We start from the raw sequence: 55,357 nt of genomic DNA, 5'->3' as shown, positions 1-55,357 counted from the left end.
GTTCAGCCTGACCGTGCAGACCGAGACGCCGCCGGGGTACAAGTACGTGAGCGTGTCCGGACCGGTCACCGAGATCGAGCAGGAGACCTCGCCCGAGGATCTCCGGGCGATGGCCTACCGCTACTTCTCCAAGGCGGACGCCGACGAGTACCTGAAGACCCTGGAGAACGAGCGCGTCGTGCAGCTGCACATGCGCCCGGACCGCTGGTACTCCACCGACTTCAGCTGACCGCCAGCTTCGCGTAGGCGTCCAGCACCGGGAGCACCTCGTCCTCGCCGCCCGAGGGCAGGGCGAGCACCGCCTCGCGCACGCCCAGTCCGGCCAGGTACTCCAGCTTGCCGGGGGTGGGCATGACGCCGAACGGCACCGCGTCGGCGGAGGCCGGGTCCCGCCCGGCCTCCTCGAACGCCCGGCGCAGTTCGGGCAGCGCCTCCTTGAACCCGGAGGCGCCGATCGGCATCCAGCCGTCGGCGAACTCGGCGATGTGCCCGAACAGCCGGGGTCCGGCCGGGCCGCCGATCAGCACGCGCGGCCGGGGCTGCTGGATGGGCTTCGGCCAGGACCAGGACGGCGGGAACTCCACCTGCTTGCCGTGGAACTCGGCGACCTCGTTGCTCCAGATCTCGGTCATCGCCAGCATGACCTCGCGCAGCCGGCCGCGCCGCCGGGACGGGTCGATGCCGTGGTTGGCGATCTCGTCCCGGTTCCAGCCGTAGCCGATGCCCAGCGTCAGCCGGCCGCCGGACAGCAGGTCCAGCGTGGCCAGCTCCTTGGCCAGGATGATCGGGTCGTGCTGGGCGACCACGCCGACCCCGGTGCCCAGGCGAATCGTCGAGGTGACCGAGGAACACGCGGCCAGCGTGATGTACGGGTCCAGGGTGCGCCGGTAGGACGGGTCGAAGTCGTGGCCCTGCTCGGGGTGCGGGGTGTTGCGGGCCACCGGGATGTGCGTGTGCTCGGGGAAGTAGATCGAGTGGAAACCCCGCGCCTCGGCCTCGCGCGCCAACCGCACCGGGTTCATCACCTGGTCGGTGAGGAAGATCGTCAAACCCAGCTTCACGCCGCGCCCCCTTCGTGCAGGATGACGCCCCGGATGTTCCGGCCGGCGTGCATGTCGGCGTAGGCCTGGTTGACCTCGTCCAGGCGGTAGGTGGTGGTGATCAGGCCGTCCAGGTTGAGCTTGCCGGCCTTGTACATCGCGGCCAGCTTGGTGATCTCGTGCCGGGGCGTGCCCATGCCGAAGATCACGCCCTGTAGCCGTTTCTGCATCATGGCGAAGGCCCACAGGTTGATCGGCAGGCCCTCGGCCCGGACGTCGCCGATGCCGGTGAGTACCACGGTGCCGAACTTGCCGATCGCGTTCACCGCGTCCGCCACGTGCGACCCGGTGGTCACGCCGACGGTGACGATGGCCGCGTGCGCGCCCTGCCCGTTGGTCACCGAGCGGCCGAAGTCGGCCGCCTCGTTGATCTCCCCGAACGCGTGCGTGGCCCCGAACTCCAGCGCCTTCTCCCGCTTGAACGCCACCGGGTCCACCGCGATCACGTGCGCGGCGCCCCGCGCGGCGGCGGACTGCACCGCGTTCATGCCCACCCCGCCGGTGCCCATCACGATCACCGTGTCGCCGGCCTTCACGCCGGCCCCGTACTCGGCCGAGCCCCAGCCGGTCGGCACTCCGCAGGACAGCAGCGCGGCCACCCGAAACGGGATGTCCTTGTCGATCTTCGTCAGGGAGTGCTCGGAGACCACGGCGTGCTCGGCGAACGTGCCGACCATGGTCATCTGGCCGGCGTCGGAGCCGTTCACCTTGGCCCGGAACGTGCCGTCGGCCAGCGAACCGGACAGCGCGTAGATGCCCAGGTCACACAGGTTCCCGCCGCCCGACACACACGGCTGGCAGCGCCCGCAGGACGGCACGAACTGGGCCACCACGTGGTCCCCCACCGCCAGCGAGCGCACCTCGGGGCCGACCGCCTCGACCACGCCGGCGCCCTCGTGCCCGCCGATCAGCGGCAGCCGGCCGACCGGCATGTCACCGGTGGCGGCGTGGTCGTCCGAATGACACAACCCGGCCGCGGCGAACCGCACCAGCACCTCACCGGCCGAAGGCGGAGCCACCTCCACGTCCACTACCTGCCACTTGCCCGGCTGCTCCAGCAGCGCCGCCGCCTTCGTGCGCATCAGGCGTACCTCACCGGGAGACCCTTGATCCCGCTCAGCCAGCCGGACCGCAGCCGCCTCGGCGTCCCGGTCATGGTGATGTCCGGCAGGTGTTCGGCGATGGCGTTGAACATCAGGTCGATCTCCAGTTTGGCCAGGTTGGCCCCGAGGCAGTAGTGCGCGCCGCCGCCACCGAAGCCCAGCTGCGGGTTCGGGTCGCGGCCGACGTCGAACCGCTCGGGGTGGTCGAAGACTTCCTCGTCGAAGTTGGCCGAGCCGTAGAAGATGCCGACCCGCTGGCCCTTCTTGATCTCCTGCTCGCCGATGTGCGTGTCCACCTTCGCGGTGCGCTGGAAGGCCACCACCGGCGTCGCCCAGCGGACGATCTCGTCGGCCGCCGTGGCCGGGCGCTCGGCCTTGTAGCGCTCCCACTGCTCGGGGTGCTCGAGCATGGCGATCATGCCGTGGGTGATCGCGTTGCGGGTGGTCTCGTTGCCGGCCACGGCCAGGAGCAGCACGAAGAACCCGAACTCGTCCGGGTTGAGGCCCCGGCCGTCGATGTCCGCGTTCACCAGCTTGGTGACGATGTCCTCCGTGGGGGTGGACTTGCGCTCCTCGGCCATGTTCATCGCGTAGCCGAGCAGGCCCATGGACGCCGCCGTCGGGTCCATGTCCTGGTACTCCGGGTCGTCCGTGCCGATCATCTGGTTGGACCAGTCGAAGATCTTGTGCCGGTCCTCCTGCGGGATGCCGATCAGCTCGGCGATGGCCTGCAGCGGCAGCTCACAGGCCACGTCGGTGACGAAGTCACCGGAGCCCTTGGCCCGCGCCTCGTGCACGATCCGCTCGGCCCGGTCGGCCAGCGCCTCGCGCAGGCTGTTGATCGCCTTCGGGGTGAACCCCCGGGACACGATCTGGCGCAGCGGGGTGTGCTGCGGCGGGTCGTTGTTGATCAGGATGAACCGCTGCATCTCGATCTGCTCGCGGGTGATCCCCTCGGTGAACCGGATGATCGCGCCGTTCTCCCAGGTGGAGTACACCTCGCTGTTCAGCGAGATGGCCTTCACGTCGGCGTGCCGGCTGACCACCCAGAACCCGCCGTCGTCCCACCCCCCGGTGCCGGGTTCCTGGGCGTTCCACCAGACCGGTGCGGTACGCCGCAGCTCGGCGAACTCCGCGAGCGGCACCCGCTGCGCGTAAAGGTCCGGGTCGGTGAAGTCGAAGCCATTCGGGATCCCGACGACCACCCTCGCTCCTTCGCTCGGTAACCATTTGAAACAGGTTCTAGTTTCAGTAGAGCACATCGTCCCACCGAGTTGAAGTCTTCGCCCGGTTGTCTCGGATAAGAACGTGTTCTACTTTTGTCGGCATGGGAAATCCGGTGATCGTCGAAGCCGTGCGTACCCCGATCGGCCGGCGCCGGGGTGCGCTCTCCGGGCTGCACGCGGCGGAGATTCTGGGCGCGGCCCAACGCGGGCTGCTGGACCGCGCGGGCATTCCGGCCGAGCTGGTCGAGCAGGTGATCGGCGGCTGCGTCACCCAGGCCGGTGAACAGTCGAACAACATCACCCGCACCGCGTGGCTGCACGCCGGGCTGCCCGAGGGGGTCGGCGCGACCACGGTGGACTGCCAGTGCGGCTCCTCCCAACAGGCCAACCACCTGGTGGCCGGGCTGATCGCGGCCGGGGCCATCGACGTGGGCGTGGCCTGCGGCATCGAGGCGATGAGCCGGGTGCCGCTGCGCGGCAACATCCCGGAGGGCGACCCGCCGCCGGCCGGCATGCCGCGCCCGGACTCCTGGGACATCGACCTGCCCAACCAGTACCAGGCGGCCGAGCGGATCGCTTCCCGGCGCGGCCTGGGCCGGGCCGACGTGGACGAGTTCGGGCTGCGCTCGCAGCGGCTGGCGGCGGCGGCCTGGGCGGACGGGCGGTACGACCGGGAGATCGTCCCGGTCGGTTCGGTCACCCGGGACGAAGGCCTGCGGGAGACCAGCCTGGAAGCGCTGGCCGGGCTGAAGCCGGTGCTGCCGGACGGCATGCACACCGCCGGCACCTCCTCCCAGATCTCCGACGGCGCGGCCGCCGTCCTGCTCATGGACGAAGACCGCGCGCGGTCGCTGGGCCTGCGGCCTCGGGCCCGCATCCTGGCCCAGTGCCTGGTCGGGGCCGAACCGTACTACCACCTGGACGGGCCGGTCCGGGCCACCGAGCGGGTGCTGGAACGGACCGGCATGAAGATCGGCGACCTGGACCTGTTCGAGGTCAACGAGGCCTTCGCCTCGGTGGTGCTGTCCTGGGCCTCGGTCCACCGGCCCGACCCGGAGCGGGTGAACGTGAACGGCGGCGCGATCGCGCTGGGCCACCCGGTCGGCGCGACCGGTTCCCGGCTGATCACCAGCGCGCTGCACGAGCTGGAACGCCGGGACGCGAGCACCGCACTGGTCACCATGTGCGCCGGCGGCGCCCTGTCCACCGGCACCATCCTCGAGCGCATTTGATGATCAAACTGGACGGCGCCGTCGTGCTGGTCACCGGGGGCGCGCGCGGGGTGGGCGCGGGCATCGCGGACGCGTTCCGCGCGGCCGGCGCCACCGTGCTGACCTGCGGGCGGACGCCGCCCGCCTCGGGCGACGGCTTCATCCGGTGCGACGTGCGGGAGCCCGAGCAGGTGTCCGACCTGGTCGCCGCTGTGGTGGACCGGCACGGGCAGCTGGACGTGCTGGTCAACAACGCCGGCGGGTCGCCCTCGGCCTCGGCGGCGGACGCCTCGCCCCGGTTCGCGGCGGCGGTGGTCGGGCTGAACCTGCTCGCCCCGCTGACCGTCTCCCAGGCGGCCAACGCGGTGATGCAGGAGCAGGACGGCGGCGGTTCCATCGTCATGGTGGGCAGCGTGAGCGGCCGCCGGCCTTCCCCCGGCACCGCCGCGTACGGCGCGGCCAAGGCCGGCCTGGAGAACCTGACCGCCACCCTGGCCGTGGAGTGGGCGCCCAAGGTCCGGGTGAACGCGCTGGTCGTGGGCATGGTCCGGACCGAGCTCGCGCACCTGCACTACGGCGACGAGTCCGGCGTGGCCGCGGTGGGTGCCACGGTGCCGCTCGGCCGCCTGGCCGAGCCCTCGGAGATCGGCGCCTGCGCGGTCTTCCTGGCCAGCCCGATGGCGAGTTACGTAACCGGCGCCGCCCTCCAGGTACACGGCGGCGGGGAACGCCCCCGCTTCCTGGACGCCGCCCCATGACCCCGATTCAGTCACTTCAGCAGGGTGGTTCAGTCACTTCAGCAGGGTGGTTCAGTCACTTCAGCAGGGTGGTTCAGTCACTTCAGCAGGGTGGTTCAGTCAACGGTGTTGGCTGAACCGGGGTGCTGAAGTGACTGAATCGGGTGTGTGTGGGCGAGCACGAACGGAGGGGGTGCGGTGAGCGGGGTGTGCACGGGGCGGGTGGTGATCGTCACCGGCGCGGGGCGCGGGCTCGGGCGGGCGCATGCGCTGGCGTTCGCCGCCGAGGGGGCGAAGGTGGTGGTGAACGACGTCGGCGCGGCGTTGGACGGGTCCGGCGGGTCTTCCGGGCCGGCCGATGACGTGGTGGCGGAGATCCGGGCGGCCGGGGGCGAGGCGGTGGCGGACGGGCACGACGTGGCCGACTGGGCCGGCGCGCGCGGCGTCATAGAGCGTGCGGTGGCCGAGTTCGGCCGGCTGGACGTGCTGGTCAACAACGCCGGCATCCTGCGCGACCGGATGGTGGTCAGCCTGGACGAGGCCGAGTGGGATGCCGTGGTCCGGGTGCACCTGAAGGGGCACGCGGCGATGCTGCACCACGCCGCCGCGTACTGGCGCACCGAGGCAAAACAGGGCCGGCCGGTGGACGCGCGCGTGATCAACACCAGCTCGGGGGCCGGGCTGCTGGGCAGCGTCGGCCAGGGCTGCTACTCCGCCGCCAAGGCCGGCATCCTCGGGTTGACCCTGGTCGCGGCGGCCGAACTGGCCCGCTACGGGGTCACCGTGAACGCCATCGCGCCGGCCGCGCGCACCCGGATGACCGAGGCCGCGTTCGCCGACACGATGGCCGCGCCCGAGGCGGGCGCGTTCGACGCGATGGCCCCGGAGAACGTCTCCCCGCTGCTGGTCTGGCTGGGTGGCAACGACGCCGAAGCGGCCAAGGTGACCGGGCGGGTGTTCGAGCTGGACGGCGGCCGGATCACGGTCGCGGACGGCTGGCGGCGCGGGCCGACGGTCGAGATAGGGCGACGCTGGGAGCCCGGCGAGCTTTCCGCGGTGGTACCCGCGCTGCTCGCCGAGTCGAACCCACCCGAACCGGTCTACGGGAGCTGATCAATGGGCATCACGACAACCAGGGACGGCGCGATCGCGCTGGTCACCATCGACCACCCGCCGGTGAACGCGCTGCCGGTGCGCGGCTGGTTCGACCTGGCCCGCGCGGTGCGCGAGGCCGGCGAGGACCAGAGCGTGCACGTGGTGGTGCTGCGCGCGGAGGGGCGCGGGTTCTGCGCCGGCGTGGACATCAAGGAGCTGGCCGACGACCCGGACCACACCGCGCTGGTCGGGGTGAACCGGGGCTGCGCGGCGGCGTTCGGGGCGGTCTACGACTGCGCGGTGCCGGTGGTGGCGGCGGTGCACGGGTTCTGCCTGGGCGGCGGGGTCGGCCTGGTCGGGTCGGCCGACGTGATCATCGCTTCGGACGACGCCACGTTCGGGCTGCCCGAGGTGGACCGGGGCGCGCTCGGCGCGGCCACCCACCTGGCCCGGCTGGTGCCGCAGCACCTGTTGCGCGCGCTGTACTTCACCGCCCGCACGGTCGGCGCCCAGGAGCTGCACCGGCACGGATCGGTGCTCGACGTGGTGACGCGGGATGAGCTGGACAAGGCCGCGCTGGCGGTGGCCGGCGAGGTGGCGGCCAAGGACGCCCGGGTGATCCGCGCGGCCAAGGAGGCGCTGAACGGCATCGACCCGCAGCCGGTGCGCCGCAGCTACCGGTTCGAGCAGGGGTTCACCTACGAGATGACGCTGCTCGGGGCCGGCGGCGAAGCTCGTCAGCGGTTCGTTCAGGGGGACAGGTGAGGGACAAGCGGATGACCGCCGCCGAGGTGGTCGCCGAGCTTTCCGACGGCATGACCATCGGGATCGGCGGCTGGGGTGCCCGGCGCAAGCCGATGGCCCTGGTCCGGGAGCTCTGCGCTTCCGGCCCGAAGGACCTCACCGTGGTGAGCTACGGCGGCCCTGACGTGGGCCTGCTGTGCGCCGCCGGCAAGGTGCGCAAGCTGGTGTTCGGCTTCGTCACCCTGGACAGCATCGCCTACGACCCGCATTTCTCCCGGGCTCGCCAGGAGGGTGCGATCGAGGTGAGCGAGCTGGACGAGGGCATGTTGCAGACCGGGCTGCGCGCCGCCGCGCACCGGCTGCCGTTCCTGCCCATCCGGGCCGGCCTGGGTTCCTCGGTGCTGGATCTCGACCCGTCGCTGCGCACGGTCCGCTCGCCCTACGACGACGGGGAGGAGCTGGTGGCCATGCCGGCGCTGTACCTGGACGCCGCGCTGGTGCACCTCAACCGGGCCGACGCGCACGGGAACGCCCAGTACCTGGGTCCCGATCCGTACTTCGACGATCTCTTCTGCCTGGCGGCGAAGCGGCGGTACGTGTCGTGCGAACGGCTGGTTCCCACGGCGGAACTGGTCGGTGGCGGTGCGCCGCAGAGCCTGCTGCTGAACCGGATGATGGTGGACGGCGTGGTGGAGGCCGCCGGAGGGGCGTTGCCGACCAGTTGTGTGCCCGATTATGGGCGGGACGATGCGGGGCTGCGCGAGTATGCGGGGGCTTCGGCATGAGCGGCGAGCTGGACGTGACCCGGGCCGAGGTATGCGTGGCCGCCTGCGCGGACCTTTTCGCGTCGGACGGGGAGATCCTCGCCTCCCCCATGGGCCTGATCCCGCAGCTCGGCGCGAAGCTGGCCCGGCTGACCGGTGCGCCCGAGCTGTTGCTGTCCGACGGCGAGGCCACGCTCCTCGGGCCGGACGGTGAGCCGGAGGGCTGGCTGCCGTTCCGCCAGGTGTTCGACGTGGTGGCGCACGGGCGGCGGCACGTGGTGATGGGCGCCAACCAGGTGGACCGCTTCGGCAACCAGAACATCTCCGCGATCGGCCCGCACGACCGGCCGACCCGGCAGCTGCTGGGCGTGCGCGGCGCGCCCGGCAACACCGCCAACCACCGGACCTCGTACTTCGTGCCCCGGCACTCGCGGCGGGTGTTCGTGGACGCGGTGGACGTCGTGTCCGGCGTCGGCTACGACCGGGCCGGCGGGTTGACGTTCCACGACGTGCACCGGGTGGTCACCAACCTGGCCGTGTTCGACTTCGACAACCCGGACCGGTCCATCCGGCTGCGTTCCGTGCACCCCGGGGTCGACCCCGAGGAGGTGGCCGCCCGGACGTCGTTCCCCCTGGTCCTGGACGGCGTCCCGGCCACCCGCGTGCCAACTCCCGGAGAACTGGACCTCATCCGCACCCGGCTGGACCCCGACGGAACCCGCGAGAAGGTGGTCCCGTCATGACCTTGCCCACGGCGCTGACCCGGCTGGTCGGGGTGCGGCACCCGGTGGTGCAGACCGGGATGGGCTGGGTGGCCGGGCCGCGCCTGGTGTCCGCCGTGGCCAACGCCGGCGGGCTGGGCATCCTGGCCTCGGCGACCATGCGGTTCGACGAGCTCCAAGCGGCGATCAAGGAGACCCGGGGGCGGACCGACGCACCCTTCGGAGTGAATCTGCGCGCGGATGCTTCCGACGCGGCCGAGCGGGTGGAGCTGCTCATCGACGAAGGCGTCGCGGTGGCGTCGTTCGCGCTGGCCCCTCGGGCGGAGATGATCGCGCGCCTGAAGGACGCCGGGGTGGTGGTGATCCCGTCGGTGGGCGCGGCCCGGCACGCGGAGAAGGTCGCCGCGTGGGGCGCCGACGCGGTGATCGTGCAGGGTGGCGAGGGCGGCGGGCACACCGGCGGCGTGGCCTCCACCCTGCTGCTGCCGAGCGTGGTGGACGCGGTGGACATCCCGGTGATCGCGGCCGGCGGGTTCTTCGACGGGCGCGGCCTGGCCGCCGCGCTGGCCTACGGTGCGGCCGGGGTGGCCATGGGCACCCGGTTCCTGCTCACCAAGGAGAGCACCGTGCCGGACGAGGTGAAGGCGCGCTACCTGGCGGCCAAGCTGGACGGCACCGTGGTCACCACCCGGGTGGACGGGCTGCCGCACCGGGTGCTGCGCACCGAACTGGTCGACTCGCTGGAGCGGCGCGGGGGGCTTCCGGGTTTGCTGCTGGCCGCGCGGAATGCCGCCCGGTTCCGCTCGCTCACCGGCCTCACCTGGCGCGCCATGATCCGCGAAGGCCGGGCCATGCGCCACGGCCGCGACCTCACCTGGGCACAGGTGATCATGGCGGCCAACACGCCGATGCTGCTGCGGGCCGCAATGGTCGAGGGTCGCACCGACGCCGGGGTCCTCGCCTCCGGTCAGGTGGCCGGCATGCTCGGGGACCTACCCAGCTGCGCCGACCTGATCGCCGATATCACCACTCGAGCGCGCGAAGTGCTTACCGAGCTGTCCCCCGAGTAAGCCCCGTGGGGTATACTTTTTGCCCTCTCAACTGATTCGGCGTGGCGGGAGAGTCAGCGATGGCATCCAGCGCGGTAGACCGCGTTGCCACAGCCGTACTCGAATGGAATGTGCGCCGCCTCTGGGGTTTTCCGCCGCGTTTGGTCGGCGAGATCGTGACCGATCTGGGACCGTACGGAGCGGTCGCCTGGTTCGGCCGAAACATCCCCCGTTATCGCCGCACGTTCGACGCGTTCGGGGCGTTGCGCACGCATTTGATGTGCCTGGCCATCTCCCTGGTCAACAATTGCCCGTACTGCGTGCACGGCGACGGGCTGGGCCTGCAGCTCGCCTACCTGCGCAACCACGGCAAGCTGTTCCCACTGTGCGAAAACTCCGTGAACGCGCTGTGTGGCCAGTCGCCCGCGCTCATCCGACACCGCCTAGCAGTGGCGCTGCAGCGGTCCGGCCTGCACGGCGAGGTTCCATGGCTGGACCGCGCGATGACGCTCGCGGTTACCGAGACTCCGATTGCCACCGACCCGGACGAGGTCCGGATCGCGCATCTGGTGCGCATGTACCGCACCCTCAACCGCATTGCCAACACCAACGATACCGAGCCGGACCAGGCGCATTCCCCACTCAACAAGGACCACTGGCTGAAAATGCGTTACAAGGGACTGCGCGCCGCCGAACGTGCCTAATGCAAGGGCTTTGCGGGACCGTTTTCGATTCACTCCGGTATTGCATACACCGCGAGCGGTATCGCCGCGTACCCGCCTCGTTGGCGACTTTAGTACCAGTCACGACGGCCGGGGCAGCTAACGTCTAATAGTTGCCGGTATTTCGTCGACAGCTCGGTAGGCGAACTACCTGTGTGATCACGATCCGCCGTCCCCGACCCACTCGGCGAGCCGGGGCGACGAAGGTATCCCTCACACCCGTTCGAGGATGGTCACGTTGGCCTGGCCACCGCCCTCGCACATCACCTGCAGCCCGTACCGCGCGCCCCGCGCGTGCATCGCATGCACCAGGGTGGCGCACAGTTTGGTGCCGGTGGCGCCCAGCGGATGGCCCAGCGCGATCGCGCCGCCGTGCACGTTCACCCGCGCGGGGTCGGCCCCGGTGTCGGCCAGCCAGGCCAGCACCACGCTGGCGAACGCCTCGTTGATCTCCACCAGGTCGATGTCGGAGATGCTCAGGCCGGCCCGGCGCAGCGCGTGCTCGGTGGCCGGGATCGGCGCGGTCAGCATCATCACCGGGTCCGCGCCGCGCGCGGAAAGGTGCGCGACCCGGGCCAGCGGGGTGAGCCCGTGCTCCCGGACCGCCCGCCCGGAGGCGACCAGCACCGCACTCGCCCCGTCGGAGATCTGGCTGGCGGTGGCCGCGGTGACCCGGCCGCCCTCGGTGAGGGGTTTCAGCCCGACCATCCGCTCCGCACTGGTGTCCCGGCGCGGCCCCTCGTCCACCACTGCCTCTCCGACCCCGACGATCTCCCGGTCGAACGCGCCGGAGTCGATCGCGGCGACCGCCCGCCGGTGGCTCTCCAGGGCGTACGCCTCCATCGCCTCGCGGGACAGGTCCCACTTGGCCGCGATCATCTCGGCCGCACGGAACTGGGAGATCTCCTCGTCGCCATACCGCTTCGCCCAGCCCGGCGACCGGTCGAACGGGGTGGCAAAGCCGAACTGCTGGCCCACCAACATCGCCGAGGCGATCGGCACGGCGCTCATGTTCTGCACCCCGCCGGCCACCACCAGGTCCGCCGTGCCGCTGGCCACCGCCTGCGCGGCGAAGTGCAGTGCCTGCTGGGACGAGCCGCACTGCCGGTCCACGGTCACCCCGGGCACGTGCTCGGGCAGCCCGGCGACCAGCCAGGCGGTGCGCGCGATGTCCCCGGCCTGCGGGCCGAGCGTGTCCACGCAGCCCAGGATCACGTCGTCCACCGCCGCCGGGTCGGCCCCGGTGCGGTCCAGCAGCGCGGTGATCACCTGCCCGGCCAGGTCGGCCGGGTGCACCCCGGCCAGGGCACCATTCCGCCGGCCGACCGGCGACCGCACGGCGTCGATCAGGTACGCGTCCATCTACCGCTCCTCACGGGTGCTGACTGCTCACCGAGACCACCTCGCCGGTCAGGTAGGACGAGTAGTCGCTGGCCAGAAACACGATCACGTTCGCCACCTCGGCCGGCTCGGCGGCCCGGCCGAACGCCTCCCGGCCGGTCAGGTCGCTGAGCAGCTCCTCACTGGTCACCTTGGCCAGGAACGGGTGCATGGCCAGGCTGGGGGCCACCGCGTTGACCCGGATGCCGTGCGGCGCGGCGTCCATCGCGGAACACCGGGTCAGGGCCATCACGCCCGCCTTGGCCGCCGCGTAGTGGGCCTGGCCGGCCTGCGCCCGCCAGCCGATCACCGAGGCGTTGTTCACGATCACGCCACGCGTGCCCTGTTCGACTAATTGACGCAGAGCCGCGCGGGTGCAGCGGAAGGTGCCGTTCAGGGTCACGTCCAGCACCCGGTGCCACTCCTCGTCGGGCATGTCCAGCACCGAGCGGGTGCCGCCGAGGCCGGCGTTGTTCACCATGACGTCCAGCCGCCCGAACTCGGCGACGGCGCCGTCCACCAGCGCCTGGACCTGCTCCTCGACGGTGACGTCGCAGGTCAGGGCGTGCACCCGGTCCTTGCCGAAGGTGTCGCCGAGGCGGCCGGCGGTCTCGGCCAGGCGTCGCTCGTGATGGTCGCTGACCACCACCAGTGCCCCTTCCGCCAGCGCCCGCTCGGCGGTGGCCGAGCCGATGCCGGTGCCCGCCGCGGCGGTGACCACGACGACCTTGCCCGCCAGCAGGTCGTGGCCGGGGGTGGTCATCGGCCCGCCCTGGGTAGACCGAGCACCCGCTCGGCGAGAATGGTCCGCTGCACCTCGTCCGAACCTCCGTAGATCGTGTCCGCCCGGCTGAACAGGTACAGCCGCTGCCATTCGTCGTAGCCGGCCGCGCCGTCCCCGGGGGTGGCCAGCGAGGCCGCGCCGCGCACCCGCATGGCCAGCTCGCCGAGTTCCCGGTGCCAGCCCGCCCACACCAGCTTGGACACCGAGGCGGCGCCCGGGTCGGTGGAGCCGAGGGTGCGCCGGGCGTGCGCCTGCATCACCTCGAGCCCGACCCGGGCCCGGGCCAGGCCGGTCCGGATCGCCGGGTTCTTCATCGCCCCGTTCCGCCTCGCCACCTCGACCAGCCGGTCCAGCTCGCGGCGGAAGCCCACCTGCTGACCCAGCGTGGCCACGCCGCGCTCGAAGGCCAGGGTCCCCATCGCCACCCGCCAGCCGTCGCCGACCGCGCCGACCACCAGGTTCGCGTCGGTGCGGGCACCGGTGAAGAACACCTCGTTGAACTCGGCGGTGCCGGTGAGCTGCCTGATCGGCCGCACCTCCACGCCCGGTTGGCGCATCGGCACCAGCAGGTAGGACAGCCCCCGATGGCGTTGCCCGGACGGGCCGGTGCGGGCCAGCACGAAGCACCAGTCGGCCTCGTGGGCCAGTGAGGTCCACACCTTCTGCCCGTCGATCACCCACTGGTCGCCGTCGCGCACCGCCCGGGTGCGCACCGCCGCCAGGTCCGAGCCGGCGTTCGGCTCCGAATAACCCTGGCACCACAGCTCGCGGGCGGCGACGATCTCCGGCAGGAACCGCCGTTGCTGCTCCGGCGTGCCGAACTCGATCAGCGTGGGCCCCAGCAGCTGCTCGCCGAAGTGGTTCACCCGGGCCGGGGCGTCGGCGCGCGCGTACTCCTCGTGGAACACCACCTGCTGCTCCAGGGTCGCGCCCCGGCCACCATGGGAAACCGGCCAGCCCAGGCAGGTCCAGCCGGCCGCCGCCAGGTGCCGCTCCCAGGCCAGCCGCTCCTCGAACGCCTCGTGCTCGCGCCCCGGACCGCCGGCTCCGCGCAGCGCGCCGAACTCGCCGGCCAGCGCGGATTCCAACCAGTCCGCCACGGACCGGCGAAACTCCGCCGCGCTCCCCTGGAGCTGTGCGCCCATGACGGCTACATTACAAGAACACGTTCTAGTTTGGGAGTTCAACGTGCAGACCGTGCCCACCGCGCTCGCCCACGCCGCCGACCAGTGGCCGGATGCCGAAGCCCTGGTCGACGGCAACCTCCGGCTGACCTGGTCCGAGCTGGCGGACCGGGTCCAGGTGATGTCCCGGTACCTGCTGGCCAAGGGAGTCCGTTCCGGGGACCGGGTGGCCATCCACGACTCGAACCGCTGGCAGTGGGTGGTGGGCGCGCTCGGCACGCTTTCCGTCGGCGCCACGCTGGTCCCGGTGAACACCCGGCTCGCGCCGCCCGAGGTGGCGGACATCCTCGAGCGCACCGGGCCGGCGCTGGTGGTCCGCGAGCTGGACTGGGCCGAGGTCGCGGGCGTGGCGGCGGGCGTGCCGGCGGCCGACGCCGTCGCGGCCGGGCGGGCGGTGCGCCCGGAGCAGGTCAGCGACATCCTGTTCACCTCGGGCACCACCGGCCGGAGCAAGGGCGCGATGAGCGCGCAGGCCCAGGCCCTCGGCGTCGCGGCGGCCTGGGCCGAGCGCGCCGAGCTCACGCTGACCGACCGCTACCTGGTGATCAACCCGTTCTCGCACAGCTTCGGTTACAAGGCCGGCATCCTGGCCTGCCTGCTCACCGGGGCGACCATCCTGCCCATGGCGGTGTTCAACGCCGACGAGGCGATGGAGCTGATCGAGCGGGAACGGGTCACCGTGCTGCCCGGCGCGCCCACGCTGTACCGCTCGCTGCTGGACGCCCCGAAGCGCTCCGGCTACGACCTGTCCAGCCTGCGCATCGCGGTGACCGGGGCGACCACGGTGCCGGTCGCGCTGATCGAGGAGATGCGCGCCGAGCTGACCTTCGACACCGTGCTCACCGCGTACGGGCTCACCGAGGCGGTGGTGGCCACCATGTGCGAACCCGGCGACGACGCCGACACCGTGTCCCACACCTGCGGCCACCCGGCCGCCGGCTTCGAGCTGCGCATCGACGGCACCGGCGAGGTGCTGCTGCGCGGGCCGAACGTGATGCTCGGCTACCTGGACGAGAGCAGCGTCGGCGGAACGAGCATCGGCACCGACCCGTCCGCCACCGCGGCGGCGGTGGATGCCGACGGCTGGCTGCACACCGGCGACATCGGCCGGCTGGACGAACGCGGCTACCTGACCATCACCGACCGGCTCAAGGACATGTACATCTGCGGCGGGTTCAACGTGTACCCGGCCGAGGTGGAGCAGGCGCTGGCCCGGCTGGCCGGGGTGGCCGAGGCGGCGGTGATCGGCGTGCCGGACGGGCGGATGGGCGAGGTCGGCCGGGCCTACGTGGTGCCTCGGCCGGGCGCAACGCTGCACGCCGAGGACGTGGTCGGGCACTGCAAGGAGCGGCTGGCCGGCTACAAGGTGCCCCGGCAGGTGGAGTTCCGGGGCGAGCTGCCACGCAACGCCTCGGGCAAGGTGCTGAAGACCGAGCTGCGCGCGGAGGCGAGCCGGTGACGGCCGAGCTGATCACCGACATCGAGGCGGAGCTGCGGGAAGCGGTCCGATCCGTGATCGCGCGCACCCCGGCCGACCAGGTCTGGGCCAAGCTGCGCGACCAGGTGGGCGTGGCCGGCCTGGCGCTGCCGGAGGAGTACGGCGGGGCCGGCGCGGGCCTGCCGGTGGTGTGCGCGGTGCAGGAGGAGCTGGGCCGGGCGCTCGTCCCAAGCCCGATGCTCGGCTCCGCCGTCCTCACCGCCACCGCACTGCTGACCGGCGCCGACCACCCGACCCGGGAACGGTTGCTTCCCGGCCTGGCCTCCGGGGAGACCACCGCCGCACTGGCCTGGCCGGGCGCCGAGGGGCGCTGGGACCCGTCCGCACCGGCCTGCACCTGGACGGCCGGCCGCCTGAACGGCGAGGCGCACTACGTCCTGGACAGCCGCGCCGCCGGCCCACTGGACGGCGACCCCGCGGACGCACCGGACGGCCACGCCGGCCTGCTCATCGTGGCGGCACGCACCGACGCGGGGGTGGGCCTCTTCGAGGCCCCCGTGAGTGGCGAGTACCGCTATAGCGTCACTCGCCACTCACAGGCGTCCTTGGACGCATCCCGCCCGCTGGCCACGTTGCGCCTCACCGACGCCGAGGCGCGGCCGGTGAACGACCCGGCGGAGGACCTGAGCCACGCGCTGGGACACGCCAGGGACGTGGCCTGCGTGGCGCTGGCCGCCGAGCAGGCCGGCGCGGCGGCGCACTGCCTGGAGCGGACGGTGGAGTACACCAAGCAACGCGTGCAGTTCGGCCGGCCGATCGCGCACTTCCAGGCGCTGCAACACCGGATGGCCGACCTGCACGTGCTGGTCGAAACCGCCCGCTCGGCGGTCTGGGCCGCCGCCCGCGCCGAAGACCCGGCCGAGCTGAAACTGCGCGCCGCCGTGGCCAAGGTGCACTGCTCGGAGGCGTTCCACCGCACGGCCGCCGAGATGATCCAGCTGCACGGCGGCATCGCCATCACCTGGGAACACGAGGCGCACCGGTACTTCAAGCGCGCCCACGGGAGCGCCCAACTGTTCGGCCAGCCGCACGAGCACCTGGACCGCATCGCCGAGGAGTTCGAGTGACCCACTTCGACCTGACCGACCAGGTAGCCGTCGTCACCGGCGCCGGCCGGGGCATCGGGGCGGCCAGCGCGGTCGCGCTGGCCGAGGCCGGCGCGGACCTGGTGATCGCCGCCCGCTCGGCGGAGCAGCTGGAAGCGGTCGCCGCCCGGATCAGAACCACGGGCCGGCGCGCCGAGGTGGTTGCCACCGACCTTGCCGACCTGGACAACACGGCCCGCCTGGCCGAGGTCGCCGACAAGGGGTTCGGCCGGCTGGACGTGGTGGTGAACAACCTGGGCGGCGCAATGCCCGGGCCGTTCCTGGACACCACCCCGGAGCAGCTCCAGCGGGCGTTCCACTTCAACGTGGCCACCGCGCACGCGCTGACCCGGGCGGCGGTGCCGTTGATGCTGGCGGGCAGCGGCGGCTCGGTGGTGAACATCTCCTCGTCGGTCGGCCGGTTCGCCGGCCGGGGCTACCTGGCCTACGGCACCGCGAAGGCCGCGCTCGCCCACTACACCCGCCTGGCCGCCGCGGACCTGGCGCCGCGCATCCGGTGCAACGCCATCGCCTGCGGCGCCATCGGCACCTCCGCGCTGGACGTGGTGCTGCGCAACGACCAGCTGCGCGCGCCGATGGAGCGGGCCACCCCGCTGCGCCGCCTGGGCACCCCGGAGGAGGTGGCCGCCACCGTGCGCTTCCTGTGCAGCCCGGCCGGCGGCTACCTCACCGGCAAGGTGCTCGAGGCGGACGGCGGCCTGCAACAACCCAACCTGGACCTCGGTCTGCCCGACCTGTAGGAGGACGCATGGACCTGGCGGCGCTGGAAGAGATCAAGCGGGTCAAGTACCGGTACCTGCGCGGCATGGACCTCAAGCGCTGGGACGAGCTGGCCGACGCCCTCGCCCCGGAGGCCACGGCGACCTACGGCACCGCGGCGCTGGGCAAGCCGATCGAGCTGACCGGCCGGGAGGAGATCGTCGGCTTCCTGCGGGAGAAACTGTCCGGCGGCGTCATCACCATGCACGTCGCCAGCCACCCCGACATCCGCATAGACGGCGACACCGCCACCGGCACGTGGGCGTTCGAGGACACCGTGATCGCCCCCGAACACCAGGTGGTGATCCGGGGAGCCGCCTACTACGAGGACCGCTACCGCCGCGACGAAAACGACCGCTGGCTACTCACCCACACCGGCTACCAGCGCATCTACGAAGCCATGCTCTCCCTCAAGGATCTCCCCACCTTCCAACTGATCAGCAACCGCTGGGCCGCCCCCACCACCTGATTCAGTGCCTTCAGCACGCTGATTCAGTCACTTCAGCAGGGGGCCTGAGTAGGCAACCGGTGGCAGAGGCCCTCGAATGACGCCGAGGTCGCGAGGAGAGACGTTCGCCCAAGGAAAAGGGTCTGTGAGAGCTACCTCGGCGCAGCGATACGGCGCGCGGTCAACGCCCGGCCGCGCTAGCCGCGAAGTACGCAGCGGGTGCCGGAGTAGATGGTCGGCATGCAGCGGTTGCAATGCGTGCAGGCCGAGCGCACCGAGGCGTCCGCGCGCAGCCGGTTGGGCAGGTCGGGCTCCATCAGCAGGGCGCGCCCCATGGCCACGAACTGGAAGCCCTCCGCCATCGCCCGGTCCATGACCGCCCGGTCGGTGACCCCGCCGAGCAGCACCAGCGGCATGTCCAGGGCCGCCCGGAACCGGCGGGCGTCGTCCAGCAGATACCCATCCCGGTACGGGTACGAGCGCAGAACGGAACGGCCGAACAGGCGAATCCCGGCGCGCAGTGGTTGCCGGAACGCCGCCGCGAACTCGGCCAGCGGCACCCCGCCCCGGAACAGGTACATCGGGTTGGCCAGCGAACTGCCGCAGGTCAGCTCCAGGGCATCCAGCGTCCCGTCGTCCTCGAGCCACCGGGCCACGCGGAGGCTCTCCGGCACCTCCAACCCGCCGCGCACCCCGTCGGACATGTTCAGCTTGGCCAGCACGGCCAGCCGGCCGCCCACCCGGTCTCGCACCGCGCGCGCCACGTCGCGGGCCAGCCGGGCGCGGTTCTCCAACGTGCCGCCCCACCGGTCGGACCGCCGGTTGAACCGGGGCGAGAGGAACGAGCTGATCAGGTAGTTGTGCCCGAAGTGCAGCTCCACCGCGTCGAACCCGGCCTCGGCGGCCCACCACGCCGCGTCGGCGTGCGCCGCCACGATCCGGGCCAGATCCTCGGAGGTGGCCGCCCGAGTCACCCGGAAACTCATCGGGTTCAGCCGTCGCGACGGGCCGAGCGCGGGCAGCCGGGTAGAGCTGGCGTCGGAAACCGGTCCGGCGTGCCCCAGCTGCGCCGACGCCGCCGCGCCGGCCGCGTGCACCGCGTCGGTCAGCCGCCGCAACCCGGGCACGGCGGCCGGCCCCAGAACGATCTGCCGGCGTTCCGTGCGCCCCTCGGGCGCGACCGCGCAGTAGGCCACGGTGGTCATCGCCGCGCCGCCCTCGGCCACCCGGCGGTGGAAATCGATCAGCGCGTCGGTCACCTCGCCGCGCGGGGTCAGCCCCTCGAACGTGGCCGACTTGATGATCCGGTTGCGCAGCCGCACCGGCCCCAGCCCGGCCGGCGCGAAGACGTCCGGCGCGGCGCCGGTCGAGAGCGCCGACTCCGGCGCGGCGCCGGTCGAGAGCGCCGAGTCCGGGGCGGCGCCGGTCGGGAGCACCGCATCCGGCGCGCCGCGGGCCGCGTCCGGCGGCTCCCGCGTCACCCCCGGGCGCCCACGCTGAAGTCGTGCCCCCACAGGCTGACCGCGGTGGACTCGCGGGCCACCCACGTGTGGTCGTCCACCTGCCGCCCCTCGGTGCCGAACTCCACGTCGAACCCGCCCGGGGTCTTCATGTAGAACGACAGCATCTGGTCGTTCACGTGCCGGCCCAGGGTGGCCGACTGCGGCACCTTGCGGCGCAGCGCCCGGTCCAGCGCCAGCCCGACGTCGTCGGCGTTCTCCACCTCGACCATCAGGTGCACGATCCCGCTCGGCGTGGGCATGGGCAGGAACGCCAGGCTGTGGTGGCGGGGGTTGCAGCCGAAGAAGCGCAGCCAGGCGGGCGCGCCGTCGGCCGGGCGGCCAACCAGCTGCGGCGGCAGGCGCATGGAGTCGCGCAGCCGGAAGCCCAAAACGTCCCGGTAGAAGCGCAGCGCGGCCTCGTCGTCATGGGTGGACAGCACCACGTGCCCCAGCCCCTGCTCGCCGGTGACGAACCGGTGCCCGTACGGGCTGACCACCCGCCGGTGCTGCAGCGCGGCGCCGTGGAACACCTCCAGCGTGTTCCCGGACGGATCATCGAACCGGATCAGCTCGGCCACCCGGCGGTCGGCCAGCTCGTCGGCCGTGCCCTCCTTGAACGCCACGCCGGCGCCGGTCAGCGCTTTACGCACCGCGTCAAGTCCGGCCGCGTTGGCCGTCTCCCAGCCGGCCACGGCCAGCCGGTCCTTCTCCCCGGGGGTGATCACCAGTCGCGCCGGGAAGTCGTCCATCCGCAGGTACAGCGCGTCCTGCTGGGTGCCCTGCCCTTCCACCATGCCCAGCACCTTGAGGCCGAACTCGCGCCAGGCGGCCACGTCGGTGGCCTCGATGCGCATGTAACCAAGCGAACGGATCATGAAAGGAACTCCAGAACCAACCGGTTGAACTCGTCGAACCGTTCCAGCTGCGCCCAGTGCCCGCAGCCGCCGAACACGTGCAGCTGAGCCTTCCGGATCATCTTCAGCGCCACCAGCCCGCCATCGAGGGGGTTGACCCGGTCCTCCCGGCCCCACACCAGCAGCACCCGGTTGCGCAGCCGGTGCGCCTCCCGCCAGAGCATGCCGTCCTCGGGGAAGTCGGCGAACGACTTACCCAGCGCGGCCATCGCCCGCAGCGCGTTCGGGTCGCTGGCGGCGGCGTAACGCTCCTCCACCAGCTCGTCGGTGACCAGGCGCGGGTCGAACACCAGGGTGCGCAGGAAGGCGGCCAGCTTCTCCCGGCTGGGGCCGGGCGGAGCACCGAACTCGTAGAGCCGCTTGATGCCCTCGGTGGGGTCGGGGGCGAACACGTTCACCGACAGCCCGCCCGGGGCCATCAGCACCAGCCGGTCGGCCCGGTCCGGGTGGCGCAGCGCGAACCGGGCGGCGGTGCCGCCGCCCAGCGAGTTGCCCACCAGGTGGGCCTTCTCGATGCCCAGCTTGTCCAGCAGCGCGGCCAGCGCATCGGCCGACTCGGTGAAGTAGTGCGCCTCACCGGTCGGCGGGTCGGAGCGGCCGTAGCCGGGCTGGTCCACCAGCAGGGTGCGGAAGGACCCGGCGAACACCGGCACGTTGCGGCCGAAGTTGCTGGCCCCGGACGCGCCCGGGCCGCCGCCGTGCAGCAGCACCACGCTGTCCGAGTGGTCCGCGCCGGCCTCGTCGAAGTGCAGATTCACACCATCGCCTCCTGGATGGGCAGGCCGAACTCGCCCGCGCCGAACAGGGACATCGCCCGCTCCGGGTCGTTGATCGCGTGCACCCGGCCGGCGTGGGCGTCCCGCCAGAACCGCTGGATCGGCGTGCCGACCCGCAGCGCCTTGCCGCCGGAGTTCTCGAACAGCTTGTCCACCGCCGCGATGGACCGGCCGGTGCCGCGCACCTGGTCACGCCGGATGCGCAGGCGCAGCGGCATGGGCATCGGCTCGCCGGCGCGCGCATGGCCCATCAGCTGGGTCATGTTGTGTTCCAGGGCCAGCCAGGCGGCGTCGATCTCCGCGCCCGCGTCGGCGATCCGGACCTGCGCGAACGGGTCCTCCGACGCCTTCGAGCCGTAGGAGACCCGGATCCGCGCCCGCATGTACTCCAGGTGCGCCTCGTAGGCGCCGGTGGCCATGCCGATGATCGGCGTGGTGATCGTGTAGGAGAACACCGAGCCGAAGGGCAGCTTGTACAGCGGCCCGTCGTTCTCCTTCTGCCCGGGACAGCGGCAGCGGGAGGTGTCGGCGAAGCTGAGCGAGCGGTGCGCCGGCACGAACACGTCGTCGACCACGATGTCGTTGCTGCCGGTGCCGCGCAGGCCGACGGTGTCCCACACGTCGTCGATGGTGTAGTCCTCGCGGGGCAGCAGGAAGGTCTTGAAGTCGACCATCTGGCCCTCGTCGTTGGTGACGATCCCGCCCAGCAGCACCCAGCTGGCGTGGTCGCACCCGGAGGAGAAGTTCCACCGGCCGCTCAGCCAGTAGCCGTTCTCGGCCAGCTTGGCCTTGCCGGTGGGCGCGTAGGAGGAGGACATCCGGGTGTGCGGGTCGTCGCCCCACACGTCCTGCTGCGCCCGGGCCGGGAACAGCGCCAGCTGCCACGGGTGCACGCCCAGCACCGAGGCCACCCAGCCGGTGGACCCGCAGGCGCCGGCGATCAGCCGGATAGCCTCGTAGAACGTGACCGGGTCGGCCTCGTAGCCGCCGAACCGCTTCGGCTGCAGCAGCCGGAACACCCCGGCCTCCTGCAACGCCTTGACCGACTCCTCGGAGAGTCGGCGCGCGTCCTCGGCGTCCTGCGCGCGTTCCCGGAAGACGGGCAGCAGATCCCGGACGGCGGCAATGACGGCATGCTCGCTCATGCAGCGAGACTAGAACACGTTCTCGTTTGTGTCGAGGGAGAGCGCCGCACGGCCGGCGCGGCGGCCGGAGAAGACGCAGTCGGCCAGGGAGAGGCCGCTCACGTAGGAACGGGTGCAGATGCCGACGGCGGTCCGCCCGGCCGCGTACAGGCCGGGAATCGGGCCGCCCTCGCTCAGCACCGCGCCCGTCTCCTCGTCCACCACCAGGCCGCCCAGGGTCATCATCGGGCACGGGTAGAACGCGCTGGGCGCGATGGAGATGTCCAGCAGCGCGAACGGCGGCTCGACCAGCGGGTGGACGAACTCCGCCGGCTTGCCCGCCGGATCGGGTTGACCGGCGCCGGCCGCCTCGTTGTGCGCCTTCACCGTGGCCGAGACGCCCTCCGGGTCGACCCCGGCGGCCGCCGCCGCCTCGGCCAGCGTCGCGCCGCTGGACGCCCGCGAACGCAGCAGGTACTCGGCCTGCAGCCGCTGGAACCACACGGTCTGCTCACCCAGCTGCCGGCGCGCCTCCCGGACCAGCGCGGCGTCCACCACCAGCCAGCCCCGGCCACCGTGCTCGGTGACCAGCGCGTGCCCCAGCGCGGCGCCGTACCGGGACTCGTCGCACACCCGCCGCCCCGCCGCGTCCACCAGCACCGCGCCGAGGAACGCACTGGGTGGCGTGATGAACCGCCACACCGAGATCGACCCCAGCTCGGCCGTCGCCCCGCCCACCGACTGCCCCAGCCGCAGCCCCGTCCCGTCGTCCCCGGGCGTACCCAGCGCCAATCCACCCCGATGCGCCGGCGCATGCTCCCGCACCAGCTCCCGATTGGCGATGAACCCACCCGAGGAGAGCACCACCCCCCGCCGCGCAAGCACCCGCACCGGGCGCCCGTACCGCCGCTCCACCCACTCCGCGCCCGCATGCAACACCCGCCGCAAAGGCGGGTAGTACAACCCGGGCTTCGCCGCAAACCGCGACACCACCCGATGCACACACCCCGCCCACCCCGTAACCCGCACCGCCGTAACCCCGGCCACTCGCTCGCGCGTCCCCGACTCGCCCGCCACCTCGCCCTCCGGCTCGCACACACCGTTTGGCGCCGGCCCATCGGCGATTGCCCTTGGGCCAGCACCAGAACGCGTGTGCGGGCCGGACTCCACCTCCAACGCGACCACCTTGGTGCTGGTCAGCACCTGGGCGCCGGCGCGGCGGGCCGCGCCGGCGAGTGCGCCGAACAGGGCGGCGCCGGAGATGCCTCGGCCGACGGCGCGGTGGCCGCGCGGCGCGGGAGTGGCCACATCGCGGAAACCGCCGGCGGCCTCGCTGCCGGAGTAGTAGAGGAAGTGGCGGTCGCTGGGGTACGAGGTCTTGTACGGGCACAGGTCCGGGCGGAACGGCACCCCCAGGGAAGCCAGCCAGTCGATCATCTCCACGCTGCCCTCGCAGAACCGCCGCAGGGTCTCCTCCCGGACCCCGTCACCGACCTCTTCGCGCAGGTAGCGGTACATGTCCTCGGGGGTGTCGGACACCCCGGCCGCGCGCTGCACCGAGGTCCCGCCGCCGGCGTACACCACCCCTCCGGAGAGCGCCGTCGCCCCACCGCCGGAGAACCGGTCCAGCACCACCACCGACGCCCCGCCGCGCGCCGCCTCGATCGCCGCACACGCGCCGGCGGCACCGAAGCCGACCACCACGACATCCGCGACCAGCTCCTCCACCACGGGACACCTCCACAAAATGGAACACGTTCTAGTAGACTGCCGCCGACGGAGGATATCCGAAAGGAAGTCGGGCATGCGCGAATGCGACGTGGTTGTGGTGGGCAGCGGCGCGGCCGGGATGACCGCCGCGCTGGCCGCCGCGCACCTCGGCCTGGACGTCGTGCTGGTGGAGAAGGCCGGCACCTTCGGCGGCTCCACGGCCCGGTCCGGCGGCGGCGTGTGGATTCCCAACAATGCCGTGCTGCGCCGCGCCGGGGTGCGGGACACGCCGGACGGAGCGGCCACCTACCTGGCCACCCTGCTCGGCGCGGACATCCCCGAGGAGCGGCGGCGCGCCTTCATCGAGCACGGCCCGGCCACGCTGGACCTGGTCCTGGAGCTCACCCCGCTGCGTTTCGCCTGGGTTCCCGGGTACGCGGACTACTACCCGGAGCTGCCCGGCGGCATGCCGGAGGGGCGCACCATCGAGCCGAAACCCCTGGACGCCGCGCTGCTCGGCGACGAGCTGCCCCGGCTGAACCCGCCGTACCTGGCCAGCCCGGCCGGCATCACGGTGACCGCCGCCGACTACAAGTGGCTGAACCTGGTCGCCCGGCACCCCCGCGGGATGCTCCGCGCCGGACGGGTGGCCGCCCGCCGCGCCGTCGGCGCGCTGCGCCGCCGCCGCACCATCGCCATGGGCCAGGCCCTGGCCGCCGGCCTGCGCATCGGGCTGCGCGAGCTGAACGTGCCGGTGTGGCTGAACACCCCGCTGGTCGAGCTGACCAAGGACGGCGAACGGATCACCGGCGCACTGGTTTCCAAGAACGGCCAGGAGGAGACGCTGCGCGCCCGGCGCGGCGTGATCCTGGCCTCCGGCGGGTTCGAGCACAATGCCGAGATGCGCGCCCAGTACCAGCGCGCACCGATCGGCACCGCGTGGACCACCGGCGCCAGGGAGAACACCGGGGACGGCATCGTGGCCGGTCAACGGGTCGGCGGGGCGTTGGGGCTGATGGACGACGCCTGGTGGGGGCCGTCCATCCCGCTCACCGGCGGGCCGTACTTCTGCCTGGCCGAACGCACCCTGCCGGGGTGCATCATGGTCAACGGGGCCGCCCGGCGGTTCGTGAACGAGGCGGTGCCGTACGTGGACGCGGTGCACGCGATGTACGACGGGCACGCCACCGGCACCGACCACATCCCGGCATGGCTGATCGCCGACCAGCGCTACCGCAACCGCTACCCGTTCGCCGGGCTGAGCCCCCGCCAGCCGTTCCCCGGACGCTGGCACAAGGCGGGCGCGGTGTTCACCGCGGACACGCTGGACGAACTGGCCACCAAGATCGGCCTGCCCGGCGAGGCGCTCCAAGCCACGATCAACCAGTTCAACCAATACGCCCGCAACGGCCGGGACGAGGACTTCCACCGGGGCGACTCGGCGTACGACCGCTACTACGGCGACCCCAAGTGCCGGCCCAACCCGTGCCTGGCCCCGCTGGAGGTCGGACCGTTCCACGCGGTGCGCATCGTTCCGGGCGACCTGGGCACGAAGGGCGGCCTCAACGTGGACGAGCGCTCCAGGGTGCTGCGCGAGGACGGCAGCCCGATTCCCGGGCTCTACGCGGCGGGCAACGCCAGCTCGGCGTTGATGGGACACAGCTATGCGGGTGCCGGCGCCACGATCGGGCCGGCGATGGTCGGCGGCTACCTGGCCGCGCACGATCTGGCCGGAGGTACACCATGACCGACGTACGCGACATCGAGGCGGGAACACCGCCGACCCGATATGCCCGGGGCTGGCACTGCCTGGGGCTGGCCGAGCCGTTCCGGGACGGCAAGCCGCACGCCATCCAGGCGTTCGGCACCAAGCTGGTGGTGTTCGCGGACAGCACCGGGAAGCTGAACGTGCTGGACGGGTACTGCCGGCACATGGGCGGCGACCTCACCCAGGGCAGCGTGAAGGGCGACGCGGTGGCCTGCCCGTTCCACGACTGGCGGTGGGCCGGCAACGGGCGCTGCGTGGACATCCCCTACGCCCGCCGGGTGCCCAAGCTGGCCCGCACCCGCACCTGGCCGACCTGTGAGGAGAACGGCCAGCTGTTCATGTGGCACGACCCCCAGAACAACCCGCCGCCGCCGGACGTGATCATCCCGAAGATCGACGGCCTGGACTCCGGCGAGTGGAGCGACTGGACCTGGAACTCGGAGCTCATCGACGGGGTGAACTGCCGGGAGCTGATCGACAACGTCTCCGACATGGCGCACTTCTACTACGTGCACTTCGGCTTCCCGACCTACTTCAAGAACGTCTTCGAGGGGCACACCGCGACGCAGTACCTGAACAACCGGGGCCGTCCGGACGTCTACGCCAACTCGGCCTACTCGGACAAGGACAACGCGCTGCGCTCCGAGGCCACCTACTACGGGCCGGCCTACATGATCGACTGGCTGTGGCACGACTTCAAGGGTTTCGAGCTCGAGACTATCATGATCAACTGTCACTACCCGGTGACGCCGGACTCGTTCATGCTCCAGTGGGCGGTGGCGCTGCGGCAGCCACCGGGGCTGACCGAGGAGCAGGCGGCCAAGCTGGCCAGGCAGTTCGCCAAGGGCCTGGGCGACGGGTTCCTGCAGGACGTGCACATCTGGAAGAACAAGGCCCGGATCGACAACCCGCTGCTGTGCGAGGAGGACGGCCCGGTCTACCAGCTGCGCCGCTGGTACGAGCAGTTCTACACCGACGTCGAGGACGTCACCGAGGAGATGACCGGGCGGTTCGAGTTCGAGGTGGACACCACCCACGCCGTGGCGGCCTGGGAGGAGGAGGTCCGGGAGAACATGGCGCGCAAGGAGCCCGTCACGTGATCGGACCGGACGGGCTGGGCCCGCTGATCGCGCTGACCTGCGTAAACTGCGGCGGCAAGGTCGAGGTGGCGAAGAGCAGCGCCGCGCAGACCAGCATCCAGTGGAGCACCGAAGCGATGCGCCGCTGCCCCGCCTTCACGGTGCGGGACGGCTGCCCGCACCTGCGCCGGACGGTGGAGTCGGCGGTTCTCGAGGGGGCACTGGTGATCTCCGAATGACTGATCACCGGGTCCGCGTGAGCATGGACGGCGAGGAGACCGAGCACGACTGGCCTCCGGACACCACGCTGCTGGAGCTGCTGCGCCTGCGCGGCCTGGACGCCCCGTCCTCCTGCGAGGAAGGCCGCTGCGGCGCCTGCGTCTGCCAGGTCACCGAGGGCGAGGTGAAGATGCGCCGCAACGAGGTGCTCGACGCCACCGACCTGGCCGACGGCTACATCCTGGCCTGCCAGTCCCTCCCCGTAACCCCCAACCTGTCCGTCACCTACGACTAACCCCATATCGCGGATCCCACCAGCCCATATCGCGGGTCTCTCCGTGCTGTGTCGCGGAATTCGCGGCTGCGCGTGGCCGGCAGAACCCGCGACACGACATGGTGGAACGCGCGATATGGGCTGGCGGGGCGCGCGATATGGGGTTAGGCGGGCGCGTGGCGGGCGGTGAACTCGAGCATGCGGTCGTAGGTCTTGGGGGCGGTGCGCTCCAGGTTGAGGTCGTGGCCGGCGTCCGGGATGACCGCGCCCTCCACGGTGGCCAGCGGCCCGAAGAAGCGCCGCTCGGAGGCGGCCAGCGCCTCGTCCGATGAGACGTCGGCGCAGAACCGGCCGGTGAAGATCGCGTCCCGGTCGCCGAGCACCACCAGCACCGGGATGTTGGTCTCCCGGCTCACCCCGTTGAACATCATCGGCACGGCGGTGGGGATCTCCAGCGCGCCGGCGGTCTGCTTGAGCCGTTCGTCCGCGGCGATCACCTCGGGGTCGGCGTTGGCCACCCGGTAGAAGAACCCGCGCCGGCCCGCCGCCGTGGTGGTGTACAGCGGGTCGCGGGCACCGGTCTCCGGGTTCCGCCCGACCGGCGGGGACATCAGTTGCAGCTTGGTCATCTCCGGCACGTTCGGCCGGTGGGTGGCGCCGGTGCTGATCAGCGCGTTCACCCCGGGGTGTCGGGCGGCCACCAGGAAGCCCACCGCCGACCCGTAGCTGTGCCCGGCATAGACCACCCGGTCGAACCGGTGGCCCAGCTCCCCGGAGCGCAGCGCGGTGACCGCCCTGGCCACGGTGAGCGCGGCGTTTCCCCAGGTCAGCCGGTACCCGGCCGGGCGGGTGGACGCGCCGTCGCCGAGCCGGTCGACGGCCAGCGTGGCGTACCCGGCGGCCGTCGCCGCGCGCACGTAGGAGTAGGTCTCGGGCTGGTACGGGAAGTCCCAGTAGTAGCGCGCGTAGCTGTACCCGTGCACCAGCAGCTGGACGGCCCGCGCGCCGCCGTCCGGCACGGTCAGCGTGCCCGCCAGCGCCCCGGCGCCGCCCCGGAACCGCACCGGAATGCTCACCTCGGTCACCTCAACCATGACCGCGGATTTAACAGTCCGTCTGGACGGTCTGTCTAGCATCCCGCGCCGGTAGGCTCCCCCGAGTGGCCACCATGACCCGGCGCGAACAGCGCGACCGGACGCGCCGGCTGTTGCTGGAGACCACGGTGGAGTGCCTGATCGAGCACGGTTACGCCGGCACGACCACGCAGCGCATCCAGCAGCGCGCCGGGGTGTCCCGGGGCGCGTTGCTGCACCACTTCCGGTCCAAGGGCGACCTGCTGGCCGCCGCCATCGGGCACATCGCCGAGGTCCAGCTCGGGCAGATCCGCGCCACCGCGCCGGACACCCGCTCGGAACGGGTCGCCGCCGTCCGTGCGGCCATGTCCGGCCCGTTCTTCCAGGCCGGGCTGGAGCTCTGGCTGGCCGCCCGCACCGACCCCGAGCTGCGCGCCGCGCTGCTGCCCTCGCAGCGGGAGATCGGCCGCGCGGTACGCGATGTACTGGCCCCCGATTTCCCCACCCGCACCGAACTCGAGTCCTTGCTCATGGTGCTGCGCGGCCTGGCCCTCACCTCAATCCTCCGCGACGACCCCGCCCTGGCCGACGCCATCCTCGCCCCCCACCTCCACCCCCACCCCCCACCACCCCCCTGATTCAGTCACTCCAGCACCCCGATTCAGTCACTTCAGCAGGGTGATTCAGTCGAGATGGCACATCTACGCCCGTTCACAGTCCGACCTGACTGTGAAACCATGGCGGCATGTCCGCCGAAGAGTTCCACACGCTGCGCTACCGGGTGGCCGACCGCAAGGCGTACCTCACGCTCAACCGGCCCGAACAGCTCAACGCGATCACCGCCGAGATGGCCGTCGAGCTGTCGGCGGCCGTCGCCCGGGCGAACGACGACCCGGACGTGCACGTGATCATCCTGAGCGGGGAGGGCCGCGCGTTCTGCGCCGGCTACGACCTGAAGCGGTACGCGGAGGCCGGCGAGGCCTTCCAGCCGCCGGTCTGGGACCCGATCAAGGACTTCCAGATGATGAAGCGCAACACCGACCACTTCATGTCACTGTGGCGCTCGCTCAAGCCGACCATCGCCAAGGTGCACGGATACGCGGTCGCCGGGGGCAGCGACATCGCCCTCTGTTGCGACCAGGTGATCATGGCGACGGACGCCCGGATCGGGTACATGCCGGCGCGGGTGTGGGGATGCCCGACCACCGCGATGTGGGTCTACCGGTTGGGCGCGGAAAAGGCCAAGCGGATGCTGTTCACCGGCGACACAATCTCCGGGGAGACTGCCGCCGAGTGGGGGCTGGTGCTGGAGGCGGTGCCGGCGGGCAAGCTGGACGCCGCCGTGGAGGGTCTGGCCGACCGGATCGCCGGGGTGCCGGTGAACCAGCTGGTCATGCAGAAACTGATGATCAACCAGGCCTACGACAACATGGGCATGGCCGGCACCCAACTGCTCGCCACCCTGTTCGACGGCATCACCCGGCACTCCCCGGAGGGCCGCTGGTTCCGCGACTACGCCGCCGAGCACGGCTTCGCCGAGGCGGTCCGCTGGCGCGACTCCGGCCGGTGGATCCCGACCGGCTCCGAACTGGCCGGCGACTGACTGAACCACCCTGCCAAACCGACTGAAACATGGTGCCAAACCCACTGAAACATGGTGCCAAACCCACTGAATCAGGGTGCCAAACCCACTGAAACAGGGTGCCAAACCGACTGAAACAGGGTGCGGAACCCACTGAAACAGGGTGCGGAACCGACTGAATCAGGGTGCGGAAGGGACTGAATCAGTCGGTGGGGCGGGTGGTTAGGCCGCGCTCGGCGGCTAGTTCGCCTACGGTTTTGGGCGGGGTGGGGCCGGGGTCCGGGTCGGCGTCGGGTTCCGGGTCGTCGTCGGAGGACTTGCGGCGGGACTTGGCGGGCTTGGGCGCGGGCGGCTCGACCGGGCCGCGCTGGCCTGCCCCGGCCAGCGTGATGGCCAACCCGAGCGCGCCCAGCGCGGTGAGCGCCCAGGAGCCCAGCCGGCGCTGGCCGACCGCCGGGTCACAGTACGCGCGGTAATCGGAAACCCGGACCAGCACGCCCCGCTCCCCGGGCGGCTCGATGGCGTCGCCGGGTAGCACCCGAGGGCTCTCGCCCAGGTAGCCATTGCCGCAGGACACGTCGAGCCGCCGCAGGTCGGGGCTGATTGCGGTCATCTGGGCGCGGATCGGGGTGAGCCCCAGCCACACGCCGACGCCGAGCGCGGCGAACGACACCAGGATGAGCGCGATGCGGGAGAGCCTCATGAATGAACTATCGCCTGTCCGTGCGGATTGAATACCGGCGCCCCCCGATCGTGTGGTGGCGCGTCCGGCGGAACCGGCACTACCCTGCGGCTTTCCCGGGATCCGAGTCAACTGAATTGGGTTACTTCACATCCGGACGGGTGGCCGGAACAACCGGGAACGCACAGCGTTGACAACCGTCCGTGACTCTCGCCGACGATCGATTAACACAGACTGACTCGAACGGCGTCCGCCGACCCAGCCAGCTCCGGCTGGCCGTGGTGCTCGGCGCGCTGGTGGCACTGGGGCCACTGTCCATCGACATGTACCTGCCGGCCCTGCCGAAGATCGCGGCCGACCTGCTGACCAGCGAATCCACCATCCAGCTCACGCTCACCGGGACGCTGCTCGGGCTCGGCCTGGGCCAGCTGCTGGTCGGCCCGCTGTCCGACGCGCTGGGCCGGCGGCGGCCGCTGTTGGCCGGCGCCGCGGTGCACGTGATCGCCTCCGTCGCCTGCCTGGTGGCGCCCAACATCGAGCTGCTGATGGTGGCGCGGGTGTTGCAGGGGTTGGGCGCGTCGGCCGGCATGGTGCTGGCCCTGGCCATGGTGCGCGACCTGTACGACGAGCGGGAGGGTGCCACGCTGCTCTCCCGGCTGATCCTGGTGATGGGGGTTTCCCCGGTACTGGCTCCGACGCTCGGCTCAGCGGTGCTGAGCTGGACGGACTGGCGCGGGGTGTTCGTCGCGCTGGGCACACTTTCGCTGCTCATCGCCGTCTACGCGGCGTTCGCGCTGCCCGAGACGCTGCCGCGCACGCGGCGACGCCCGCTGGAGCTGCGGGACACCCTGCGCACCTACGGAGGCCTGCTGCGTGATCGCGGGTTCGTCGGGTTGGTGCTGGTCGCCGGGTTCGCCATGGCCGGGCTGTTCGGCTTCGTGGCCGGCGGGTCGTTCGTGTTCCAGGGCCAGTTCGGGCTGGACCAGGGGCAGTTCGGCCTGATGTTCGGGGCCAGCGCGGTGTGGCTGATCGCCGCGACCCAGCTGAACGCGCGGCTGCTGCGCCGGTTCGCGCCGCACCAGATCCTGGTCACGGGCAGCATGTTCGCCTCGGCCTCCGGGCTGTTGCTGCTGGTCACGGCGGGCACCGGCTTCGGCGGCTTGTACGGCGTCGCGATTCCGCTGTGGACCGTGCTGTTCTTCACCGGCCTGGTGCTGCCGAACGCGCCCGCCGTGGCGCTGGCCGCGCACGGGGAGGCGGCCGGCACGGCGGCCGCGCTGCTCGGCGCGGTCCAGTTCGGCGTCGGCGCGATCACCTCGCCGACGGTCGGACTGCTCGGCAACGACGCGCCGGCGATGGGCGTGGTGATGGCCGCCGGCACGGTGGTGGCCACGCTGTTCCTGGTGCTCATGGCCCGGCCGTGGCAGCGGGACGACCTACCGGCACCCGGCGTGCCGGCGGTCACGCACTAACCCAACGTGCGTTTCTGCGGGTAGATGGTTTCGCCCCGGGCGAGCATCTCGACGAACTGGGCCAGCCGGCGGGCGCGCGTCTCGGCGCGCTTCACGTTGTGCAACCGGTGCAGGATGGCGTACCGGTTCTGGCTGGTCAGGATGTCGAACATGGCCTCCGCCCGGGGCTCGCCGGCCAGCGCGGCGGCCAGGTCCGCCGGCACCTGGGCCCGCGCCGGCCCCTCGTACGCGGCGGCCAGCCGGCCGTCCGCCCGGGCCCGCTCGAACTCCGCCTCGCCGGCCGGGTGCATCCGGCCGGCCGCGCGCAGCGCCTCCACCAGCGAGACGTTGCGCACCGACCAGATGCTGCGCGCCCGGCGCGGGGTGTACCGCTGCCGGTAGACCTGGGTGTCCCCGCCCCGCGCCTGGCCGTCGATCCAGCCGAAGCACAGCGCCTCGTCCAACGCCTGCGCGTAGGTCAGCGAGGTCGGCTCGGTGACCCCCTTGCGGGCCAGCACCAACCACACGCCGTCCGAGTCGCCGTGGTGAGTGGCCAACCACTCCCGCCACGCCGACGCGTCCGCCACCACCAGTTCCGGCTGCTCGCTCACCCGGTCAGTCTCACCCAGGCGCACGCAGGGGCCGCGCATCGGCCACCCCGGTGGTCGGCGGCCCGGTCGACGCGGGGATGGAACCGGGCGGCAGCACCCCGGGCCACACCCGGCGGACCAGATCCACCAGCACCGCCTCGGCGTTCGCCTCCGGCACCAGCCGCCGGGCCACGCTGGCGGTCACCGTGTACCGGTCGTAGGTGACCATCAGCAGGTAGTTGTCCCGCTGGCTGAGCAGGGTGGCCACCGCGTCCCCGAACGGAACCGGCCGGCTGGCCAAGGTGTCCGCGCGCTCGGCGGCGATGTTGCGGTCCCGCTGCGCCCGGGCGCCGGCCTGGTCGGTGAACGCGGCCAGCCCGATCACCATGAGCGGCGGGCCGCTGGCCTTGTGCGCCGGGAAGAAGTTGCAGGTCAGGCGCTCCAGCAGGCCCACGGACGGGGAGCCCACGCCGATGATCCCGCGCGCGGTCACGCTGCCGGTGGGCATGGCGAGCAGCGCGGCGGCGTCCACCGGGCCGGGCAGCACCTCGCCGCAGTCGACCGGCAGCAGGGTCTCCCGGCGGGCGGCGCGCGCGGCGTTGGGGTCACCGCCGTTGGCCGAGCCGAACCGGGGCACCGGCAGGTTGGTCAGCTCGGGCTCGTTTCCGGCTTGCACCCATCCGAGGACGAAGCCGGCTGTCAGCAGCGCCCCCAGCCCGAAAGTGACTACCGTGCGTACCCCCACCGCCTACACATACCCCACATGTGCGATCAAGATGCGCATCAACACCCAACCGTGATTTCGCCGCGACCAAACCGGTTGGCGCGTGTCCCGAGTCAGGCGTGCGCGGGGTGGGACCGCCGCCGGGCCCAGATCAACGTGCCGCGCTTGGTGACGCTCATCGGGTAACGCAGCTCAGCGGCCGCACGGGTGGCCCGCCGCTCGGACAGGCCCCGGCCGCGCAGGAACAGCGCGCCGGCCGACCGGTCGGGCAGGGTGACGAAGGCCTGGTCCCAGGTGATTACCCGGATGACGTGGAACGACCGGCCGACGATGCGCACCGCGTCCTCCGCGTCGAACGTGGTCCGCCGGCCCCAGTCGGGCAGCACCTCGGCCAGCTCGGGGTCGTTCGTCCGGCTGGACGTGCACGCCACGAAGGTGCCGGCCGGGCGGAGCACCCGGTGCGCCTCGCGCAGAGCCCGCGCGGGCTCGTCCAGGTGGTAGAGCATCCACAGCGCGGCGACCGCGTCGAACGAACCGTCGGCGAACGGCAGGGCCAGCGCATCCGCGCGCACCCGGGGCGCGGGAGCCATGCGCACATGCCGGGCCCGGTCCGCCACGACGGTCCACACCCGGCGGTCCCCCAGCAGCCTGGCCAGCGGGCCGGAGCCGCCGCCGAGGTCCAGCACGGAGTGCGCGCCGAGGCTGGCCAACTGGTCGGCCACCAGCGGGTGCAGGTCACCGACCTGCGAGAACCGTGCGGTGGCGCGCTGGTTCGCGAGAAAACGACCGGGGTCGCGGTCGTAGTCGGGCGGCAGGGCGGACGACACCGACGACCGGGCCGCCGGGTCGAACGAACCCGGGGCTCTCAGGGGGTGAGGGAACGCTCGGCCATGGACGCGGCGAACTCCACCCGGCGCATGGTCGCCGACCACACCGCCTCGGTGTCCCGCTCCCGGAACGCGGCGAGCAGTGCCCGGCGCAGCGAGTCGGCCTCGGCAACGTCGGCCTCACTCGCCCGGCTCATCGCGATCCGGTAGTAGCGGTCCATCGCCCGCCACACGCGTTCCATGATCCGCAGGTCCCAGGCGGTGGCCACCGGCGCGACCAGCCCCACCCGGAATGCGTGGTACAGCTCGAAGGCCTCGTCCGTGTCGTGCCCACCGGTGTTGCTGACCTGCAGCAACTGCTCCAGCCGGTCCAGCTCCTCGGCCGCGATGACCTGACACGACTTGACGTGCAGGTCCGGCTCGATCAACCCGCGCAACCGGGTCAGCGAGTGCAGTTCGTCCGCGTCCAGCGGTGCCACCACGGCGCTGCGGCCGCGCCGGGTGACCAGCAGGCCCTCCGCCTCCAGGCTGCGCAACGCCTCGCGCACCGGAATGAAGCTGACCCCGAGCTGTCCGGCGATCTGGCGCAGCGAAAACTCCTGCCCCGGCGCTAAGCGGCCGGACAGGATCGAACTACGAATCTCCGAAGTGACCCGCTCGACAACCGAGGCTGCCTCAACCGGGCGAACGAACGCCGCTGCGCTTGTCATCATCTCTCCGAGGGTATCGGACTTGCGGCTATATCCTTGCACAGGCAACGGAGAACAGTAGGCCTTATAACATCGCAATGCACCGTCTAGGCTACAGTATTCGCTCTATCTGGCACGAATATAGACCAGAAGTAGCTCGCAATCGGCCGGGATTCTGGCCAGCGATTAGCCTGAATTCTGGCTAGAACTGTTATCATTTCCGCCATGCCCCGCAACCTGCCGCTCAGCGAGGCCAAGGACAAGCTTTCCGCGTTGGTCGAAGAGGTGCAGACCACGCACGAGATCGTGGAGATCACCAGGCACGGCCGGTTGGCCGCCGTGCTGATGGCGGCGGACGACCTGGACTCGCTGCACGAGACGCTGTACTGGCTCTCCCAGCCGGCCATCGCGGACGCGGTGGCGTCCGCCGAGGCGCAGTACGCGTCCGGCGAGACCACCCCGGCCCAGCGGTGAGCCATCCCCCGTACTCGCGGAATCGGGCCAGGCCGAGCCCACCCAGCCGGTTTCCCCGCCCGTGGCCGGACCCACCGGTCGAGGCCCCGGGGGTGGCCGCCGGGGCGCCCGGCTCGCGGTCCGCCGGCCCGGCCGCCCCGGGGGCGACCCGCTGGCGGATCGCGCTCACCGCCGAGGCCCGGCGCGGGCTGCACCGGCTGCCCGGCCGGGTGGCGGCGGCCATCGACGCGTTCCTCACCGGACCACTGGCGGCCGACCCGGCGGCAGTCAGCGTGCCGCTGCGCAACGAGCTCACCGCGTACCGGTCCGCGCGCCGGGGCGACTACCGAGTGCTAGTTCGGCTGGACGAACGGGCACGGACCGTGTTGGCCGTCCGGGTCAGCCACCGGGCGGACGCGTACCGGCCGAAACGGAATCAGTAGCCTATATAGACATATAATAATCGGTGGAATTCAGCCGGATGTCACCTGGCGGACGGCCGTGACCAGGTCGTTCGGTGTCGGGAAGTGGGTCTGCTCCAGCTCGGTGGCGAACGGCACCGGGGTGTTCGCGGCGGCCACCCGCAGCACCGGCGCGCGCAGCGTGCCCCACAGCTTCTCCTGCAGCACGGCGGCCAGCTCGGCGCCGAACCCGGCCCGCCTGACCGCCTGGTGCAGCACCACCGCGCGGGTGGTCTTGCGCACCGACTCCAGCACCGTGGCCTCGTCCCACGGCTGCAGCCAGCGCAGGTCCACCACCTCGACGTCGATGCCGTCGCCGGCCAGCTGCTCGGCCACGCCGAGCGCCAGCGGAACCTGCGAGCCGTAGGTGACCACGGTGACGTCCGAACCCTCGCGGGCGACGTTCGCGCTGCCCAACGGCACCTTGTGCGCGCCGTCCGGGACCATGCCGGTGGACCCGTAGAGCATCACCGGCTCGAAGATGATCACGGGGTCGGGGTCGTCGATCGCGGTGCTCAGGATGCCCTTCGCGTCCGCCGGGGTGGACGGGATCGCCACCTTCAGGCCCGGCGAGTGGATCATCCAGGCCTCCACCGACTGGGAGTGCTGGGCGGCGAAGTTGAGCCCGCCGGAGAGCATCCCGCGCACCACCATGGGCACCGTGGTCCGCCCGCCGGACATGTAGCGCAGCTTGGCCGCGTGGTTGGCCACCTGGTCGAAGCAGACCGCGTAGAAGTCGGCGATCATGATCTCCGCGATCGGCTTGCCGCCGAGCATCGCCGAGCCGATCGCCGCGCCGATGATCGCCTGCTCGGAGATCGGCGTCTCGCGCACCCGGTCGCGGCCGAACTTGGTGGACAGCCCCTTGGTGATGCCGAACGCGCCACCCACCGGGTCGATGATGTCCTCGCCCAGCAGGAACACGTCCGGGTCGTTCTCCAGCGCCGCGTGCAGGGTTGAGTTGAGGGCGGCGACCATCGACTGCTTGGACTCGCTCATTTCTCCACCTCGTTGTGGTTCCGTCGGGCGCGGGAAGCTCCTGCCGGAGTCGCCGGCCTCATGCCGGCACCACTTCCGCGTAGACGTCGGTGTAGGTATCCGCCGGGTCCGGTGGCGGCGAGTTGAGCGCGAACTCGACGGCCTCCGCGACCTCGGCGTCCACGCGGGCCTCCAGGGCGGCGATCTCGTCCTCCGAGGTGGCCCCCTGATCGATCAGTCGCTGGCGGTAGGCCGGCACCGGGTCGTTCGCCATCGCGGCGGCCATCTCCTCCTTCGGCATGTACTCCATCGTGTCCACGCCGAACACGTGCCCCATGAAGCGGTAGGTCATGGCCTCGATCAGCGTCGGGCCCTCGCCGGCGCGGGCGCGTTCCACGGCGGTCCGCGCGGCGTCGTACATGGCGTCCGGGTCGTTGCCGTTCACCGTCACGCCCGGCATGCCGTAGGAGCTCGCCCTCGTCGCGACCTCCTTGACGTTCATCGACTCCATGCGCGGAGTGAACTCGCCGTACTCGTTGTTCTGGCAGACGAAGACCACCGGCAGCTTCCACACCGCCGCCATGTTCAGCGACTCGTGGAAGGCGCCGATGTTGGAGGCGCCGTCGCCGAAGTAGGTCACCGTCACGTTGGGCGAGCCGGTCATCTGCGAGCGCAGCGCCAGCCCGTTGGCGATCGGCACCCCGCCGCCGACGATCCCGGAGGTGGCCATCACGCCCACCCGGGGGTCGTTCAGGTGCATGATGCCGCCCTTGCCCTTGCTGGTGCCGGTGGAGCGGCCAATGATCTCGGCGATGACCTCCTTGAGCGGGGCGCCCTTGGCGATCGTGTCGTGCAGGCCCCGGTAGGTGGTGGTGATGTAGTCATCGGCGGTGAGCGCCGCCGAGACGGCCGCCGGTATGCCCTCCTGGCCACGCGGCGAGTAGTAGATCACCGACACCGCGCCCTTCATGATCTGCTGGCGCATCGACTCGTCCGTCCGGAAGATCCGGTACATGCGCTCGTAGATGCCGAGGCGCGTCTCCTTATCGGTCACGACCGCGTTCCTTTCACCGTTGAAGCAAGCCGGGGCGCGCGACACAGCGTAGTACGTACACACTCCACATGTCTCGCCCAAGTTGGGGTCCGTTCGGTGCGGTGCGGGTTTTAAAGATCGGCTTGGACGGCGCGGCTCGGCTTCCTGCCGGGCTGAGGTGCCGCCCGTCGCCTTTCGGTGCGCTCCAGCCTGAACCTGCAGCCACCCTGAGTGACCAGTTCTGTGACGGTTGGGACAAATGCGACGGCGAGGCGGCGGAAGCTCGGGGCCGTATGCACCGAGAGCTGGCTCAGTCCGGTTCGATCATGGGCGGGACCGGACTCAGCATGCTCTCGATGACGACCGGCGACTACACCCGGTAACCAACCCCCGAAACCGAGCGGCAACAGCCGCCCGAACCGCAACGGCCGGCACCCACCCCAACCGACCACCCCACCCGGCCGTCCGAGCCAATCTTTAAAGCCGCACCCGCCCACCCAAAAGCACCACAAGACGTCACCCAAGCAAAGCCGCAACCATCTCCACCCAGGTCTCCACGAACTGAGAGTCGTCCACGCCGATCGGATCGGCGCCCAGCAACAGCCGCAACAACCGAGTGGAGAACAGTGCACCCAGGGCTACCGCGGCCACTGCCTCCGCACGTTCGGGCGACAATCCCGCCCGCTCGGCCAGCCAGTCGGCGAAGCCGGCGTAGGTGGCCTGCACCAACTGCCGGACGGCCGATTCGACCAGGTCGGGGCGGGTGCGGCTCTCCGAGGCCAGGATGCGCAGCAGGTCGGCCTCCCGGTCCAGCTCGGCCAGCGCGTAGCGGGCGGTGAGGGTGAGCTCGGCGCGCAGGTCGCCGAGGCCGGTGAAAAGTGCGCGGATGTCGCGCAGCGCGGCCAGCCGGGACAGGTGTCGCTCGATCCCGGCGGCGAGCAGCTCCTCCTTGGTGCGGAAGTGGTGGTAGATGCCGCCCGCGCCCGGACTCAGCCCGGCCGCCCGCTCGATCTGCACCACGCTGGTGCCCTTGTAGCCCTGCCGGCCGAAGAGCTCCATCGCCGCGTCCAGGATCCGTTCCCTGGTTGACACCGCCATGTTCCTAAGTAAACACTTAGCTCATCCAAGAGGGAACTGAGGGGACGGAAAATGACGGAGGAGATCCCCGGCGGACGGGTGGCCCGGGTGGCCCCGCTGGTCGGGCTGGCCGGGCGGACCGCCGGCGAGGCCGTGGTCGCCGCGCTGCGCAACCAACGGCGGGGCGTCAAGGCGGCCGACCGCCACACCCGCAACGCCGAGCGGTACGCCGAACAGCTGGGCCGCTCCCGGGGCGTGCTGATGAAGGCCGGCCAGATCCTGTCCTTCGTCACCTTCTCCACCGCCGTCGAGGACGAGTACCGGGGCATCTACCAGCAGGCGCTGGCCCGGCTGCAGGACTCCGCTCCACCGATGCCGGCAGAGCTGGCGGTCCGGACGCTGACCGAGGAGCTGGGGCGCTCTCCGGGCGAGGTGTTCACCGAGTTCGACCCGCAGCCGGTGGCCGCCGCGTCCATCGGGCAGGTGCACAAAGCCCGGCTGCCGGACGGCCGGGCGGTGGCGGTGAAGATCCAGTACCCGGGGGTGGACCGGGCGATCCGGGCCGACCTGAAGAACACCGAGCTGCTGGCCACCTTCTTCCGGCTGCTCGCCGGCATGGCCCCGGGGCTGACCAACATGGACCTGCGGGCAATGGCCGCCGAGGTCAGCGAGCGGATCGGCGAGGAGATCGACTACCTGACCGAGGCGGCCAACCAGCGCGAGTTCGCCGACTTCTACCGGGGCCACCCGTTCATCCGGGTGCCCGAGGTGCTCGACGAGCTGACCACCCGCCGGGTGCTCACCATGGAGTTCGTGGAGGGGCAGCGCTACGCCGAGGCGCTGCGCGCCGGCCAGGACCTGCGCGACCGGTGGTCCGAGGCGATCTTCCGGTTCACCGCCGGCAACCTGCGGCTGCTGCGCGCCTTCAACGCCGACCCGCATCCCGGGAACTACCTGTTCCACCCGGACGGCACGGTCACCTTCCTGGACTTCGGCTGCGTGAAGCGGTTCCGCCCGGAGCAGGTGCGGACCATGCAGGCGATCATCCGGGCCACCGCCGCCCGGGACCCCGAGGCCATCCTGCGGGAGGCCGCCGAGGGCGGGTTCGTGGACCTGGCCGATCCGCCGGACGCCGGGGAACTGCTGGCCTGGTTCGTCGACTCGCTGGCTCCGCTGGTCGGACCGCAGCCCTACACCTACACCGAGGAGTTCGCCCGGACCGTGGTGAACGCCGAGTTCTCCCCGAACGGGCCGCACGCGCGGGTGGTCCGCAAGCTCACCACCCGCTCGGACTACCTGTTCATCTCCCGCATCGACACCGGCATGACCGCCGTGCTCGGCGCACTGGGCGGCACCGGCCCGTGGGCCGCCATCAAGGACGAGTGGGACAACGGCGGCCCGCCGGCCACCAAGTACGGCGAGCTGGACTTCGAGTTCCGGGGGGTCCGGACATGACCAGCGCGACCGACGCCCCGGTGCACTGGGACGCCGCCACCAACGCCTACCGGGTGACCGGGTTCGAGGAGGTCACCGGGGTGCTGCGGGGCAGCGGCTGGAGCAGCGACCCGCGCAACGGCGAGTGGGCCAACGAGGCGCTGCGCGAGCTGCCCCAGGGCTCGCTGCTGCTCATGGACCCGCCCGAGCACACCCGGCTGCGCCGGTTGCTCGCCCCGGCGTTCACCCCGAGGGCCATCGAGGCCCTGCGGCCCCGGGTGGCGGCGGTGGTGGACGCGGTGCTGGACGACCTGTTCGCCGACGGCCCCGAGGTGGACGTGTTCACCGAGGTGGCCGCGCCGGTGCCGCTGGCAGTGATCTGCGAGCTGTTCGACGTGGGCACCGAGGGGGCCGAGCTGTTCGCCGCGCAGACCTCGAACCTGGTCCGGCTGCTCGAGTTCAACCCCACCCGGGACGACCTGATGCGCTCGGCCACCGCGTCCACCGAGGTGATGCTGTTCCTCACCCCGCTGCTGGTGGAGCGGTCCGACCGGCCGGGAAACGACCTGATCAGCGAGCTGCTCGGGCTGGAGGGGCTGACCCTGGACGAGGTGCTGGCCACCTGCATCCTGCTGCTCGCCGCCGGCCACGAGACCACTACCAACCTGATCACCACCGGCACCCACGAGCTGCTGCGCCACCCCGAGCAGGTGCCGCACCTGCTGGCCGACCCGGCGCGCGCGGTGGAGGAGCTGATCCGGTTCACCGGGCCGGTCAAGGCGCTGGTTCGCACGGCGGTGGCGGAGCAGCGGGTGGGTGGCGCACGGATCGGCGCCGGCCAGACGGTGGTACTGGATCTGCATGCGGCCAACCGGGACCCGCGCCGGTTCGACCACCCGGACCGGCTGGACCTGACCCGGGTGCCGGCCGGTCACCTCGGCTTCGGCGGCGGCATCCACTTCTGCCTCGGCGCGGCGTTGGCGCGACTGGAGGCGACGGAGATGCTGCCGAGGTTGTTCTCCCGGTACCCCGGGTTGCGCCCGGTGGACGAGGCACCGCGGTGGCGCCCGTCCACCGCGTTCCATGCACTGGAGGAACTGGCCGTCACGGGGTGAGGTATGCGAACATCTGTTCGTGTCCGAGTCGATCCTGCACGCCGACCTGGACTCCTTCTACGCCTCGGTCGAGCAGCGCGACGACCCCCGGCTGCGCGGCCGGCCGGTGATCGTCGGCGGGGGCGTGGTGCTGGCGGCCTCTTATCAGGCCAAGGCCCATGGCGTGCGCACCGCGATGGGCGGTGCGCAGGCCCGCCGGCTGTGCCCGGGGGCGATCGTCGTGCCGCCCCGGTTCGAGGCGTACACCGAGGCCAGTCGGGCGGTGTTCGAGGTCTTCCACGACACCACGCCGCTGGTCGAGGGCCTGTCCATCGATGAGGCGTTCCTCGAGGTCGGCGGCCTGCGGCGGCTGACCGGGGAGACCCCGGAGCGGATCGCCGCCCGGCTGCGCGCGCGGGTGGCGGAGCAGGTCGGGCTGCCCATCACCGTCGGCGTGGCGCGCACCAAGTTCCTGGCCAAGGTGGCCAGCCGGGTGGCCAAGCCGGACGGGCTGCTGGTGGTGCCCACCGAGGGCGAGCTGGCGTTCCTGCACCCGCTGCCGGTGCGGATGCTGTGGGGGGTCGGCGAGGTCACCGCCGGCAAGCTGCACGGCTGGGGCATCACCACCGTGGCCGAGGTCGCCGAGCTCACCGAGGCCACGCTGGTGGCCCTGCTCGGCCGGGCGTCCGGGCGGCACCTGCACGCGCTGGCGCACAACCGGGACCCCCGGGTGGTGCAACCCGGGCGCCGGCGCGGCTCCATCGGTTCGCAGCGCGCGCTGGGCCGCCGCCCCCGGCCGTGGGCCGAGGTGGAAACCATGCTGATCGGGTTGGTGGACCGGGTCACCCGGCGGATGCGGGCGGCCGAGCGGATCGGGCGGACGGTGACCCTGCGGCTGCGGTTCGCCGACTACACCCGGGCGACCCGGTCCCACACGATGGCCGAGGCCACCGCGCACACCCAGACGGTCCTCACCTCGGCCCGCACGCTGCTGCGCGCGGCCCGTCCGATGATCGACAGCCGGGGCCTGACTTTGATCGGCATCGCGGTGGGCAACCTGGCCGAGGCATCCACCGGGCAGCTGACCCTGCCCTTCGACCGGCCACCGCCGGAACTGGACACGGCGGTGGACCTGGCCCGGACCCGGTTCGGCCGGACGGCGGTCACCCGGGGCGTGCTGCTGGGCCGCGAGCTGGATGCGGACATGCCCATGCTGCCGGACTGAATCGGGGAAATCCGGGCAGCGGTTTCGCGGTGCGGAAAAAACGGTCGAGATAGTCCCGTAATAAGGACGCGACTACCCCACGCGGGCAATCAGACAATTTCGGCGAACCGTTGCGCGCGGTGGACCTCATCACCGCGCGCAACGGCTGCCGTAACTCACGTGCACCTTGCTCCCCTCGAGCCGTTCAACAGGGGTAAACGGCTCGGTGGGATCAGAGCCCGATGAGCCCCAGAATGCTGGAAAGCAGGCCACCCACGATGGGCAGGCCGCCCAGCGCGCTCCCCAGGCCACCCAAAAGGCCACCGACGTCGACGCTGCCACCCGCGGCCGCACCAGCGCCCGCGTCCTGGGCAAACGCAGTGCCACTGCCAATAAGCATCGCGGCGGTGGTCACGGACGCCGGGACCGCCACCTTGTGAAGCTTGCGCACGAGATTTCTCCTTCGTGGAAACCACCCTCCCGGCGAGCGCCGGGAGGTTTTAGTGCCCTTTATTGCTACCGCAGAACTTAGGTAACCGCAAGAAAAATGTTCCACACGGAACGTAGTTCTTAGGCTGCTTTCATTTCGCGGACAGCCGGCATCCAGGTAACCCGTTTGCCGACCCGCCGCGACCGGTCACCCGGTCCCGACCCGACTACCCCTCGTGGCCGGCCGCGAGCGCACAGGACAACACCCGTACGTCTTTGACCAGCCCAGATACCGGCACACGCCAGCGCGACACCGGTCACCGAACGCGCGACCCAGGCCGCGCGAACCACGCCGGCCAATAACGACCGGCGTCACGGCGCAACGAGCCCCCTCGTTACGCGGACCGGTCGAGAACCACCCCTGCGACCGGCCCTAACCCCCCGTCACGCGGGTCCGGATGCACTCATCACTAGTCACATCCAGCACCACACGTCACGATGATCGGAAAGTACCGCGATCCACGCACCGCTCAAAGAGATCTAGTGCAAGGTTTTCGAGATCCACCCGTGATAGCACAGGTCGGCCGAAATTCTTAGCGTGGAGTTAGTATTCGATGGCGCTCAGGCCCGGGAATTTGATTCGATTGCACAGACAACAACCGGGACGCGCCCGGACCCGGGGCCACATCGGAGATCAAATCTCACGCGTCACTTTCACACCATTGGCCTCAAAAGTCGCAAAAGCCGCGGGCACCCTCGCCGGCGAGGGAGTAGTGTGATGTAGGACACATCGCTGCGACGCTCCCGGAGGTGGGCCGTGACCGACCGCACCATCCAGCTCATAGCCGCCGCACTGCAAGGCATCCGCTTCCCGGCGCAAACCTGGGAAATCCTGTCCTGGGCCGACTACAACGGCGTGGACGCGCAGACCCGGCACGCGCTCTGGGCGCTGCCCCCCGGCGAGTACCGGGGCGTGGCCGAGATCGCCTCCGCCGTGACCGCCGCCGAGCAGCGGGGGCAGACCCACAGATGAGACCCGCGCGCGGAACGTGACCGGTTCGGCCTAACCGACCCGTCGCATGCACCACACGCACATCACCGAAGTAAGAACTGCCACTCCGGTGAGAGTGAGCGGCCATTCGACTGACATCCATCCGAGTGTGATGCAGATCATGATTCGGGCGGGCACAATTGACCTCGCTACCCAGCGCAGCGGCCGCCGCACCCCCTGGCGGTCGCTGGGAAACGGCACGGAGCGGGGCTAGGCGGGTGACCCCCCGGTCCGCACTCGTTCCGCTTCGTGCCTCCACCGAACTACCCGGGCGATGCCCGGGACGGCTGGGTAAGGTCGGCCGGGTGAGCGAGGCGGGCAGCTTCTACCGGCCGGTGGGGACGAACCGGTACCTGCCGACCGAGGCCACCACCAGTCCGTGGGACCCGGAGATGCAGCACGGCGGGCCGCCGGCCGCATTGCTCGGCACCGTGCTGGAGGACCTGGTGCGGGGTGAGACCCCGAACCTGCGGCTGGCCCGCATCGCGGTGGACTTCCACGGCCCGATCCCCCGGCGCGTGGGTGAGGTCAGCACCTCGGTGCCCCGGCCGGGCCGGCGCACCCAGCTGGTCGAGGCGGCGCTGCGGGTGGACGGCCGGCTGGTGGTCACCGCGCGCGCCTGGTTCATCGCCACCGGAAGCGGCCCGAACGGCGCTCGTCCCAACGGCGCCGGGCCCGACGGCGCTCGGCCCGACGGCGCGGACCCGGCGGATGGGACCGCTCCGCCGCCGCTGCCCGGCCCCCAGCCGCAGCGGTACTTCCCCGGGCTCACCGAGTGGGGTTACGGCGAGGCGATCGAGTGGCGCTTCGTGACCGGCGGATACCACGTGCCGGGACCGGCGCGGGTGTGGACCCGGGTCCGCGTGCCGCTGCTGCCCGACCGCCCGCTGACCGGGTCGCAGCGGGTGCTGCTGGTGGTCGACTCGGCGAACGGGGTCTCCGCCGCGCTGCCGCTGGACGAATGGCTGTTCATCCCGCCGGCGCTCACCGTGACGCTGATGCGCCACCCGGAGTCCGAGTGGACCTACCTGGCCGCCCGCAGCGACTACGGCCCGGACGGCATCGGCCTCACCCACTGCGAGCTGGCCGACGCCACCGGGCCGGTCGGCACCGCCGGCCAACCCCTGCTCGTCGCCCCCCGGTAGTTTCGCAGTCTCACGCTCAAAGGAGAGCCCGATGGACCTGCGCGCACTGTTCGACGACGCCAACCGCGAGGCCACCGCACTGATCACCGACCTGTCCCCCGAGCAGCTCGGCCGGCCGACCCCGTGCACCGACTGGACGGTGCGCGCGCTGGTCAACCACATGGTCGCCACGACCACCACGATGGGCGGCGCGCGGGAGCGGGGCTCGCTGACCAAGGACGAGCTCACCGGGACTATGGGCGCCGACCTGCTCGGCGACGCCGAGCCGGCCGAGGTCTTCTCCACCGCCGCCGACCGGCTGGCCGCCGCGTTCCGCCCGGCCGACTCGCTCACCTCGACCGTCGAGCTCGGCCACTTCGGGCAGGTGCCCGGCGAGCTGGCGATGAACATCGCGGTCTTCGACATCACCACGCACTGCGCGGACCTGGCGCACGCCACCGGCCGCCCGATGCCCGCCGACCAGCTGCTCGAGTCGGCGCTGGCCATCGGTCAGGGGCTGCTCTCCGGCGGGCGCAGCCCGGAGGCGTTCGGCCCGGAGCAGCCGGCCGCGCCGGGCGACCCGGCCGGCATCCGCCTGCTCGCCTTCACCGGGCGAAAGCTGTAGAGCCGTTCAGCGTGGTCAACCGCGGGCCGCGTCGAGCAGTGGGCCGAGCTCGCGGGCCACGGTGTGCAGCGCGTCCGGGCTGCGTTCGGCCCTGGAGATCAGCACCGCCCCCTCCACCGCGCTCACCATGAGGGTGGCCAGCGCCGGCGCCCGCTCGGCCGGCACGCCCATCTCCACCAGTGCGGCGGCCACCGGTGAGCGCCATTCGTCGAACGCCGCCGAGACGGCCGCGCGGGTCGACTCGGCGCTGTCCGCGCAGTCCACGGCGGCCGCCACCACCGGGCAGCCGCCGGCCTGGTAGCCGGCCGATGCCCACTCGTCCGCCCACTGCGCGGTCATGGCGCGGAACAGCCCGCTCGGCGTCCGGCGTTCGCCCAGCGCCGCCATGAACCGGGGGACGCGCCGGCCGGCGTATCGGCCGCCCCACGCGACCGCCTCGTTGACCAGCTGTTCCTTGCCCCCCGGGAAGTAGTGGCCGAGCGACCCGCGCGGGGCGCGGGCGTGCGCCAACACCGCGCGCAGACCGGTACCGACCACGCCGTGGCGGCGCATCAACTGCGCCGCGCTGAAAACCATCCGCTCGCGCGCTGCCCGTTCGCCCATGCTCGCATACTATGACACCTGTCCTATGACAGCTGTCATAAGCCCCCAAGCCGATTCGGTCGGTTTGGCAGGCTGATTCAGTCGTTCGAGGGGAGAGCCGGATGGGCGACGTCGGATTTGTCGGGCTCGGGGTGATGGGGCAGCCGATGGCGGCGAACCTGGCCCGCGCCGGCACGCCGTTGGTCGTGTACAACCGCACGCCGGGCAAGGCCGAAGCGGCGCGCGCGGCCGGCGCCGAGGTGGCCGCCAGCGTGGACCAGGTGTTCCGGCGCGCGGCCACCGTGCTGCTGATGCTGGCCGACGGCGCGGCCGTGGACGCCACGCTGGCCCGGGGCACGCCGGCCTTCGCCGCCCGGGTGGCCGGCCACACCGTCGTGCACATGGGCACCACCGAGCCGGAGTACTCCCGGTCGCTGGAGGCCGACGTGCGGCGGGCCGGCGGCCGTTACCTGGAGGCGCCGGTTTCCGGTTCGCGCAAGCCGGCCGAGGCCGGCGAGCTGGTCGCCATGCTGGCCGGGGACACCGAGGCGGGGCGGGACATCCGCCCGCTGCTCGGGCCGATGTGCCGGCAGGTGATCGACTGCGGTCCGGTGCCGAACGGGCTGGTGATGAAGCTGGCGGTGAACGTCTTCCTGATCACCCTGGTCACCGGGCTGGCCGAGGCCACCCACTTCGCCGAGCGGCACGGCCTGGACCTGGACCGGTTCCGCGAGGTGCTGAACGGCGGCCAGATGGCCAGCCCGATCTCCCGGGTGAAGATCGACAAGCTGCTGTACGGCGACCATGCCGCGCAGGCGTCAATCACCAACGTGCTGGAGAACAACCGGCTGGTCGCCGGGGCGGCCCGGGCGGCCGGCCTGGCCACCCCGCTGCTGGACGCCTGCCACCGGCTGTACGCGGAGACCGCCGCGCTCGGCCTCGGCGAGGAGGACATGGTGGCCGTGATCCGGGCGATCCAGGCCCGCACCGACGCGGCCGCCGCGCGTGACGGAGGCACCGAACGGCACAGGCGCACCGAGCGGAACGGGGACACCGAGCGGCATGAGGGCACCGAGCGGCCCGCGCTCCGGTGATCCAGTTCGCGCTGCTCAGCCTGCCGGTCTTCGGCGTGGTCGCGCTGGGCTGGGCGGCCGCGCGCACCGGGTTGGTGGACGCGCGGGCGGTGGAGGCGCTGAGCGCGTTCTCCTTCCGTTTCGGGTTGCCGGCGCTGGTCGCCGGGCTGATCGCCGCCCAGCCCATCCGGCAGTCCTTCCACCCGGCTTTCTACGCCGGCTACCTGGCCGCCGGCGGGTTGGTGTTCGCCCTGGTGTTCGGCGCGTCCCGGCTACTGGGCCACCGGCGCGCGGCGGCGGAACGGTTCGTTCAGCCGGGGCCGGACGCGGCGGCCCGGGCCAGCGTGGCGACGGTGAGCAACCTGGGCTTCCTCGGGCTTCCGTTGATGCTGGCGTTCTTCGGCGAGCGGGCCGCCGGGCCGCTGGCCATGGCGGTGCTGGCCGAGGTCATGGTGCTCATGTCGGTCGGCGGCATGCTGATGAGCCGCGCGGCGACCGGTGACGGCGGGCGGTTCTGGCGGGGCGTACTGGGCAACCCGGTGGTGGTGGCCATCGCGCTCGGCGCGGTGGTCGCGGCCCTCGGCGTGACGCTGCCCGGGCCGGTGGCGAAGTTCCTCGCCTTCCTCGGCGGCGCGGCCGGCCCGACCGCGCTGTTCGCCCTCGGCGGCGCACTGGCCGGGCTCCGGATCGGCCGGTCCACGCTGCTCGCCGCCTCCGCGCTCACCGCCGCGAAACTGCTGTTCTACCCGCTGGTCGTGTGGTTCACCCTGGGCGGGCTGCTCGGGCTGGACCGTTTCTGGGTGCAGGCCGGGGTACTGCTGGCCGCACTGCCCTCGGCGGGCAACGTGTACGCGATGGCCAGCCGCTACCGCGCCGACCCGGACCTGGTTTCGGCGGCGACCGCGCTGTCCACCGTGGTCAGTGTGCTCACGGTGCCGCTCGCCGGGTGGCTGGTCATGGGTTAGGTCGTGTGCGCCCAGGAGTCGGGTTGGTTGCCGTCGATGTCGGTGTGGCCGTAGTCGCGGGCCAGGTCGGCCGAGGTCACCGAACGCTGGTTCCACCGGGCACGGTCCGGGTCGGCGGCCAGCGCGGCGACCCCACGACCCACGTACCGGGGCGACTCGGAGTGCCGGAAACCCGGCGGCGCGGTCGGGAAACCGGGCACCGCACCCTCCCGCAGCGCGTCCGCCCAGTTCCGCTCGGTGACACCGAAGTTGCCCAGCATCATCTCCGAACGCAGCCAGCCGGGGGTGACCGCGACCGCCGTGGCGCCGTGCGGCGCCAGTTCGTGGCCCTGGGAGAAGGCCAGCCGGTTGACCGCGACCTTGGCCAGGTCGTAGTACACCGATATCCGGTACCGGTCCGCGTTGTAGTCCGCCGTGCCATCGGTGATCTCCACCAGAAGCCCGCCCGGACGGGAGATCAACAACGGCAACAGGTGGTGCGAGGTGATCAGGTGGGTGTCCACGGCCAGGCGCAGGATGCGCAGCCCGTCGGCCAGGTCGAGCTCCCAGATCGGTGTGTTCCACTGGGGCGGGCCGCCCTTGAGTACCTCGGCACCCCAGATGTCGTTCACCAGCACGTCGATCCGCCCGTGCGCGGCGCCGATGCGCTCGGCCAGTGCGCGCACCTGTTCCGGGTCCAGGTGGTCGACCGGCTCGGCGATGCCCACCCCGCCCAGCTCGGTGACCAGCGCGGCGGTTTCCTCGATGGTCTCCGGCCGGCCGGCGTAGTCGGAGGCCAACCGGCGGTTGGTGCTGCTGCGCCCGGTGCACACCACCGTCGCCCCGGCTTCCCCCAGCGCGGCGGCGATCCCCCGCCCCGCGCCCCGGGTCGCCCCGGCGACCACCGCCACCTTCCCTCGCAACCCCTGCTCCATGCCGCCGCAGGCTACCCACCCAGGACGGTGGCTACAGCGCCGCGTAGATGGCCTGGGTGTACTCGGCGCTGCGGTCGGAGCCGATGATGCCGGCGCCCATCTTGTTCATCATGTAGGAGATGGTCATCCGGCGGCCCAGGTCCATGATGATCATCGAGCCGCCCCAGCCGCCCCAGAAGCAGATCTTCTGGTCCGGGATCCACGGGACGGTCTCGGCCTGCGGCAGCCCGAAGCCGATTCCCCAGCGCAGCGGCACGCCCAGCACCAGGTCAACCCCGTGCGCCTGCTCGTCGAAGATCAGCTCCAACGTCTCCGGGCCGACCAGCCGGACCCCGTCCACCGTGCCGCCCCGGGCCACCGCGGACAGCGTCCGGGCCACCGAACGCGCGTTGGCGTGCCCGTTCGCGGCGCCGATCTCCGCGCGCCGCCAGCCCGCCGTGTTCGCCACCCCGGCGCCGGCGGCCAGCGCGCCGAGCGTCTTGACCATCGGCGTGTCCGGGTCCAGCGCGGCCAGGTCCATGGGCAGCGGCGGCGGGGGCACCACGTCGGCGATCCGGCCCCGGTCGGCCTCGGCCGCGCCGATGCTCAGGTCGGCGCCCAGCGGGCCGGTGATCTCCTCGGCCACGAACGCGCGCAGCGAGCGCCCGTCCACCCGGCGCACCAGCTCGCCGATCAGGTGCCCGTAGTTCAGCGCGTGATAGCCACTGGCCGTGCCCGGCTCCCACCACGGCGGCTGGGCGGCCATCCGTGCGGCGGCGGCCACCGGGTCGTACAGGTCCTCCACCGTGGTCGGCGGTTCCAGCGCGGACACCCCGGACGTGTGGGACAGCAGGTGGCGGACCGCCACCCGCTCCTTGCCGGCGGCGGCGAACTCCGGCCAGTACTTCGCCACCGGCGCATACGCGTCCAGCTGGCCCCGGTCGACCAGCATGAGCGCGGCCAGCGCGCTCACCGTCTTGGTCGTGGACCACACGTTGACCAGCGTGTCCTCGGTCCACGGCACGGTCCGCGCCTCGTCCCGGTGCCCGCCCCACAGGTCGACCGCGATCTCCCCGTCCAGGTCGAGCACCAGCGACGCGCCCAGTTCGGCGCCGGACTCCAGGTTGCGTTCCAGCGCATCGCGCAGCGCCGCGAACCGGCCGTCGCATTTTCCGTTGAGTAGCCCCACGCGCTGACGCTAACCGAGCCGGGGCCAGCCTGCAGAACGCACTGAATCAGCGTGCTGAACCGACTGAATCAGGGTGCGGAACGCACTGAATCAGGGTGCTGAACGCACTGAATCGGAGGGGTTAGCGGCTGGGGCGGGGGGCGTGTTGGGGGCCTCGGACGCCTATGGGGCTGCCCTTGGGTTCTTGGCAGCCGATTTTGCTCAGGTCGTGGGTGTTGGGGGTGAGGTCGTCGGCGGCGCGTTGCTCGTTCAGGGGGATGTAGCCCTTGGTGCAGGGGGGCGGGTCGTAGAACGGGAGGACGAAGGCCAGGCGGCCGCGGCCGGTCGTCTTGTCCGGCAAGGTGGAGCTCATCGCCAGCACCATCGGGTAGGCGACCAGCAGCTGCTTCACCGCCGCGCCCCGCTCCTCCACGACCCGGGTGACCGGGACCAGGTCCTCCAGCACGTCCGAGAGCGGTGAACCGACGTGGTCGACCACCCAGTCCACCTGGTCGGTGGTCTCCGGCAGGTCGTCGATCACCGTGCGCAGGTCGGGATCGGACTTCTTGAGCTCGGCGGCCACCTGGCGCAGCCCCCGGCTGTACTCGCGGATGTCCTGGCTGGCCGCCTGCTGGGTGCGCAGCACCACCTGCGAGTTGTGCAGCAGCGAGACGAACTGGGGCAGGTACTGGTTGGCGGTGCGGGTGACCTCGTCGGCGCCGTCGATCAACCGGCCGATCGAGTCGCCGGTGCCGCTGAAGCCGGCACCGAGCTCGGTGACCAGGGTGCGCAGGGCATCGGTGTTCACGCTGCGGACCAGGGTGTCCGCGTTGGCCAGCACCTGTTCCGGGGCGGGTGGCAGCGCGGTGCGGGCGGCCGGGATCACCGCGCCCTCGGCCAGGTACGGCCCGCCGGCGTGCTCGGGGCGCAGGTCGACGGTCTGCTCGCCGATGGCCGAGCGGTTGGCGATCACCGCGTGCGCATCGGAAGGCACCGGCGGCGCGTCGTTTCGGATGAACAGCTCGGCGGTGACCCCGCCGGGGGTGAGCCGCAGCGCGTTCACCGTGCCGATGGCCACGCCCCGGTAGGTCACCTCGGCGTTGGGGAAGATGCCGCCGGAGTCGGCCAGCTCCACGTCCACCCGGTAGCCGCCGGCGCCGAACAGCCGGTCCAGCCCGGCGTACCGGGCGCCCAGGTAACCGGTGCCGACCAGCGCGATCAGCGCGAAGATGCACAGCTGCACGACCACCTTGCGAGTGATCACCGGTCACCACCCCCCAACGGGCCGAGCAGACCGCCCAGCCCGGCCGGTGCCTTGGGCTTCGGGGCGGGAAGGAGCTCGCCGAGCGGGCCGGGCAGCGGGTTTGACGCGGTGCCCGGGATCGGCAGGAACGGCTGCGAGGAGCGCAGCAGCGAGCCCAGCAGGGCGCTCAGGTCCAGGTCCACCAGCACGTCCACGTTCACGTAGTCGCCGCCGACCGCCTTCAGCGCGTAGTCGGTGAACGGGAAGGTGAGCAGGAACTGCAGCGAGTTCGGGATGTCCGGGCCGGCCTTGTTCAGCTGGTGCAGCACCGGCTCCAGCGAGCGAAGGTCGGCCACCAGGTCGTCGCCGGCCCGGTTGACCGTGCTGGTGGCCACCACCCCCAGCCGGTCCAGCGAGCGCAGCGCGTCCACCAGCTGGCCGCGTTGGTCGGCCAGCACGCCCAGCCCCGGCTCCAGGCGGTCCAGCGAGGTGTTGATGTTGTTCGTCTGCTGGGCGAACGAGGCGGAGAGCCGGTCGATCGCGTCGATGGAGCGCACGATGGTGTCGCGCCGCGCGTTCAGCTGTCCGGTGGTCCGGCCGAGCTGGGTGAGCAGGTCGCGCAGCTGCGGCTCGTTGCCGCCGGCGGCCAGGTTCAGCTCGTGCACGATGTCCCGGACCTGGCCCACGCCGCCCCCGTTGAGCAGCATGGACAGCGCGCCGAACACCTCCTCCACCTCCGGGTAGCGCTTGCTGCCGGACAGCGGGATGACCGCGCCGGGCTGGAGCCGGCCCGACGCCGGGTAGGGCGGCGGCACCAGCGCGACGAACTTCTCCCCCAGCAGGCTGGCCGAGCGCAGCTCGGCCCGGGTGTCGGCGTTCAGCACCACGTTCCCGTTGACCTGCACGACCACCCGGGCGGCCGAGCCGTCCGGGGCCAGGGTGATCTCGTCCACCCGGCCGACCGGCACGTCGTTCACCTTGACCGCGGCGTGCGGCACCAGGTCCAGCACGTCCGGGAACTCCACGGTCACCTTGTACGGGTAGTCACCGAGGTCGGCGCCGCCGGGCAGCGGCATCCCGTACACGCCGGACGACCCGCAACCGGTCAACAAAAACGCGAGAACCACCAGCAACGCACGCTTCATCGGCCCGTCCTCACCGGCGGGCGGCCCGCCTGCAGGTTGCCGAGGATGTCGCCGATCGACGGGATGCCGGTGGCCTTCTCCAGGCCGTCGGCCGCCGCCACGCAGGTCTGGGTGAGCTGCTGGAACACCGAGGGCGAGTACCGCTGCAGGATCGTGCACAGCAGCACCACCGGACCCAGCTGGGTCTCCGGGAAGGCACCGCGCACGGCGATCGAGCCGGACGCCGCGTCGTAGGCGTTCAGGTAGTTGGACGAGCCGAGCGCGGCCGTGTCCACCACCCCGGCGATCGATTTGCGCTCGTTGGCCAGCGCCTCGGTGACCTTGCTCAGCGCCTCGACGTTGCTGGCCAGCAGCTCGCGGTTGTCCTTGACGAACGAGTTGACCTCGCTCAGCGAGCCGGCCAGCGCGTTCAGCGCGTCGCCCGCCTTCTCGTGCTCGCCGCCCAGGTGGCCCATCACGTCGGCCAGCCGGCTCTGCAGCTGGCGCACCTCGGCGTCGTGTTCCACCAGCGTGCCGGTGAACTTGTCCAGGTTGTCCACCGTGGCGGCGAAGTCGCCCCGGGACCGGGCCAGCACGTCGGCCAGCGCGCCCAGCCGGGTCAGCGAGGCGTTCAGGTTGGCCCCGTTGCCGGCCAGGTTGGCGGCCCCGGTGTTCAGCGCCTGGGACAGCGCGCCGGTGCGGTTGGCGCCGTTGGGGCCGAGCTGCACGGCCAGGGTGTCCACGCTCTTCAGCACCTGGTCGATCTCCACCGGGGTGCCGGTGCGCTCGCGGGGGATCACCGTGCCGGAGGCCATTTTCGGGCCTTCCACGTAGGCCGGGGTGAGCTGCACGTACCGGTCGCTGACCAGGCTGGGCGCCACCACCGCCGCCGAGGCGTTCGGCGGGATGGGGAACTCGTCGTCCACGGTCATGTCCACCCGGACCACCGGGCCCTCCGGCGTCACCCGGTCCACCGTGCCGACCTTGACCCCCAGCACCCGCACGTCCGAGCCGGCGTAGAGCCCGACCGCCCGGTCGAAGTAGGCGGCCAGCGTTGTCCCCCCGGAGGGCCGCAGCAGCCACCACCCGGTGGCCACGGCGACCAGCGCCAGCACGCCGACGACGGCAACCAGACGCCGGTTCACTTGCCACCTCCGAGCAGGGGGAACAGCGGGGAGTCCGGCCCGGGCTTCCCGCTGGACAGCCCCTTCGGCGGCGCGCAGGTGTGCGGGTTGAACTGGATGCCGCCGGCCACGATGTTCGGGTTCAACATCCCGCAGAAGTAGCCGTCGAACCACCGGCCGGCACTCACCGCGCCGATGAACACCCGGGTGTAGTTGGCCAGCGAGGCGATGCCGTGTTCCAGGGACGCCTTGTTGCGGGCCAGCATGTCGGTGGTGCGGTCCAGCTCTTCCAGTGCCGGGTGAATCCGGCCCCGGTTGTCCCGCACCAGGCCGCGCAGCTCGTCGGCCAGCCGCCGGGTGTTCTCCAGCAGGTCGGTGATCGCCTCCTTGCGGCGGCTCAGCTCGTCCAGCAGCCTGTTCCCGTCCCGGACCAGCCGCGCGACCTGCTCGTTGCGCTGCGCGACCACGCCGCTCACCTTGGCCGTGCTGGCCAGCAGCGCGGTCACCTCCTTGTCCCGCGAGGTGATCGTCTCGGACAGCCGGGACAGCCCGGTGAGCGTGTTGCCGAAGTGCGCCGGGGTGTTGGCGAACGTGTCCGAGAGCACCCGGAAGCTCCGCGCCAGCTTGGCCGTGTCGATCTGGTCGACGGTGTTGGCCAGCTGGTTGAACGCCTCGGGCACCTCGAACGGGGTGCTGGTGCGCTCGACCGGGATGGGGGCGTCCGGGTCCTGCTGGATCACCCCGGCCGGGCGCACCGCGAGGAACTTCTCGCCCAGCAGGGTCTTGATCTCGATGGCCACCCGGGACTGGTTGCCCACCCGCACGTTCTTCACCCGGAACTCGACCGCTACCTGGCCACGGGAAAGGCCGACGTGGGTGACCTCGCCGACCTTGATGCCGGCCACCCGGACCTCGTCGCCCTCCTTGAGCCCGGCGGACTCGGCGAAGCGGGCGGAGTAGCCGGTGCCGCCGCCGAATCCGGGGATGTCCTCGGCGTGGAACGCCCCGACCACGAGCAGCACGATCACCACCAGCGTGACCAGGCCGACGGTCGCCTGGTTGCGGTCCTGCAAGGGCTTCACGGGCGGCACCTCGGGGACAGCTCGGTGCCGGGAATCGGCAGGATCGGCACGGTGATGCCCAGCTGCTCGATGGAGATCTTGCCGCTGACGATGCAGGCGTAGTACTGGAACCAGCCGCCGTAGCTGGCGGTCGGGATGAGCTTGTCCAGCTTGGGTCCCCAGTTGCGCAGCTGCGGCTCGACGGTGCCCTCGTACTTGTTCAGCAGCTCGGCCAGCTCGCCCAGCTCGTCGATGTTGGCCTTCAGCGGCGGGCGGGCGTCGTGCACCAGGCCGGCGGTGGTGCGGGTGAGGTCGTCGATCGACTCGATGGCCGAACCGATCGCCGCCTTGTCGTCGGCCAGCCCGCTGACCAGGCGCTGCAGCGTGTCCAGCAGGTCGGTCAGCTCGGGTGACCGGGCGCTCACGTTGCCGATCACCGTGTTCAGGTTGGTGATCACCTGGCCGATCACCCGGTCCCGGTCGGCGATGGTGCCGGTCAGGGAGGCGGTGGTGGCGAGCAGGTCGGTCACCGTCTCGCCCTCGCC

59 protein-coding genes (2 of these 59 cut by a window edge) are annotated in these 55,357 nt (G+C 71.7%); 30 read left to right on the top strand and 29 right to left on the bottom strand.

From position 1 onward, the window contains the following. Positions 1-229 carry the 3' portion of a pyridoxamine 5'-phosphate oxidase family protein gene (locus ABEB12_RS32140; protein WP_185063488.1) on the top strand. 191 nt of this gene lie to the left of the window's left edge, so the window shows 229 of its 420 coding nt (coding positions 192-420); its start codon lies beyond the left edge, outside the window; its stop codon occupies positions 227-229. Here the strand turns inward: ABEB12_RS32140 and ABEB12_RS32135 are convergent. From ABEB12_RS32135 to ABEB12_RS32125, 3 genes are read right to left on the bottom strand one after another with little or no spacing between them, the layout of a single operon-like run. Beyond that, positions 222-1,061, bottom strand: coding sequence for a TIGR03619 family F420-dependent LLM class oxidoreductase (locus tag ABEB12_RS32135; protein ID WP_185063487.1), 840 nt, complete (start codon positions 1,059-1,061; stop codon positions 222-224). The genes ABEB12_RS32140 and ABEB12_RS32135 overlap by 8 nt on opposite strands. Beyond that, positions 1,058-2,182 carry an NDMA-dependent alcohol dehydrogenase gene (locus ABEB12_RS32130; protein WP_185063486.1) on the bottom strand — a complete coding sequence of 375 codons (1,125 nt, stop codon included), beginning with the start codon at positions 2,180-2,182 and terminating at the stop codon, positions 1,058-1,060. The genes ABEB12_RS32135 and ABEB12_RS32130 overlap by 4 nt, the downstream gene beginning before the upstream one ends. Next, the gene (locus ABEB12_RS32125) at positions 2,182-3,408 is read right to left on the bottom strand and encodes a cytochrome P450 (protein WP_345703319.1); all 1,227 of its coding nucleotides are present in this window, start codon (positions 3,406-3,408) and stop codon (positions 2,182-2,184) included. Before ABEB12_RS32125 ends, ABEB12_RS32130 begins: the two co-directional genes overlap by 1 nt. 122 nt (positions 3,409-3,530) lie before the next feature. On the opposite strand from ABEB12_RS32125, the gene ABEB12_RS32120 reads away from it, so the two are divergent. From ABEB12_RS32120 to ABEB12_RS32085, 8 genes are all read left to right on the top strand, one after another. Further along, entirely contained in the window at positions 3,531-4,661 is a 1,131-nt protein-coding gene (locus tag ABEB12_RS32120; RefSeq protein WP_185063484.1) for a steroid 3-ketoacyl-CoA thiolase, read from the top strand. Further along, positions 4,661-5,398 carry an SDR family oxidoreductase gene (locus tag ABEB12_RS32115; RefSeq protein ID WP_185063483.1) on the top strand — a complete coding sequence of 246 codons (738 nt, stop codon included), beginning with the start codon at positions 4,661-4,663 and terminating at the stop codon, positions 5,396-5,398. The genes ABEB12_RS32120 and ABEB12_RS32115 overlap by 1 nt, the downstream gene beginning before the upstream one ends. A gap of 177 nt (positions 5,399-5,575) precedes the next feature. Beyond that, positions 5,576-6,490 carry an SDR family oxidoreductase gene (locus ABEB12_RS32110; RefSeq protein ID WP_185063482.1) on the top strand — a complete coding sequence of 305 codons (915 nt, stop codon included), beginning with the start codon at positions 5,576-5,578 and terminating at the stop codon, positions 6,488-6,490. 3 nt (positions 6,491-6,493) lie between these two features. Beyond that, a complete protein-coding gene (locus ABEB12_RS32105) occupies positions 6,494-7,237 on the top strand; it encodes an enoyl-CoA hydratase family protein (RefSeq protein WP_185063481.1) in 744 nt (247 codons plus the stop codon). Further along, complete coding sequence (locus tag ABEB12_RS32100; RefSeq protein WP_185063480.1) at positions 7,234-8,001, top strand: CoA transferase subunit A; 768 nt, start codon at positions 7,234-7,236, stop codon at positions 7,999-8,001. Before ABEB12_RS32105 ends, ABEB12_RS32100 begins: the two co-directional genes overlap by 4 nt. Further along, positions 7,998-8,723, top strand: coding sequence for a CoA-transferase (locus ABEB12_RS32095; RefSeq protein WP_185063479.1), 726 nt, complete (start codon positions 7,998-8,000; stop codon positions 8,721-8,723). The genes ABEB12_RS32100 and ABEB12_RS32095 overlap by 4 nt, the downstream gene beginning before the upstream one ends. A gap of 2 nt (positions 8,724-8,725) precedes the next feature. After that, on the top strand, positions 8,726-9,772 hold the full coding sequence (locus ABEB12_RS32090; protein ID WP_185064579.1) for a nitronate monooxygenase: 1,047 nt from the start codon (positions 8,726-8,728) through the stop codon (positions 9,770-9,772). Between the two features lie 59 nt (positions 9,773-9,831). Then, a complete protein-coding gene (locus ABEB12_RS32085; protein ID WP_185063478.1) occupies positions 9,832-10,455 on the top strand; it encodes a hypothetical protein in 624 nt (207 codons plus the stop codon). Between the two features lie 231 nt (positions 10,456-10,686). On the opposite strand, the gene ABEB12_RS32080 is transcribed toward ABEB12_RS32085, so the two are convergent. The 3 genes from ABEB12_RS32080 to ABEB12_RS32070 are packed head-to-tail and all read right to left on the bottom strand — an operon-like array spanning position 10,687 to position 13,782. Next, complete coding sequence (locus ABEB12_RS32080) at positions 10,687-11,835, bottom strand: acetyl-CoA C-acetyltransferase (RefSeq protein ID WP_185063477.1); 1,149 nt, start codon at positions 11,833-11,835, stop codon at positions 10,687-10,689. Between the two features lie 10 nt (positions 11,836-11,845). Further along, positions 11,846-12,616, bottom strand: coding sequence for an SDR family oxidoreductase (locus tag ABEB12_RS32075; RefSeq protein ID WP_185063476.1), 771 nt, complete (start codon positions 12,614-12,616; stop codon positions 11,846-11,848). Further along, positions 12,613-13,782 (bottom strand): acyl-CoA dehydrogenase family protein, encoded by a 1,170-nt coding sequence (locus ABEB12_RS32070; protein WP_185063475.1) that lies wholly within the window; start codon positions 13,780-13,782, stop codon positions 12,613-12,615. The genes ABEB12_RS32075 and ABEB12_RS32070 overlap by 4 nt, the downstream gene beginning before the upstream one ends. Between ABEB12_RS32070 and ABEB12_RS32065 the strand changes: the two genes are divergently transcribed. The 4 genes from ABEB12_RS32065 to ABEB12_RS32050 are packed head-to-tail and all read left to right on the top strand — an operon-like array spanning position 13,781 to position 17,653. Continuing rightward, positions 13,781-15,280 (top strand): AMP-binding protein, encoded by a 1,500-nt coding sequence (locus ABEB12_RS32065; protein ID WP_185063474.1) that lies wholly within the window; start codon positions 13,781-13,783, stop codon positions 15,278-15,280. The two genes, ABEB12_RS32070 and ABEB12_RS32065, sit on opposite strands and share 2 nt — an antisense overlap. Then, positions 15,277-16,386: an acyl-CoA dehydrogenase family protein gene (locus ABEB12_RS32060; RefSeq protein ID WP_345703317.1), complete on the top strand. Its 1,110-nt coding sequence runs from the start codon at positions 15,277-15,279 to the stop codon at positions 16,384-16,386. Before ABEB12_RS32065 ends, ABEB12_RS32060 begins: the two co-directional genes overlap by 4 nt. Next, on the top strand, positions 16,383-17,165 hold the full coding sequence (locus tag ABEB12_RS32055) for an SDR family oxidoreductase (protein WP_185063473.1): 783 nt from the start codon (positions 16,383-16,385) through the stop codon (positions 17,163-17,165). Before ABEB12_RS32060 ends, ABEB12_RS32055 begins: the two co-directional genes overlap by 4 nt. 8 nt (positions 17,166-17,173) lie before the next feature. Further along, on the top strand, positions 17,174-17,653 hold the full coding sequence (locus ABEB12_RS32050; protein WP_185063472.1) for a nuclear transport factor 2 family protein: 480 nt from the start codon (positions 17,174-17,176) through the stop codon (positions 17,651-17,653). A 176-nt stretch (positions 17,654-17,829) separates the two neighbouring features. Here the strand turns inward: ABEB12_RS32050 and ABEB12_RS32045 are convergent, their stop codons facing one another. The 5 genes from ABEB12_RS32045 to ABEB12_RS32025 are packed head-to-tail and all read right to left on the bottom strand — an operon-like array spanning position 17,830 to position 23,676. Then, on the bottom strand, positions 17,830-19,113 hold the full coding sequence (locus ABEB12_RS32045; protein WP_345703316.1) for an NADH:flavin oxidoreductase: 1,284 nt from the start codon (positions 19,111-19,113) through the stop codon (positions 17,830-17,832). Then, positions 19,110-20,009: an iron-dependent extradiol dioxygenase HsaC gene (gene hsaC / locus ABEB12_RS32040; protein WP_185063471.1), complete on the bottom strand. Its 900-nt coding sequence runs from the start codon at positions 20,007-20,009 to the stop codon at positions 19,110-19,112. The genes ABEB12_RS32045 and hsaC overlap by 4 nt, the downstream gene beginning before the upstream one ends. Continuing rightward, a complete protein-coding gene (hsaD, locus tag ABEB12_RS32035) occupies positions 20,006-20,806 on the bottom strand; it encodes a 4,5:9,10-diseco-3-hydroxy-5,9,17-trioxoandrosta-1(10),2-diene-4-oate hydrolase (protein ID WP_185063470.1) in 801 nt (266 codons plus the stop codon). The genes hsaC and hsaD overlap by 4 nt, the downstream gene beginning before the upstream one ends. Further along, the gene (hsaA, locus tag ABEB12_RS32030; RefSeq protein WP_185063469.1) at positions 20,803-21,969 is read right to left on the bottom strand and encodes a 3-hydroxy-9,10-secoandrosta-1,3,5(10)-triene-9,17-dione monooxygenase oxygenase subunit; all 1,167 of its coding nucleotides are present in this window, start codon (positions 21,967-21,969) and stop codon (positions 20,803-20,805) included. The genes hsaD and hsaA overlap by 4 nt, the downstream gene beginning before the upstream one ends. A gap of 9 nt (positions 21,970-21,978) precedes the next feature. Then, entirely contained in the window at positions 21,979-23,676 is a 1,698-nt protein-coding gene (locus ABEB12_RS32025; protein WP_185063468.1) for an FAD-dependent oxidoreductase, read from the bottom strand. A 76-nt stretch (positions 23,677-23,752) separates the two neighbouring features. On the opposite strand from ABEB12_RS32025, the gene kstD reads away from it, so the two are divergent. The 4 genes from kstD to ABEB12_RS32005 are packed head-to-tail and all read left to right on the top strand — an operon-like array spanning position 23,753 to position 27,019. Beyond that, positions 23,753-25,405, top strand: coding sequence for a 3-oxosteroid 1-dehydrogenase (gene kstD, locus ABEB12_RS32020; RefSeq protein WP_185063467.1), 1,653 nt, complete (start codon positions 23,753-23,755; stop codon positions 25,403-25,405). Then, positions 25,402-26,526 (top strand): Rieske 2Fe-2S domain-containing protein, encoded by a 1,125-nt coding sequence (locus tag ABEB12_RS32015; protein ID WP_185063466.1) that lies wholly within the window; start codon positions 25,402-25,404, stop codon positions 26,524-26,526. The genes kstD and ABEB12_RS32015 overlap by 4 nt, the downstream gene beginning before the upstream one ends. Beyond that, entirely contained in the window at positions 26,523-26,744 is a 222-nt protein-coding gene (locus tag ABEB12_RS32010) for a hypothetical protein (RefSeq protein ID WP_185063465.1), read from the top strand. The genes ABEB12_RS32015 and ABEB12_RS32010 overlap by 4 nt, the downstream gene beginning before the upstream one ends. Further along, positions 26,741-27,019, top strand: coding sequence for a 2Fe-2S iron-sulfur cluster-binding protein (locus tag ABEB12_RS32005; RefSeq protein ID WP_185063464.1), 279 nt, complete (start codon positions 26,741-26,743; stop codon positions 27,017-27,019). The genes ABEB12_RS32010 and ABEB12_RS32005 overlap by 4 nt, the downstream gene beginning before the upstream one ends. A 143-nt stretch (positions 27,020-27,162) precedes the next feature. Here the strand turns inward: ABEB12_RS32005 and ABEB12_RS32000 are convergent, their stop codons facing one another. After that, a complete protein-coding gene (locus ABEB12_RS32000) occupies positions 27,163-28,092 on the bottom strand; it encodes an alpha/beta fold hydrolase (RefSeq protein WP_185063463.1) in 930 nt (309 codons plus the stop codon). Positions 28,093-28,166: 74 nt separating this feature from the next. Between ABEB12_RS32000 and ABEB12_RS31995 the strand changes: the two genes are divergently transcribed. Together ABEB12_RS31995 and ABEB12_RS31990 are read left to right on the top strand one after the other, a co-directional pair. Next, positions 28,167-28,709: a TetR family transcriptional regulator gene (locus ABEB12_RS31995; RefSeq protein ID WP_185064573.1), complete on the top strand. Its 543-nt coding sequence runs from the start codon at positions 28,167-28,169 to the stop codon at positions 28,707-28,709. 107 nt (positions 28,710-28,816) lie between these two features. Then, entirely contained in the window at positions 28,817-29,674 is an 858-nt protein-coding gene (locus ABEB12_RS31990; protein ID WP_185063462.1) for a crotonase/enoyl-CoA hydratase family protein, read from the top strand. A gap of 181 nt (positions 29,675-29,855) precedes the next feature. On the opposite strand, the gene ABEB12_RS31985 is transcribed toward ABEB12_RS31990, so the two are convergent. Continuing rightward, entirely contained in the window at positions 29,856-30,356 is a 501-nt protein-coding gene (locus ABEB12_RS31985; protein WP_185063461.1) for a hypothetical protein, read from the bottom strand. A gap of 182 nt (positions 30,357-30,538) precedes the next feature. On the opposite strand from ABEB12_RS31985, the gene ABEB12_RS31980 reads away from it, so the two are divergent. Then, positions 30,539-31,807: a Bcr/CflA family efflux MFS transporter gene (locus ABEB12_RS31980; protein ID WP_185063460.1), complete on the top strand. Its 1,269-nt coding sequence runs from the start codon at positions 30,539-30,541 to the stop codon at positions 31,805-31,807. Here ABEB12_RS31980 and ABEB12_RS31975 read toward each other — a convergent pair. The 4 genes from ABEB12_RS31975 to ABEB12_RS31960 form a co-directional block, all read right to left on the bottom strand. Beyond that, a complete protein-coding gene (locus ABEB12_RS31975; RefSeq protein WP_345703315.1) occupies positions 31,804-32,397 on the bottom strand; it encodes a YdeI/OmpD-associated family protein in 594 nt (197 codons plus the stop codon). The two genes, ABEB12_RS31980 and ABEB12_RS31975, sit on opposite strands and share 4 nt — an antisense overlap. Before the next feature lie 10 nt (positions 32,398-32,407). After that, the gene (locus ABEB12_RS31970) at positions 32,408-33,052 is read right to left on the bottom strand and encodes a hypothetical protein (protein ID WP_185063458.1); all 645 of its coding nucleotides are present in this window, start codon (positions 33,050-33,052) and stop codon (positions 32,408-32,410) included. A 161-nt stretch (positions 33,053-33,213) separates the two neighbouring features. Continuing rightward, positions 33,214-33,927: a methyltransferase domain-containing protein gene (locus tag ABEB12_RS31965; protein WP_185063457.1), complete on the bottom strand. Its 714-nt coding sequence runs from the start codon at positions 33,925-33,927 to the stop codon at positions 33,214-33,216. Positions 33,928-33,965: 38 nt separating this feature from the next. Continuing rightward, positions 33,966-34,640: a GntR family transcriptional regulator gene (locus tag ABEB12_RS31960; protein WP_185063456.1), complete on the bottom strand. Its 675-nt coding sequence runs from the start codon at positions 34,638-34,640 to the stop codon at positions 33,966-33,968. Positions 34,641-34,841: 201 nt separating this feature from the next. Here ABEB12_RS31960 and ABEB12_RS31955 point away from each other — a divergent pair, with 201 nt between their 5' ends. Beyond that, the gene (locus ABEB12_RS31955) at positions 34,842-35,090 is read left to right on the top strand and encodes a type II toxin-antitoxin system prevent-host-death family antitoxin (protein WP_185063455.1); all 249 of its coding nucleotides are present in this window, start codon (positions 34,842-34,844) and stop codon (positions 35,088-35,090) included. A 92-nt stretch (positions 35,091-35,182) separates the two neighbouring features. Further along, positions 35,183-35,512 (top strand): type II toxin-antitoxin system RelE/ParE family toxin, encoded by a 330-nt coding sequence (locus tag ABEB12_RS31950; protein ID WP_221498460.1) that lies wholly within the window; start codon positions 35,183-35,185, stop codon positions 35,510-35,512. 30 nt (positions 35,513-35,542) lie between these two features. Here the strand turns inward: ABEB12_RS31950 and ABEB12_RS31945 are convergent, their stop codons facing one another. The 3 genes from ABEB12_RS31945 to ABEB12_RS31935 form a co-directional block, all read right to left on the bottom strand. Then, positions 35,543-36,529, bottom strand: coding sequence for a pyruvate dehydrogenase complex E1 component subunit beta (locus ABEB12_RS31945; protein ID WP_185063454.1), 987 nt, complete (start codon positions 36,527-36,529; stop codon positions 35,543-35,545). 58 nt (positions 36,530-36,587) lie between these two features. After that, the gene (locus ABEB12_RS31940) at positions 36,588-37,562 is read right to left on the bottom strand and encodes a thiamine pyrophosphate-dependent enzyme (protein WP_221498459.1); all 975 of its coding nucleotides are present in this window, start codon (positions 37,560-37,562) and stop codon (positions 36,588-36,590) included. 495 nt (positions 37,563-38,057) lie between these two features. After that, positions 38,058-38,639 carry a TetR family transcriptional regulator gene (locus tag ABEB12_RS31935; protein ID WP_185063453.1) on the bottom strand — a complete coding sequence of 194 codons (582 nt, stop codon included), beginning with the start codon at positions 38,637-38,639 and terminating at the stop codon, positions 38,058-38,060. 51 nt (positions 38,640-38,690) lie between these two features. On the opposite strand from ABEB12_RS31935, the gene ABEB12_RS31930 reads away from it, so the two are divergent. The 3 genes from ABEB12_RS31930 to dinB are packed head-to-tail and all read left to right on the top strand — an operon-like array spanning position 38,691 to position 42,371. Continuing rightward, positions 38,691-40,073, top strand: a complete 1,383-nt coding sequence (locus tag ABEB12_RS31930; RefSeq protein ID WP_185063452.1) for an AarF/UbiB family protein — start codon at positions 38,691-38,693, stop codon at positions 40,071-40,073. After that, positions 40,070-41,167 carry a cytochrome P450 gene (locus tag ABEB12_RS31925; protein WP_185063451.1) on the top strand — a complete coding sequence of 366 codons (1,098 nt, stop codon included), beginning with the start codon at positions 40,070-40,072 and terminating at the stop codon, positions 41,165-41,167. Before ABEB12_RS31930 ends, ABEB12_RS31925 begins: the two co-directional genes overlap by 4 nt. A 13-nt stretch (positions 41,168-41,180) precedes the next feature. Next, positions 41,181-42,371, top strand: a complete 1,191-nt coding sequence (gene dinB / locus ABEB12_RS31920) for a DNA polymerase IV (protein ID WP_345703356.1) — start codon at positions 41,181-41,183, stop codon at positions 42,369-42,371. Positions 42,372-42,582: 211 nt separating this feature from the next. On the opposite strand, the gene ABEB12_RS31915 is transcribed toward dinB, so the two are convergent. After that, positions 42,583-42,801, bottom strand: coding sequence for a hypothetical protein (locus ABEB12_RS31915; protein ID WP_185063449.1), 219 nt, complete (start codon positions 42,799-42,801; stop codon positions 42,583-42,585). A gap of 795 nt (positions 42,802-43,596) precedes the next feature. Here ABEB12_RS31915 and ABEB12_RS31910 point away from each other — a divergent pair. The 3 genes from ABEB12_RS31910 to ABEB12_RS31900 all read left to right on the top strand — a co-directional run bounded on the left by ABEB12_RS31910 (position 43,597) and on the right by ABEB12_RS31900 (position 45,579). Continuing rightward, positions 43,597-43,812, top strand: a complete 216-nt coding sequence (locus ABEB12_RS31910) for a DUF2795 domain-containing protein (protein WP_185063448.1) — start codon at positions 43,597-43,599, stop codon at positions 43,810-43,812. Between the two features lie 323 nt (positions 43,813-44,135). Next, the gene (locus ABEB12_RS31905; RefSeq protein ID WP_185063447.1) at positions 44,136-44,975 is read left to right on the top strand and encodes an acyl-CoA thioesterase domain-containing protein; all 840 of its coding nucleotides are present in this window, start codon (positions 44,136-44,138) and stop codon (positions 44,973-44,975) included. A 31-nt stretch (positions 44,976-45,006) separates the two neighbouring features. Further along, positions 45,007-45,579, top strand: a complete 573-nt coding sequence (locus tag ABEB12_RS31900) for a TIGR03086 family metal-binding protein (protein ID WP_185063446.1) — start codon at positions 45,007-45,009, stop codon at positions 45,577-45,579. Between the two features lie 15 nt (positions 45,580-45,594). On the opposite strand, the gene ABEB12_RS31895 is transcribed toward ABEB12_RS31900, so the two are convergent. Then, positions 45,595-46,182, bottom strand: coding sequence for an LmrA/YxaF family transcription factor (locus ABEB12_RS31895; RefSeq protein ID WP_185063445.1), 588 nt, complete (start codon positions 46,180-46,182; stop codon positions 45,595-45,597). 53 nt (positions 46,183-46,235) lie between these two features. On the opposite strand from ABEB12_RS31895, the gene ABEB12_RS31890 reads away from it, so the two are divergent. Both ABEB12_RS31890 and ABEB12_RS31885 read left to right on the top strand, forming a co-directional pair. After that, positions 46,236-47,255 carry an NAD(P)-dependent oxidoreductase gene (locus ABEB12_RS31890; RefSeq protein ID WP_345703355.1) on the top strand — a complete coding sequence of 340 codons (1,020 nt, stop codon included), beginning with the start codon at positions 46,236-46,238 and terminating at the stop codon, positions 47,253-47,255. Continuing rightward, entirely contained in the window at positions 47,252-48,199 is a 948-nt protein-coding gene (locus tag ABEB12_RS31885; RefSeq protein WP_185063443.1) for an AEC family transporter, read from the top strand. Before ABEB12_RS31890 ends, ABEB12_RS31885 begins: the two co-directional genes overlap by 4 nt. Here the strand turns inward: ABEB12_RS31885 and ABEB12_RS31880 are convergent. The 7 genes from ABEB12_RS31880 to ABEB12_RS31850 all read right to left on the bottom strand — a co-directional run. Beyond that, entirely contained in the window at positions 48,196-49,113 is a 918-nt protein-coding gene (locus tag ABEB12_RS31880) for an SDR family oxidoreductase (RefSeq protein WP_185063442.1), read from the bottom strand. The two genes, ABEB12_RS31885 and ABEB12_RS31880, sit on opposite strands and share 4 nt — an antisense overlap. 31 nt (positions 49,114-49,144) lie before the next feature. After that, positions 49,145-50,281 carry a serine hydrolase gene (locus ABEB12_RS31875; RefSeq protein WP_185063441.1) on the bottom strand — a complete coding sequence of 379 codons (1,137 nt, stop codon included), beginning with the start codon at positions 50,279-50,281 and terminating at the stop codon, positions 49,145-49,147. A 121-nt stretch (positions 50,282-50,402) separates the two neighbouring features. Next, positions 50,403-51,524 (bottom strand): MCE family protein, encoded by a 1,122-nt coding sequence (locus ABEB12_RS31870; RefSeq protein ID WP_185063440.1) that lies wholly within the window; start codon positions 51,522-51,524, stop codon positions 50,403-50,405. Next, positions 51,521-52,648 carry an MCE family protein gene (locus ABEB12_RS31865; protein WP_185063439.1) on the bottom strand — a complete coding sequence of 376 codons (1,128 nt, stop codon included), beginning with the start codon at positions 52,646-52,648 and terminating at the stop codon, positions 51,521-51,523. Before ABEB12_RS31865 ends, ABEB12_RS31870 begins: the two co-directional genes overlap by 4 nt. Then, positions 52,645-53,772, bottom strand: a complete 1,128-nt coding sequence (locus tag ABEB12_RS31860) for an MCE family protein (RefSeq protein WP_185063438.1) — start codon at positions 53,770-53,772, stop codon at positions 52,645-52,647. The genes ABEB12_RS31865 and ABEB12_RS31860 overlap by 4 nt, the downstream gene beginning before the upstream one ends. Further along, positions 53,769-54,833, bottom strand: a complete 1,065-nt coding sequence (locus ABEB12_RS31855) for an MCE family protein (RefSeq protein WP_185063437.1) — start codon at positions 54,831-54,833, stop codon at positions 53,769-53,771. Before ABEB12_RS31855 ends, ABEB12_RS31860 begins: the two co-directional genes overlap by 4 nt. Continuing rightward, positions 54,830-55,357 carry the 3' portion of an MCE family protein gene (locus ABEB12_RS31850; RefSeq protein WP_185063436.1) on the bottom strand. The gene runs 504 nt beyond the window's last position, so only the last 528 of its 1,032 coding nucleotides appear in the window; the start codon falls outside the window, past its right edge; it ends in the stop codon at positions 54,830-54,832. The genes ABEB12_RS31855 and ABEB12_RS31850 overlap by 4 nt, the downstream gene beginning before the upstream one ends.

Source organism: Actinospineispora eucalypti (genome assembly GCF_039543365.1).
GTDB lineage: Bacteria > Actinomycetota > Actinomycetes > Mycobacteriales > Pseudonocardiaceae > Pseudonocardia > Pseudonocardia eucalypti.
This window is presented reverse-complemented; position numbering and strand designations above follow the sequence as displayed.

What these genes read in the sequence shown, in the direction of transcription:
- ABEB12_RS32015 (WP_185063466.1), top strand. Translation starts at nt 25,402, where the DNA reads ATGACCGACGTACGCGACATCGAGGCGGGAACACCGCCGACCCGATAT.
- ABEB12_RS31935 (WP_185063453.1), bottom strand. Translation starts at nt 38,639, where the DNA reads ATGGCGGTGTCAACCAGGGAACGGATCCTGGACGCGGCGATGGAGCTC.
- ABEB12_RS31880 (WP_185063442.1), bottom strand. Translation starts at nt 49,113, where the DNA reads ATGGAGCAGGGGTTGCGAGGGAAGGTGGCGGTGGTCGCCGGGGCGACC.
- ABEB12_RS32070 (WP_185063475.1), bottom strand. Translation starts at nt 13,782, where the DNA reads ATGGGCGCACAGCTCCAGGGGAGCGCGGCGGAGTTTCGCCGGTCCGTG.
- ABEB12_RS32050 (WP_185063472.1), top strand. Translation starts at nt 17,174, where the DNA reads ATGGACCTGGCGGCGCTGGAAGAGATCAAGCGGGTCAAGTACCGGTAC.
- ABEB12_RS32105 (WP_185063481.1), top strand. Translation starts at nt 6,494, where the DNA reads ATGGGCATCACGACAACCAGGGACGGCGCGATCGCGCTGGTCACCATC.
- ABEB12_RS32000 (WP_185063463.1), bottom strand. Translation starts at nt 28,092, where the DNA reads ATGGTTGAGGTGACCGAGGTGAGCATTCCGGTGCGGTTCCGGGGCGGC.
- ABEB12_RS32005 (WP_185063464.1), top strand. Translation starts at nt 26,741, where the DNA reads ATGACTGATCACCGGGTCCGCGTGAGCATGGACGGCGAGGAGACCGAG.
- ABEB12_RS31900 (WP_185063446.1), top strand. Translation starts at nt 45,007, where the DNA reads ATGGACCTGCGCGCACTGTTCGACGACGCCAACCGCGAGGCCACCGCA.
- ABEB12_RS31990 (WP_185063462.1), top strand. Translation starts at nt 28,817, where the DNA reads ATGTCCGCCGAAGAGTTCCACACGCTGCGCTACCGGGTGGCCGACCGC.
- ABEB12_RS32120 (WP_185063484.1), top strand. Translation starts at nt 3,531, where the DNA reads ATGGGAAATCCGGTGATCGTCGAAGCCGTGCGTACCCCGATCGGCCGG.
- ABEB12_RS31865 (WP_185063439.1), bottom strand. Translation starts at nt 52,648, where the DNA reads ATGAAGCGTGCGTTGCTGGTGGTTCTCGCGTTTTTGTTGACCGGTTGC.
- ABEB12_RS32115 (WP_185063483.1), top strand. Translation starts at nt 4,661, where the DNA reads ATGATCAAACTGGACGGCGCCGTCGTGCTGGTCACCGGGGGCGCGCGC.
- ABEB12_RS32095 (WP_185063479.1), top strand. Translation starts at nt 7,998, where the DNA reads ATGAGCGGCGAGCTGGACGTGACCCGGGCCGAGGTATGCGTGGCCGCC.
- ABEB12_RS31895 (WP_185063445.1), bottom strand. Translation starts at nt 46,182, where the DNA reads ATGGGCGAACGGGCAGCGCGCGAGCGGATGGTTTTCAGCGCGGCGCAG.
- ABEB12_RS31945 (WP_185063454.1), bottom strand. Translation starts at nt 36,529, where the DNA reads ATGAGCGAGTCCAAGCAGTCGATGGTCGCCGCCCTCAACTCAACCCTG.
- ABEB12_RS31995 (WP_185064573.1), top strand. Translation starts at nt 28,167, where the DNA reads ATGACCCGGCGCGAACAGCGCGACCGGACGCGCCGGCTGTTGCTGGAG.
- ABEB12_RS32080 (WP_185063477.1), bottom strand. Translation starts at nt 11,835, where the DNA reads ATGGACGCGTACCTGATCGACGCCGTGCGGTCGCCGGTCGGCCGGCGG.
- kstD (WP_185063467.1), top strand. Translation starts at nt 23,753, where the DNA reads ATGCGCGAATGCGACGTGGTTGTGGTGGGCAGCGGCGCGGCCGGGATG.
- ABEB12_RS32065 (WP_185063474.1), top strand. Translation starts at nt 13,781, where the DNA reads ATGACGGCTACATTACAAGAACACGTTCTAGTTTGGGAGTTCAACGTG.
- ABEB12_RS32075 (WP_185063476.1), bottom strand. Translation starts at nt 12,616, where the DNA reads ATGACCACCCCCGGCCACGACCTGCTGGCGGGCAAGGTCGTCGTGGTC.
- hsaA (WP_185063469.1), bottom strand. Translation starts at nt 21,969, where the DNA reads ATGAGCGAGCATGCCGTCATTGCCGCCGTCCGGGATCTGCTGCCCGTC.
- ABEB12_RS31985 (WP_185063461.1), bottom strand. Translation starts at nt 30,356, where the DNA reads ATGAGGCTCTCCCGCATCGCGCTCATCCTGGTGTCGTTCGCCGCGCTC.
- ABEB12_RS31955 (WP_185063455.1), top strand. Translation starts at nt 34,842, where the DNA reads ATGCCCCGCAACCTGCCGCTCAGCGAGGCCAAGGACAAGCTTTCCGCG.
- ABEB12_RS32130 (WP_185063486.1), bottom strand. Translation starts at nt 2,182, where the DNA reads ATGCGCACGAAGGCGGCGGCGCTGCTGGAGCAGCCGGGCAAGTGGCAG.
- ABEB12_RS31930 (WP_185063452.1), top strand. Translation starts at nt 38,691, where the DNA reads ATGACGGAGGAGATCCCCGGCGGACGGGTGGCCCGGGTGGCCCCGCTG.
- hsaC (WP_185063471.1), bottom strand. Translation starts at nt 20,009, where the DNA reads ATGATCCGTTCGCTTGGTTACATGCGCATCGAGGCCACCGACGTGGCC.
- ABEB12_RS31960 (WP_185063456.1), bottom strand. Translation starts at nt 34,640, where the DNA reads ATGATGACAAGCGCAGCGGCGTTCGTTCGCCCGGTTGAGGCAGCCTCG.
- ABEB12_RS31925 (WP_185063451.1), top strand. Translation starts at nt 40,070, where the DNA reads ATGACCAGCGCGACCGACGCCCCGGTGCACTGGGACGCCGCCACCAAC.
- ABEB12_RS32085 (WP_185063478.1), top strand. Translation starts at nt 9,832, where the DNA reads ATGGCATCCAGCGCGGTAGACCGCGTTGCCACAGCCGTACTCGAATGG.